This window comes from Micromonospora sp. Llam0 (genome assembly GCF_003751085.1).
Taxonomy (GTDB): Bacteria; Actinomycetota; Actinomycetes; order Mycobacteriales; family Micromonosporaceae; genus Micromonospora_E.
The window spans coordinates 5,752,295-5,808,795 of record NZ_RJJY01000001.1; the positions used below are offsets into that span (position 1 = coordinate 5,752,295).

The window sequence follows — 56,501 nt, forward strand, 5'->3', positions numbered from 1 at the left end:
AAGACGATCATCCATGCTCAGCCACTGCGAGACGCTGTCGAGGACCTACGCGTGTCCCACGAGTTGTCGACAGTCGGACAGCGGCACTTCATGGACCGAGACGTGTTCGGGGAGGACGAGGAAGACGATTACCCGCGCATCGGCCCGCCGGAGGAGTGGGACACGGAGGTACCGCAGCCGACTGGTGATCCTGCACGGGACCGGTTCAACAAGTCCCTGCTGGCGTGGAGTACCTACCAGAATCTTGAGCTTGCCCAGAAGCGGTTACTGATCGCGATGGACCGACTGGTGGATGGCGCGATGTGGTCCGCGCCCTACCAGATCTCGGCGTCGGGCGCAAGCGACGGCGACGGGACCCGGCGGCGGCCCGAGCTGCTCGATCTGGTCGAGCAGCACGAAACCGAGCCGTGGCAGGACCTGCTGTCGTTCCCATTGACGCTGCCGCTACCAAGCCTTCCGGAAAACACCGCCGATCGACGCACCTTCCGCGACGCCCTATACCTCAGCATGGAGGACTTTCGAGGTAAGTGGCCCATCCTGAAAAACCTAGTCGTCCCCATCAAGGTCACCATGTTGGTGGTGCCTCCGCAGCAGGGAAAGGACCTCGACAACCTCGCCCTCGACGTGCTCCCAGCGGTCCACGAGGTGCTTCGACCCCACATCGAGCCACGGCGCTTCACCCCCAGACTCCTTGCCGAGGGCGACCCGGCCGCCACGCAGACGAGACGGGAGCACGATCAAGCGCTCAAGCGGCTGAAGTCGCTCAACGTCCAGAGCGTCACCGCTTACCAGGTGGTCGAGCTGAAACGTCGCCCGGAACACCCGCCGCAAGGGCTTCTGAGGCTTACCCTCGGGCTCGGCGACGGGTACGACCATCACACCCAAAGCCTGTGGAAACGCACCGACAGACGGCTGTGGCGCAGGCTTCACGGGCTCTGACGAACGACCAAAACGGCGAGCACGGTCCGGCGTCCACCACCGTGACGGATCGACTCGGCATCGGGTGTCCACCCGTACGAGGGCAGCCCTGCACCTCAAGCCGTACCCGCCACTGGCGCTGACGGCCCGTTCCGAGTTTCCCGCTCGCTTCGAGATGTCGGACCGATCGGCTACTCTGCCGGCACTGCGAAGGTTATAGATCCCGTGCGGGAGTTCCCATGCAAAGTTACAGCTTCAAATTAGACATACGTCTCGGCGACCATTCCCTCGAAGGCTCCACCCTGACCTGCTGCAATCAATTCGACGGAAAAGAGACCTGGTCCCTGGACCTCCCAACAGTGCTTTGGATCCTGGAAAGGGTCGCTGCTGGCGAAGGAGATGCGCGAGAGATCCGAGACGACCTTCTTCAGGCAACGGAGTGGGACAGCGCCTGCTGTAGCTCTTGCGATCTGGCGATGTCACACTTCCCGGAGGCACGCCACCGCCATGAGGCGGCTTCCCGGCGGTGGGAAGAAGACCAGCAGCTAGATTCTGACAGCTTCCCCTACCTCCTGAACAAGGGCAAGATCCACAGGTCGAGCTGCCGGCGCCCGCCCCGCCCGGTACCGCCACGGTTTCCCGAGGACCTGCACACCTTCGCGGTACTTTTCGGAGAACATAGTGGCGATCTGGAACAAGTCTTCAACTTTCTTGCTGGGCAAGCGTCCCGTGGAGCGCGTCAGATCAGCTCGTCGGAGGTAGTCGCGATGATGGCGCGGGACGGCGTCGCGACGGTGAAGAGCCGACTCTGCGGTGCGTGTAAGCCTCGACTACCTGACCTCGACCTGGCCGCACCCGAGGGTCGACCGGCGTGCTGGGCGTGGCCTTTACTCTCGGACGTCCCTACGGTGGCAGCCGGAGTCGCCCCGGTCAGCGTCGACGTCAACGTGCTGCCGCATCAACGGGCTGCTTACGCCGAGATGGAGCGTTGGCACGAGGGCCGCTGCGCGGTTTGCGGGCATGGCCATGCCGTCGGCAGGCTAGTGAGAGACCATGATCATCCAAGCGGGCTAATCCGTGGCCTGCTCTGCTCATCGTGTAACACTGCCGAGGGCCGGACCGACTCCCTGTTGTTCAACAGCTACCGTCGCCGACCACCCTCAGTGATCCTGGGGCTCGAAGTGCTCTACCTACCTGCCGGCTTCCAGCCGGGAACGCACCATCAAGGTGTCCCAGCCCGGTGAAGAGCAAGACGGAGACCCTGTCAACGACATTTGAAATTTGGTTCTGGCACACATTCTGGATGCTGTTGGTGATCTTGACTCTGTGACCGGGGTGGCGCGTCGCTGCCAGAGTTGAGGGACTCTTGGTGTTGGGGTAGCGGGATGTCGATGGGGCGGGGTTCGGGTTGGTTGGTGCCGGCGGAGACGGCTCGGGTGGCCTGGGCTGCCAATCCGAAGGGGGGAAGAGTCGCTGGGGTCGTCGTAACCGCCGTTGTATAGATGGTGACTCCTTCGCTGGTGGACAGGCGTCGGATGGAATGTGGTGGCTGTGGGATTGTGATTGGCGGTGCGAGGTCGCCGCCAGATCGGGTGGCACGCTCGCCGAGGCCGTCGAGGTCCCCGTCAACGGTGACGACGAGTTGCCACTGGGTGGCGACCGCTGCGCCGCGAACCCGGATCAGGTCGGCGTTGTGCAGGTTGGTGCCGAGTGTCTCCTGGTAGAAGCGGCGGGTTTCGTCGGGTCGTGGGCAGCCGAGAATCATCCGGTGTGGGGCGGTGATGACGCCTGCCGGATGTCGCCAGCCGTGGCTGTCCTTGCGGTGCCACAGCGATACGGGCGCACCGAAGGGGTCGATCAGGGTGGCGATACGCCCCTGGTCGATGTCGAAGGGTGCGACGATGAGTTGGGCGCCGGCGGTGGTGGCTGCCGCTACGCGGCGGTCGACATCGTCGACGGCGAGGTAGTAGGCGATGTGTGGTGGGGTGCCGGGTGGATAGATCGGGGCGGCCAGGTCGCTGACTGTGCCGATGCGGTGCGAGCCGACGGTGATCGTCGTGGCGCGGCGCCAGTCGTTGTCGTCGACGGCGAAGTGCCAGCCCAGCGTGGCGGAGAAGAACCGGGCGGTGCCAGCGATGTCGCGGGTCTTGATGTCCATCCAGCAGAATTCGCCGTCGGTGCCAAGAGACGGCGTGTCGGCGGCTGGACGTCGGGTGGTGGTCACGGTAGCTCCAGGGTGAGACTGGCCGGGATGGCGTCGAAGGCGTCTTCGACGAGGCTGGCGAGCATCGGGAGTCCGCCGTAGCCGATCTGGTGTTCCTGGCCGGGTTTGCCGTTGCCGCGTCCGGCGACCCAGTTGCGGGCACCGCACCGCCAGGCGCTGAGGGCGAACTCGCCGAGCAGTCGCAGGCGTACGTCGTAGCGGCTGTCGGTGTTCAGTCGTGTTTCGAGGATCTCGACGAGGCGTTGCTGCACTTTCATCGACGACAGGATGCTGTGGTCGCGCAGGACAGGGGTGCCGGCCGCGAGCCGGCGGGTGGCCAGGAACCGGCGTTCCCAGTCGTCGGGCATGCCGTGGATCGCCGCGACCAGGCTGGCGCGCAGGGCGGGTAGGGCGGGTCCGGGCTCGTCGTGGTCCTGGAAGTGGGTGATGTACGCCTGCCAGAGTTCGCCTTCGGCGGCCATCGCTACGTCTTCTTTGCTCGGGTAGTAGCGGAAGAACGTGCTGCGGGCGACTTCGACGTGGGCGGTGAGCTCTTCCAGGGTGACCCGGTCGAAGCCGCGGTCGCTGAACAGGCGTAACGCGACGTCGGCTAGTGCACGGCGGGTGCGCTGTTTCTTGCGCTCGCGCAGCGGCAGGGATCCGTGTTCGGCAGGTTCGGCGAGTTCGGCAGGCACCGACAGATCATAACGAAACAAGTCCGAGACGCATATCACACTTGATGCCTAACGCTACCCAGGACAATATAGAACTCAGTCTCGTTTTCTGGTCGTTTTCCTGTCGCCATGTGCGCTGGAGGTTCCCGCGGTCATGCCTGTCGGCGTCCAGCCCCGTCCGGGCCGACCTGTTCTCGTCGTGCTGCTGCTGGCGTCCACTCTCGGGGTGATGGGTGGAGCGACGATCGCCCCGATCATCGAGGTCATCCGGCAGGATCTCGCGGTCGGCGGCACCGAGGCCGGCCTGATCCTCACCTCGCACAGCCTGGCCATCGCCGTGCTCAGTCCGCTCGCTGGGCGGGCGGCGGACCGGTTCGGCATCCGCGTACCGCTGGCGGGTGGGCTGGTCCTTTACGGCGTTGGTGGTGGCGCGGGCATGCTCACCTCGACGCTGCCGACGCTGCTCGCCACCCGGCTGGTCCTCGGCGCCGGCGCGGCCGCCGTGTTCACCTGCTCGACCGTCGCGATGCTGGCGCTGTACCAGGGTCCCGACCGGGACCGGGTGATGGGCTGGCGGACGACCGCCGTCACCGTCGGCGGGTTCGCCTACCCTCTGGCGGCCGGGGTGCTCGGACACGTGTCCTGGCACGCCCCGTTCGCGATCTATCTCGTCGGCGTACCGCTCGGGGTGGCCACCCTGCTCATCATCCCGGCGGGCACTGCGGCCTCGATCCGCCCGGATCAGGGCGCTGGGTCCTCACCTACCGGCCGCCGTGGCGCCGTGCGGTTGCTGCGGGACCGTCCGCTGCTGCTCGGCCTGTGTGGGATCTGGGTCGCCACCGCCGGGCTGATGATGGTCCTCGCGGTCTTCCTGCCACGCCGGCTGGACCAACTCGGCATCCAGGACACCGTGCTCGTCGCGGTCTACTCGATGGTGGTGTCCGGAGCCGCCGCCAGCCTGGCCGGCCTGGCGTACGCGCGGCTACGTACCCGGCTGTCCTATCCGGCGCTGCTACGCGGCGCGGTGCTGTGCTGGACAGCCGCGTTCGTCGCTTTCGCCGTCGCGGACCATCCGGTGCCGCTGCTGCTCGTGCCGGCCCTCACCGGTCTCGGCTCCGGTCTGGCCATGCCCACGCTGACTGTCCTGATCGATCACACCGCGCCGCCTGGGCGGCGCGGCACCGCCACCTCGCTGCAGGGCAGTGCGTTGTTCGGTGGCCAGTTCGTCTCACCGCTGGTGTTCGGGCCCCTCATCGAAGCCACGTCCATCACCGTCGGTGCGTTGACCGCCGCCGCTGGCACCACGCTCATGTTCATCGCCCTGCTGCGGCTTCCCGATCCCGAATGGCCGGCGAGCCGGCGACCCGCCGCACCTGGCGACGGGCCGCCTGACGGCACGGCGCGGCGGACACCGCCCCCGGTTCCAGGCCCACGCGACAGCGCCGCACGGGACGCGTCCCCGAGCTGACCAGTATCAGTGGCCGACCCCGAGCTGGCCGGCGAGGGTGCCGTGGATGCGGGCGCTGGACTGGTTGAGTTCGATGATCTCGACGGTCTTGCCCCGGCTGGCGTACTTGGTGGTGATCGCATCCAGGGCGGCGACGGACGAGGCGTCCCAGACGTGGGCGTGGGTCATGTCGATGATCACCCGGTCCGGGTCACCGGCGTAGTCGAACTGGTAGACGAGGTCGTTGCTGGAGGCGAAGAAGAGCTCACCGTGCACCGAGTAGATCCGGGTGGTCTCGTCCGGGTCGAGCACACTGGTCACCTGGACCATGTGGGCCACCCGACGGGCGAAGATGACCATCGCGGTCAGCACGCCGAAGATGACACCGATGGCCAGGTTGTGGGTGATCAGCACCGCGGCGACGGTGAAGGTCATCACCGCGAGTTCGCCCCACGGCATCCGCTTCAAGGTGGCGGGGGCGACGCTGTGCCAGTCGAACGTCGAGACCGCGACGATGATCATCACGGCGACCAGGGCGGCCATCGGGATCCGGGCGACGATGTCACCGAGGGAGACCACCAGGATCAGCAGGAACACGCCGGACAGGAACGTCGACAACCGCGTCCGGGCACCCGCAGCCTTGACGTTGATCATCGTCTGGCCGATCATCGCGCAGCCACCCATGCCGCCGAAGAAACCGGTCACGATGTTCGCCACCCCCTGACCCCACGACTCACGGGTCTTGTTGGAATGCGTGTCGGTGACATCATCAACCAACTTCGCGGTCATCAACGACTCCATCAACCCCACCAGAGCCACACCGAACGCGTACGGGGCGATCAACTGCAGAGTCGCCACGGTGTAGGGGATCTCCGGCAGCGCGAGGAACGGCAGACTGTCCGGCAACGAACCCTGATCCCCGACCGTCGGCACCGCGAACCCGGCGACCACGGTCACCACCGTCAGCACCACGATCGCCACCAACGGCGCCGGTACCGCCTTCGTCAGCCGCGGCAGCCCGACCATGATCACCAACGCGACGACGACCATCGGGTAGACCAGCCACGGCACACCCATCAGATACGGCACCTGAGCGGAGAAGATCAGAATCGCGAGCGCGTTGACGAAACCGACCATCACGCTACGCGGAATGAACCGCATCAGCTTGGCCACCCCGAGCACCGCGAGCAGCACCTGCAGTGCCCCGCCGAGGATCACCGCCGCCAACAGATAGCCGAGCCCGTGATCACGGGCCAACGGGGCGACGATCAACGCGATCGCCCCGGTCGCGGCCGAGATCATCGCCGGCCGACCACCGCAGATCGAGATGGTGACCGCCATCGTGAACGAGGCGAACAGCCCCACCCGGGGGTCGACCCCGGCCAGGATCGAGAACGAGATCGCCTCCGGGATCAACGCGAGGGCGACCACCAGACCGGCCAGAACCTCGGTCCGGAACACCTTCGGCGACAACCACGACGGGCGGGACAGACGCGGCCGGAACACCGCAGGGGAGAACGCAGACATACAGCCTTTTCCGATCAGGGCGCGCGGCAGCGCGCAGGGTCTCGTGTCGGGATTCGCGGACCAGCACCGATCCCGGTGATCGTGACGGCACGATCCGTCACACCCACGATGACCCGAGAAGATGACCTGGTTGTTTCCGGGCGCCGTCGCCTCGGAAACCATCCCCCACCACGCTGGTCAACCAGCACTGGCAGCAGGGAGGAATCTACCGTCACGGGAGGGTATGAACTACGCAGAGTGGCAATCGTCACCATTCGCGCATGGTGAACTGCCAGCCCGGTGGTGGGTGGTAGTAGCGGCGGGGCCGCGACTCCGCGCTGAGCGGACCAGGGCAGCGATATCCTTGTCGGATCACATTCGTGGCGGCAACGGAGGAGGCGGGCCTGCGGCGATGAGTTCCCGTGAGCTGATGCAGATCGGCGAGGTAGCGGAGCGGACCGGGCTGAGCCTGCGAACCATCCGCTACTACGAAGAGGTGGGCATCGTCGAGCCGTCCGCGCGCAGCCAGGGCGGATTCCGGCTGTACACCGATGACGACGTGGACCGGCTACAGGTCGTCAAACGGATGAAGCCACTGGAGTTCACCCTCGAACAGACCCGCGAGCTACTGGGCATCCTCGACCGGCTAGCGGATCACGGTGACCAGCCGGATGAGGTGGACCGGGCCGTTCTGCTCACCAAGCTACGGGAGTACCACACGGCGGCACAGGCGCGGGCCGCGGCACTGAAGGCGCAACTGGCCACCATCAGGGAACTCAGCGCCGACCTGTCGACCCACCTCGACGCGCTCGACACGGTCCCGGTCCGCCCACGCACGAGCGGCGCCACTACGAGCTGACCGACCCCACCGCAACTCGGCTCTTACGTTAGGGTCGAAAGATCAGTGCTGCGGGGCGGTCGTCCGGAGGTTCGCCAACATGTCGGGAGTCACCCAGACTCTTCAACCGGTCCTGGCCGAAGCGGCGCGGCGGCGTACCTTCGCGGTGATCTCGCATCCGGACGCGGGCAAGTCGACGATCACCGAGGCGTTGGCGTTGCACGCGCGGGCGATCAACTCGGCCGGTGCGGTGCACGGCAAGGGTGACCGGCGTGGCGTGGTGTCGGACTGGATGGCGATGGAGCAGCAGCGGGGGATCTCGATCACCTCGGCCGCGCTGCAGTTCACCTACCGGGACGTGGTCATCAATCTGGTCGACACGCCGGGGCACGCGGACTTCTCCGAGGACACCTACCGGGTGTTGACGGCGGTCGACTGCGCGGTGATGCTGCTCGACGCGGCGAAGGGCCTGGAGCCGCAGACGTTGAAGCTGTTCGAGGTGTGTCGACACCGTCGAGTGCCGGTGATCACCTTCATCAACAAGTGGGACCGCCCCGGGTTGGAGCCCCTCGAGTTGCTGGACGAGGTCGAGCAGCGGATCGGGTTGCGCTGCACGCCGTTGACCTGGCCGGTCGGGATCGCCGGTCAGTTCCACGGGGTGGCCGATCAACGCACCGGTCAGATGGTCGCGTTCACCCGTACACCCGGAGGGGCGACCGCGGTGATCGAGGAGGAGCTGCCGGCGGACGCCGCCGCCGCCCGCTACGGCGAGGACTGGGTGCGCGCGGTCGAGGAGTTGGACCTGCTCACCGCTACCGGTGCCGAGCATGACCCAGCCGCTTTTGTGGCGGCGACCACCACTCCGGTGCTCTTCGGGGCGGCGGTCACCAACGCCGGGGTGCGGCAGTTGTTGGATGTGCTGGTGGACACCGCGCCCGCGCCGACGGCCCGGCCGGACGTCTCGGGAGCGCCGCGTGAGCTGGACGCCCCGTTTTCGGGGTTCGTGTTCAAGACCCAGGCCAACATGAATCCGGCGCACCGCGACCAGGTGGCGTTCGTCCGGGTGTGCTCGGGCCGGTTCGAACGCGGCATGGTGGTCACCCACGCGGGCACCGGCCGCCCGTTCGCCACCAAGTACGCCCAGCAGGTCTTCGGCCGTGACCGGGACACCATCGACGAGGCCTTCCCGGGTGACGTGGTCGGCCTGGTCAACGCCACCGCGCTGGGCATCGGCGACAGCCTGTACGCCGCCGGCCCAGCGGTGACGTTCCCGCCGCTGCCGTCGTTCGCCCCCGAGCACTTCGTCGCGATCCGGGCCACCGACGCGTCGAAGTTCAAGCGGTTCCGCCGGGGCATCGAGCAGCTCGACGGTGAGGGCGTGGTGCAGGTGCTGCGCTCGGACCGCCGGGGCGAGCAGTCGCCGGTGCTGGCGGCGGTCGGGCCGATGCAGTTCGAGGTCGCCACCCACCGCCTCGCCGCCGAGTTCGGGGTGCCGACCGCGATCGACCACCTGCCGTACACCCTGGCCCGGCGCACCGACGCGGGCAGCGCGGCCGCGCTCAACGCCGCACCCGGCGTCGAGGTGATGACCCGGGTCCGCGACGGTGAGCTGCTCGCGCTGTTCCCGGACAAGTGGCGGCTGTCCACCGTCCGCAACCGCGACCCTGACCTGGTGCTCGAACCGCTGCTCGCCGACGCCGAGAGCTGACCCACCAGTAAAACTACTGGGACGTGAGGGTAGAGTGTCTGTGCGCCACGGCACTCTCTCGGCGCAGCGGCGACCTCGGCACAAGCCGTTACTCACTCGGGACCCCGGCTACGTCGAGGTCGCCGCTTCCTCGCCGTAGCCGATATCGCGGCGGCCGCCGACCGGGGGCGGGCCGGGCTCGCCGCCAGCGGATCATCTGTCAATCCAGTGCGGGCAGTGGATCTCGCGGTGCCAGGCACCGGGGGAAGACCGGCACCGCGAGACCGCCCGGGCCACCGGCGGAGCGGACCGGCGGCGACGACCATCCCCGCGCTCGGACGGATGTTTCGTCGAACGCGAAAGCCAAACAGTACCTGAACGTAAAGTTAGAGTCGAGACGGGTTGGCGCCCTGGCGAGACGGGTACGCCGGTGTGAAGGCCGGCCGCCGATGCCGCTGACGGAAGCTGCCAGGCGGCCGGTGCCGGGATTTCGGCCAGGTGAGGAGTGCGACGTGCAGCTGGGTTTCGTGGGTCTGGGCAAGATGGGCGCGAACATGGTGCAACGCCTGCGGGCGGGCGGGCATGAGGTGATCGGCTATGACATCGACCCCGAGTTGAGCGATGTGGGATCTCTGGACGAGTTGGTGTCGGCGCTCGCGCCGCCCCGGCACATCTGGTTGATGCTGCCGCTGGGCCCGCCGATCGAACAGACCATCGACAAGCTCGCCGGTGTGCTCGACGTGGGCGACCTGATCGTCGAGGGCGGCAATTCGCGGTGGACCGACGACGGGCCGCGGGCGCGCCGACTGGCCGAACGGGGCATCGGCTATCTGGACTGTGGGGTGTCCGGCGGGATCTGGGGCCTCGACAACGGGTACGCGTTGATGGTCGGCGGACCCGCCGAGCAGGTGCGACGGATGAGGCCGGCGTTCGACACGCTCAAGCCACCGGGGGACGGCGGCTTCGTGCACGCCGGCGCGGTCGGCTCCGGGCACTTCGCCAAGATGGTGCACAACGGTATCGAGTACGGACTGATGCAGTCCTACGCCGAGGGCTTCGAGCTGCTGCGCGCCTCGGACCTGGTCACCGACGTCCCCGGCGTGCTGGACTCCTGGACGAACGGCACCGTCATCCGGTCCTGGCTGCTCGACCTCGCCGTCCGCGCGCTGCGCGACGACGCGGCGCTGTCACAGATCAAGGGGTACGCCGAGGACTCGGGCGAAGGTCGCTGGACGGTCGAGGCGGCGGTGGACCTGGCCGTACCCGTGCCGGCGATCAGCGCCGCGTTGTACGCGCGGTTCGCCAGCAGGCAGGACGACCAGCCCGCGATGAAACTCGTCGCCGCGCTACGGCGCGAATTCGGCGGCCACTCGGTCACCGACGCAGGCGGCGACGACGCCGGCAGCGCAGATGAGCCCGCTCCCGGCGTCACCGACGCACCGCGCCACCAGCCCGGCTCGGCACCTACCGACCAGCCCGACGTCACGGTGGCGGACCGCAGGTGACGACCGGGTTTCCGATCCGCCCCGAGCACCCGCCCGGCGAGGTGCAGGCAGCAGCGCGGCGCGAGCTACGGCGACTGTGGCAATTCAACCGGACCCTCGGGCCGTCGGAGCGGACCCGTGGGCTGCACTACTGGCTCGGGTACGAGTACGCACTGATCCTCGCCCTCACCCGCACCTGCCCAGGCCAGACGTGGTTGGACGTCGGTGCCGGCGCGCACAGCGTCATGCCGTACGCGTTCGCGCACCGCAACCAGCTACGCGTCATCGGGCTGGATCGCACCGACCGGCTCGCCGAACAGATCGACCGGGGACGCCGGGCCTGCCGTCACGGACTCGTCGCGGCGGGCCAGGTGCACTGGGTACGGGGCGACGCCCGGACGCTACCGATGCCGGACGCGTCCCTCGACGGAGTGCTGGCGGTCTCCGCGCTGGAACACCTCACCGACGGTGAGGATGACGCCGTCGCCCTTCGAGAGGTACACCGGGTGCTGCGGCCGGGCGGGCGCGCGGTGGTGACCGTGCCGTTCCGCAGCCGGGGCAGCATGATCGAACTGCACGGGCTACAGCCGTTCCAACGGCACTACTCGCCAGCCACGCTGGCGGAATCCTTCGTCCGGCCATCTGGTCTCGCCGTCGAATCGACCATCTGCTACGGCGAGCGGCTGCCGTTCTACGCCCTCACCCGGCGCCTGCCGTCACGGGCCCACCGGCTGCTGATCCTGCGCCGACCACGCCCGCAGACCGGCAGCGTGACGCCGACTCAGGTCGACCCCCGGCTGCTGTAGATCGCCGAGACCGGATGGGGTCAGCGGCCTGCCTCATCCAGCGAGTGCTCCGGAACGAGGTCAGGCTCTGCGCTGAAGGGCTGTCCGACTGGCCGGGTGTCGATGGTCTTCAGATGCTCCGCGAGATCGTTGCTGAACTCCTTTATGGTCTTGAGTTGTGCTGCCAGCGCGTCCGTTCGGTCCTGCGCTACTGCATGGAATGCCCGAAGCTGTGCCGCCAGCGTCACTCGCTCAGTTTCGCTGAGCCGGACGCTTGGCCGGGCCAGTTGGTCGAGGAGGTCCAGGAGGTCGCGTGTCTGTTCCAGCGTGCAATCGATCAGTCTCATCCGCTTGACCAGTTGGAGTCGGTCCACGTCAGCGTCCGTGTAGAGCCGAAAACCGCCCTGGCTACGAGCCGACGGCACCACCACACCGACCTCCTCGTAGTAGCGGATCGTCCGCAAACTCAAACCCGTCCGCTCGGCCACCTCGCCGATCTGCATCAGCTCACGGGAACCCATTGCCGCAGGCCCGCCTCCTTCATCAACTCAGGTAGTTCAGCGACAGTGCTGCTGTTGCTCTGGGCCCGGGTGCTGACGCTGGCCGAACGACATCGCGCTCGTGTGCGGGGTGTGAGTCGCCCGACGCCCAGCAGCCGCCCCCGCCGGAATCGGGCGCACCGGTCAGCGGGATCCCATCCTGCACCTCCCGTCGAGCATCTTACCCTCACGTGAAGGTACGATTCCCGAGACGCTACCGCGTCAAGCGGATGCTGAAGAGTGGACCGGAGAGCCGAGTTGCAGGCAAAACGCTATGTGGTAGCCCTGGCCGACCATACGCTCATGCTAATCTGCGCCGACCGGCACCGCCGGTTCGACGAACGTGACGTATTCGAGGTCTGCGACCAAGCCCAGGTCGGCGTTGCGTGTTCGGTGTGGCGGCAGGTGCTGGAGCTGCCACGACGTGATGTCGTACGGATCGAGCGATTCTGGGTGCAGATGCCGGGAACCGATGCTGGGGACGCCAACTACAGACGTCCCCCGCGGTAGGCGCGGGGTCGAGTGCGGCCCACGCCGCGGTACTGCCAGCCGGCGCTGGCCCGCAGCGTCGGGTCGAGGCAGTTGCGGCTGTCGATGACCCGGGCCGGTCGGCGACCAGCTCACCCAACGCGACCGGGTCAGCGTTGCGGAAATCAGCCCACTCCGTCAGCACACACACCAGATCGGCGTCGCGCACCGCGTCGACGATCGACGGCACATAGTCCAGATCCGGCTGGGCGCGGCGGGCGTTCTCCGTACCCTTCGGATCGAAGACCCGCACCCGCGCCCCGGTCTTGGCCAGCATCGCCGCCAGCCACCTCACACACCTCGGCCATCGCGTTGATGAACGAGATCTTCGTGGCCAGGAACGCGTTCGCGGCGACCTTCACCAACTCTGCGGTGGCGAAGTCGGTCACCACCAACGGCACCTCCCGGTCCTCGGTAGCGGCCAGGTCGAACACCCCCTTGTGCGCCGCGAACAGCATCCCGTTGGCCCACTCGCTGCGTACCCCGACGACGATCCGGTTCGGCCGCAGCACGTCCTCGACGGCGAAGCCCTCCTGCAGGAACTCCGGACTCCACACCACCTCGACCCCGAGATCGTCCGGGGCGTGTTTGCTGACCAACTGCTCGATCCACTCCGCGGTGCCGACCGGCACCGTCGACTTGCCCACGATCAACGCCTTGCGGGACAGATGCTGCGCCAGGCTGGTCACCGCCGCCTCGACGTACGACAGGTCCGCGCCCATCCCGTCGGCGCGCTGCGGAGTACCGACGCAGATGAAATGCACATCACCGAACCCGGCGGTCTCCGCCATGTCGGTGGTGAACCGCAACCGCCCGGCCGCCAGGCGGTAGTTGTCAAGTCAAATTGAGACGGTTTGTGCCTGCTGGGTTGGCTGGTTGATCCAGGCCTGCTCGGGTAGCCGTGGTGCCCGCAGCCGGCGGGTGAACCGGTCCGGATGGGCGGCGTGGGCGGCGTGGGCGGCGTCGAGGGCGCGTTGGCGGTGCTCACGGATCTGCTCGGCGGTTCCGTAGTGCACCGACGCCGGGGTGTGCCAGCCGATCCCGGAATGCCGATGCTCGTGATTGTAGGCGGTGAAGAACCCGTCGCAGAAAGCTCTCGCGTCAGCGAGGGACCCGAACCTGGCCGGGAAGTCCGGCACGTACTTCATCGTCTTGAACTGCGCCTCCGAGTACGGGTTGTCATTCGACGTCCGAGGTCGGGAATGCGACCGGAGGACACCGAGGTCGACGAGCATCTCCGACACCGGCTTCGACACCATCGCGCCGCCACGGTCGGCGTGGATGGTGTGCGGCTCGATCCCGTTCCGGGCGATCGCGTCGGCGAGGAAGTCCCGGGCCACGACGGCGTCCTCGGCGGCCGCGACGAGCCAGCCGACGACGTAGCGGGAGTAGATGTCGATGACGACGTAACACCGGTACCAGACGCCCTTGGCAGGTCCCTTCAACGCGGTGATGTCCCAGGACCACACCTGACCGGGTCCGGTCGCGACCAACTCCGGCCGCACCCGGGGCGGGTGGGTCGCCAGCCGGCGTCGTTCCCTGCTCTGACCGGCCGCGCGGGCGATGCGGTACCTCGTGGACATGGAGCAGTGGTAGCGGCCCGCGTCGAGTTCCCGCGCCCACACCTGGGGGATCGCCAGATCGGCGTAGGCGGGCGAGTTCAACACCGCGAGGACCCGGTCACGTTCGGCGCCGCTGAGCGTCCACGGTGGCGGGGTCCGGGGCAGCCACGGCCCGTGTCGCGGACCGACCGGCCGCGCCCGCCGGTAGTAGGTCGCCCGCGAGGTCCCGGTCAGCGCGCACGCCCGCTGCACCGCGACGCCCGCGTCGCGCAGCTCGCCGAACGCGGCGGTCAGGATCTCCTCGGCGGGTTGTCGTTGTCCGCGCTCCCGGAGAGTTCTTCCAAGAGCGCGTGTGCTTTTCCCATGATGTCCAACGCCATCCGGGTCTTGGTCAGATCCGCCTGCAGTTTCTCGTTCTGCCGGCGCAGCTTCTCCAACTCGATCTGTTCCGCGGACTTCTTCACCCGCGACCCGGCCGAGGCGGGGGTGGCGGTATCCGTCTTCCCGCCGCCGTCGACGTGGCCGAGGTGTCCGGCGTCGCGGGCCCGTGTCCACTCGATGATGTGCGACGAGTACAGGCCTTCCCGGCGCAGGATCGCGCCTTTCTCTCCGTTCGGGGCGTTCTCGTACTCGGCGACCATCGCGAGCTTGTACTCCGGGCTGAAGACCCGCCGCGACGGCTTCGGCGCCGGGTCAGCCCCGCCGCCGGAGGCCGACTGCTTGCCAGATGAAGTGGACACGTACACAAGGATCTCCGATCCCCGTCCTCAGGTCAGCACCCCACTCACACGGGGTGTCTCACACCATCTTGACCAAGAGGGAGGCTCCGCTTGAGCAACTCGTCCAGCCCGGGCTCGTGGAACGGCACCTCACCCGCAGACAGCTTCGCGATCTTGTCAGCGTCGACGTCGAAGCCGATCACCTCGTACCCCAACTCGGCGAAACAGATGGCGTACGTCGCACCCAGATAGCCGGTACCAAGGAAGGTCAGGCGCGGCCGGGAAGCCCCAGACGGCGGCGTGACCGCAGCGATGGCCGGCACGGGGTGGTCAGGGGTCAGGGATGCGATCACTGGGGGTTCTCCACATTCAGGGTAGAGCGGCCGGCGGCACCGTGAGTTTGGTCGTCAGTGCCGGCACGAGCGTCACCGGTCAGGCCGTGGCCCGCTCGTCATCGAACTTCCTTGGTCAGTCAAAGTCCTGGGTGGCCAAGGCGGACAGCGCGCCAGCTGTAGTCAACAGCCGTGAAGCTGCCGACAGCCGCAGTCCCCACTGCACAGCGAGCGCCTGTTCGCCCTGCAGTGCCCCGCACAACGCGCCGGCCATCGCGGCGCAGGGCATGCTGCCACCAACTCCGGCGATCGCGAAGCGAAGGGCCTCAGAGGCGTCGTCGGGGTGGTTCAGGAAGGCGGCCAGCGCCACTGCCACCGCCGGCAACACGACAGGTCCGTCGCTGTTCCCTGCGGCGGCCACCTCAGCTGGTTCAGCGCCCCGGCGTACCAGCACGGTGAGTCGCTGTAGCACCGACCGGAACTCCGCGCTGCGGGCGTGTGGCGCCAGCGCAGCCAGGACGTCGTCCGGACACAGGGATCGCGCCTGCGATGTCCGCGCCGCGATCGCCACTGCGACCGCGATCACGGCCGCCGCGTCGGCGGCCAGCGGATGTGCGTGGGTCACCGCCGCCGTCCGACGGGCCCGACCCGCCACCGCGGTAAGCCCCACTCCCTGGACCAAACCCACCGGAGCGACCCGCGCCGCCGGCTCGTCGCAGTCGTCGCCCGCCGCCCGGTGGCGCTGCTGCGCCACCACCTGCCACGGGACCCCGGCGTCGATGCGGGCAAATGCCTCAGCGCTCACCGGCCCGTAGCCCCGGCCGCGGTCTCGCGACCACTCCGCCACCAGCTCCGCAGCAAGCTCCGCCTCGTCAACCGTGCCACGACGCCTGGTCAAGTGGTCGGCGATCACCAGCAGCTGCGCCGTCGCCGGACCGAACCGCAGCGCCTGCGGCGGCTCCTGTGGGATGCGTAGGGCATCGGCAGCCCCTTCCGCTGCGGCCGCCCGTGCGAGCGCTTCGGCGGATGCCGACACCAGCAGGCATCCACGTACTCGATCCATCCACGCGGTCCGCGCGTTCCACGCTGCCGACGTCGTCAAACCGTACTCCCGTCACGACAATACTCTCACGAGAGAGTAGGGTAGCGGACCGGCGAGCCTTCCGCACCGCCCACCGGTGAACCGATCTACCCCAGACGTCATGACCCGCGCGGTCGACTCGATGATCATCGGGTGGAGATGGCCGGCAGGCACACCAAGGGCTTCGAGCCAGGCCCCGCGTTCCGCCGGACGCGTCGAATGAGCCGAGGGTTGGTCGTGTTATTGATCACTCCGGCAAAATTTCTTGCCCTGTTAACTCTTACGTTAGGTTAGCTTCAGGTAGAGCTGGTTCGTCCTGACCGTGCGGGTAGGACGCCCCGAGCCCCTTCTCGGGTCGCCCCCGGCACGAAAGGGCTGATCGGCACAGCCGCAGCGCGCGGTTCTACCGCAGCCTCCAGACCACCAGATAAACGTGGCCACGCCGGGAGGCAGTGGGTTTTTCCGTTGCCATCGCAGGATCTACCGCAAGCAGGGTCTTCGAACGTTGACAAACCACGCTGACGTCGCCGCACCAGATCGCACACAGCCAGCCGCACAAAGATTTCACGGCTGGCGTATCGCAGGATACGCGAGTGTCGCCCTCGCAATGACAGCACCCGGTCAGACGGTGGCCGTATCCGCATTTATTGACCCTATGATTGCGGATCTGGGGATGTCACGATCAGCGGTTTCCGCCGCCTATCTTGCCGGCACCCTGGTCGGTGCCCTCGCGCTACCGACCATTGGTCGAATCATCGACCGCCACGGTGTCCGTCGCTGCATGGTCGCCATTGGCGCAGTGTTCGGCTCGGTGCTCGTCGCGTTGTCACTGGCCTCGGGGATCGTCGGGCTGACCGCAGGGTTCGTTGGCATCCGGTTGGCCGGTCAAGGCGCGCTTGGTCTCGCCGCCACTACGGTCACCGCCCACTGGTTCTACCGCCGCCGGGGCGCGGCCATGGCGGTTGTCTCCGCTTCCGGGGCTGCCGGTATCTCGCTCGCGCCCATCGCGCTGGAGCGTCTGATCGCGCAATCCGACTGGCGCATCGGATGGCTCGTGGCCGGACTCGTCGTGTGGGCCGTCGTAGTTCCGATCGCCGTATTCGGCATCCGTGACCGGCCGGCCGACATCGGCCAACACGTTGATGGCGATCCCGGTGGGGCCGATAGCGCCGGACCGGCGGTAGAGCTCAGCCTCGATCCACCGACGCGGTTGCCGCTAAATGTTGGTTGAACATTTCTGTATTGGGGTGGTGGGGCGGGCGTGAGGGAGTCGCCGATCACGTGATCGGCTTGCTCCGAGGGTGAGGGTTCGAGGTGGAACGGGGATTGTGGCCTGTGGTCGGGCCGCCTGGTTTCGGCTGGTGGGGTGTGGTCAGCCGGGTGCCGGCTGGACGGCGGTGAACAGGTTGTCGAACGCCGCCTGCCAGGGCCAGTACTCGGGCAGGTGTAGGTGGATGGTGCGGGCCCGGTGGGCGAGGCGGGCCGCGACGGTGATGATCCGGGTCCGGATGGTGGCGGGTCTGGCGGTCGACCAGGTGCCCGCGGCGAGGTGTCCGGCGGCGCGGGTGAGGTTGTGCGTGATCGCGGCGCAGGTCAGCCAGGCGTCGTTGGCGCTGAAGTGTCCGGAGGGCAGGTGGGCGAGGGGCCCGGTGATCAGGTCGGCGTTGACGTGCTCGATGATCGCGTGTTGCCGGTGCTGGGCTTCGGCCTGGACGAGGGTGTACGGGCTGTCGGTGAACACGGCGTGGTACCGGTAGGTCGGCAGGAGTTCGTCCTGGCCGGGGATCTGTTGCGGGTCGTCGCGGCGGACGCGGCGCACGATCAGCCGGGCGGTCGCCTCGTGTCGGGTGCCGGCGAACGCGGTGTACGTGGTTTCGGCGATCTGCGCGTCGGAGATCCACCGGCCGGCGTCTTCGTCCCAGACGGCCTGCGGATAGGTGATGTCGACCCACTGGTCGGCGGCGATGCCGTCGCACGCGGCGCGGATCTTCGGGTCGATGCGGCAGGTGACCGAGAACCGCACGCCACGACGCCGGCAGCCGCTGATCACCGTCTTGGCGTAGAACGCCGAGTCCGCTCGCACCATGATCTCCCCCGAAGCGCCGCATGCCCGGGCGGTCGTGATGGCCTCGGCGATCATGGTGGCGGCGCCCCGGGCCGAGCCGGCGTTACCCGACCGCAGCCTCGTGGCGGCGATCACCGGCGCGGACAGCGGGGTGGACAGCGTCGCGACCAGGGGGTTGTAGCCGCGCAGGTAGACGTTGTAGCCGCCGACCTTGGCGTGGCCGAACCCGATGCCCTGCTTCTGCTTGCCGTACACCCGCCGCAGCATGGAGTCGATGTCCACGAAGCACAGGGTGTCGGCGCCGGTCAGGATCGGTGCCCGGCCGGTCAGACCGATCAGGGTGTCGCGGGCGGCGGCCTGTAACTGCCGTACGTGCCCGTGGGTGAACGTACGCAGGAACGACCCGAGTGTCGACGGCGCGTACACGCCGCCGAACAGCGACCGCATGCCGCCGTGCCGGGCGATGTCGAGGTCGTCGATGCTGTCCGCGCCCGCGAGCATCCCGGCCACGATCGTGGCGACCTTGCCGGCCGGGTTCGCGCCCTTGTCCGTCGGTAGCCTGACCCGGTCTGCGACCGCGTCGTGCAGACCGGCCTGCTCGGCAAGGCGCATCACCGGAACGAGACCGGCACACGACACCAGATTCGGATCGTCGAACGTCGCGCGCACCACCGGCGCGTCCTGGCGTATTCTCACCTGCGAGGTGCCCTCTCGAACCGAGTGATAGAAGCGTCAGAACTCCTATCCTTCCAGTTCAGAGGGCACTTTCTGTAGCCGGGGTCCTGCCGGTCAAACCTTCATCGGTGGATCGAGGCTCAGCCTCAGTCGGGCTCAAGCTTTACGGACACCCTACTTCTGGGTTCTTTCGGTTGGTGTGGCCAGTAGCGGACTCCTGACCACGGGAGTTGCTTTCCACCAGATCGATCTCCTCTCTGAACGTGGTCTCACGGCGACGGCTGCCGCAGCCAACTTTCTCCCCCAGACCGCTGCCGGAATCGCAGCCACACTCCTGGTCGGCTTCCTCATCGACCGGTACTCTCCTCGGTTCATGATCGTGTCAGCCATGGCTGGTCTCGCCGCCGGTCTCGCATGGGCGACAGTCGTGACACCCGGGTGGTCCGCCATTGGATTCGGCCTCGTCATCGGCGCGGCTGCGAACGCCGCCCGCGCCATTGAGGCGGCTTCCACTCCACGATTGTTCGGCACTGCCCACCTCGGTTCCATCCGCGCTGTCGTGAGCGCGCTGAACATTGGATCAACGGCGTTCGGCCCGCTGGCGTTCGCCACCGTTCGCGATGTCACCGGCAGCTACGCCTTCGCTCTGCTCGGTGGGATCCTGCTGCCCGTCGCTGTCGCCATCGCCGCTCTGCTGACGCCGTTGCCGAGTGCCGTCGCCGCACGCCGCCGATCCGAATCCGGATGAGCACCAACTACCCCAGCACGGCACCCGCCAGGGTGGTACACCAGCGGCCCGTACGTGGGGACCGTCAACCACTGAACGTCGCCGGCGCCAACAGCCGACGACCGGCCGTGACTCGTCGGCTGTTGGCGCCGGCTCAGGTCCCGGGCGGAGCGTTGGGATCAGGTGGATCGAGCGCGACGAGTTCACCGAGCGGCAGCGCCCAGACCTCCTGCCAATGCCGTGCCGATGGCAGGCTGTCGTCGTAGCGGCGGATCTCGAAGATGATCGCATCGGTGTCATACCGATGCCGATCAGCGCTGATCGACCGTGTGGTGCCGTCCGTCAACGTCACGGAATAGCGGCGCACGTCACTCCTCACGAGCGTCTGACGAATAGATCCTGACTCCTGTGCAACCCCGGGTCCGACCAAAGCGGCGGCAGTCTGGCTCGGCGTCGGCCCAAGGATGACGATGACTGCGGCGGCCGACGGAGGTTCTGGGAGCGGCGTCCACGTAGCGACGTCAGCATACTCTCGCGTTACGGTAGATTTGTCCCGGGCGACTGTTGCTGAGTCCTCCCACCGAGACGAGGCCGTCCGGCTATCGGCGGGCGAGCGTTCACTCAGCCCTGGGGCTTCGCGGAAGTCATCACCGGTCGGACTGCCTACGCCCGACAGGGCGTCCCAACGCCGCGAGGTGGTTCGACGCCGTCCACACCAGCCACGACGACTGCAAACGGGTCGCCCATCGAGGTGGCGTTCGCTGATCACCGAGCCTTGCTCCGCACATCGCCGCCGTCATCATTCCCGCATCGCTGTTGGACCCTTGGGCGAGCAGGGCGGCGGCGATCGCAGCGATCGGGTTGTCGTGGTGCGCGAGGAATGCCGCGACGGCGACACCCGTGACGGACAGCACCGGATCTCCATCCGCGAACTGCCTTGTCAGGTTGTCCACCAGGCCGTCGTTGGCCGCCTCGGCTGCCTCGGCCGCAGCACCCAACCCTTGCGCGCACGTCGGGTGACGGGCGTGCATCTGCAGCACCCGCACGAATTCGACAGGCCGAAGTCGCCCGACCGCCGACGAGCGCGCCGCCAACGCCACACCCACAGCCTGCACCACAGCAGCGGCGACCACCTCGTCGTTGTCGATCGCTGCCCTGGCGGCCCGGCGGGCCGAGTCAGCGACCGCTGTCAGACCGAGACCAGGAATCAGACCGATGGGCGCGATCCATGACGGCGGCGCGCCCGACGGGGCGATACGGTCGACCCGACTCGACGGCGTCGCCAGCTCCGGAACGGCCGACATCTCAGCGGAGAGCACCTGCTCGTCGACGGCGCCCTGCCGCTCGGCCAGGTGGCGGGTCAGCGCCAGCAACCGGACCGTCGCGATGCCGAACCGCATCGGCGGCCGGTACACCTCGCCGCGTCGGGGCGTCGCCGCCTGTGCGCCGCCGCCGAGCGCGTCGGCGCACGCCGCCATCAGCAAAGATCCGCGTACTTGGGCGGCCCAGTCGTCAGGTTTGATCGGATGGGACAGGGGCTTGCGGGGTCCGATATCCACTCGGCTAATCTACCCTCACGTTAGAGTATTCTGCACGTGCCGGGCTGGGGTGTCGCGGGAGCCGCCGACCTGCCAGCCGGGGCACCACGAGGGAGGATGAGGCATGCCGACCTACCGCCTCTGGCAGCAGGACGGTCAGGACCAGTTGGTCCAAGCGACGCGGGTTGTCAGCGACGGCACCTACGTCTACTTCGAGAAGCAGGTCGGGCAGCAGTGGCAAGACGTACTGACTGTGCCGACCGAGCAGGTGGAACGGGTACAGCGACGGGTCAACGAGCCGAGCGGGTGGCGCTGGATCCTCGCTAGGCCACTCAGGGTGAACCCCCCGCACCGCCATGGGTGACGTGGCCCCGAGCCACAGCCATTCATCGTCCCTGCCCACGCCAGCAAGACGGTGTCCGCGGACTTGCTACCTCACGAACGTCGGATCGACCGTCTGCTACGGCGAGCGACTGCCATTCCCGGCTGCCGCGACCAGTAGGCTCGGCGGTCAGCGCGGCGCTGGCTTCAACCGATACGTCGGCCGGCCGACACCGGCGCCGTCCTGCTGATCCCGCGCCGACCGGGCCGCAAAGCGGCAGCGTGACGCCGACTCAGGTCAACCCCCGGCTGCTGTAGATAGAGGTCGTTGCTGACCTGCCTGGTTCTCCCATGTGCTGCCAGCGTGTCGCTATGGCCCGTGCTACGGCATGGGAGACCGGGCGCTTCGCTGCCAGCGAGGTCCTCACCGACCTGATGGTGCCACACATCGCCCGTTGGCTCAGATGGCGACGACGACCGGGATGATCATCGGCCTGCGGCGGCGGCGGTTGAACCACCGGCCGGCGGTGCGGCGCAACCGTTGTTCCAGGTCGTGGGTGTCGGTCACCTTCTCCTCTGCGGCGAGTGCGACGGCGGTCACGACGAGTCCGCTCAGTTCGTCGAACGGCTCCAGGGCGCGGACAGAGCCACGGGCGTGGATCTCGGGGTTGCCGTTGAGCTGCCCGGTGGCGGCCTCCACGATGACCACGATCGACACGAAGCCTTCCTCGGCGAGGATCCGCCGGTCTTCGAGTGAGCCACCCAGGTCGCCGATGTGGCTGCCGTCGACATACACATTCCCGGCGGGGAGTCTCCCAGTGACGGAGGCGCGGCCGTCGCGCAGGTCGATGACAGTGCCGTTGTCCGCGAGCAGAATTCGGTCATAGTCCACGCCGGTCGAGGCAGCCAACTCCGCGTTGGCGGTGAGGTGACGGATCTCGCCGTGCACCGGCAGAACGTGGCGAGGCCGCAGGATGTTGTAGCAGTGCAGGAGTTCGCCCGCGCTGGCGTGGCCGGACACGTGGACGAGCGCGTTGCCGCTGTGCACCACCCGGGCTCCCCAGCGGGTGAGGCCGTTGATGACCCGGTTGACGGCGTTTTCGTTGCCCGGGATGAGGGAGCTGGCGAGCAGGACGGTGTCGCCCGCGCCGATGCGGATGGGATGGGTGCGGGCGGCCATCCGGGACAGCGCCGACATCGGTTCGCCCTGTGAGCCGGTACAGACCAGGACCACCTTGTCGGCGGGGTGGTCCCGGGCGTCGTTGGCGTCGATGATCAGGTCTGCGGGGGCGTCCAGGTAGCCGAGGTCGCGGGCGATGCCCATGTTGCGGATCATGGATCGGCCGACGAAGGCCACCTTCCGGCCGTGCCGTGCGGCGGCGGTCGCGATCTGCTGAATCCGGTGGACGTGGCTGGCGAAGCTGGCCACCACGATCCGTTGGCTGGCGGTGGCGAAGACCCGGTCGATGGCGGGGGTGATGTCGCGTTCGGCGGGGGTGAACCCGGCGTTCTCGGCGTTGGTGGAATCGATCAGGAGCAGGTCGACTCCCTCATGTCCAAGACGGGCGAAGCCCTGCAGGTCGGTCAGGCGGTGGTCGAGGGGCGACTGGTCCATCTTGAAGTCACCGGTGTGCAGGACCAGGCCCGCTCCGGTGCGTACGGCGACGGCGAGGCCGTCGGGGATCGAGTGGTTGACGGCGAGGAACTCGCAGTCGAACGGGCCGAGTGGGATCCGGTCGCCTTCGGCGACGCGGCGGGTCACCGGTTGGATCCGGTGCTCGGCCAGTTTTGCGGTCAACAAGGCAAGGGTCAGCCGGGATCCGACGATCGGGACGTCACCGCGATGGCGCAGCAGGTAGGGAACGGCACCGATGTGGTCCTCATGCCCGTGGGTGAGGACCACCGCGTCGATCCGGTCGAACCGCCCGGCGAGCATGGAAAAGTCGGGCAGGACCAGATCGATGCCATGTTGCTGATCGTCGGGAAACAGCACTCCGCAGTCGATGACGAGCAGGCGCCCGTCGTGTTCGAAGACGGTCATGTTGCGCCCGACCTCACCGAGGCCGCCGAGGGCCACGACCCGCAGCGCGCCATCGGGCAACACAGGTGGAGAAACCGCTGAGACGCCCTGGTCATCGGTCCTGCCGGCGCCAGCGACCGTGTTCAGCGGAAGATCGACCATCCGTTGCCTCCTGTGGTGTTGGCTGCCGCGAGCCACGCTCTACCAACGGAGCACTCTACCGTCGCGTAAGGGTAGGATCTCGGGTCGGTAGCGTCCCGCTCACCACTCGCCGCGACACAACAGGCAGGCGGCTTCCTCGGTGCCACACACCTGTCGTCGAGTGGCCACCCGCACCCTACCCTGACGTCAGGGTATCCTGTCCGCAGGCGGATCGTCGCCGCCGACCCCGGCTGGGCAGTCCCACCGACGCGCCTGCTGGCCCCGCCGATCCAGGCAACTGCCTGGCCACCCAGGCATCCTGGCGCGCCAAACTGGCCGCCAGGCACCCACACGGTCCCGGCTAGCCGGGCGTCAGAATGGAGCACCATGACCTTGACCGAAACCACATCGAACCAGCGTTCCCACCGCCCGGTCACCCGGGTGGAGATCGCGGATTTCCTCGACACCGCGTTCGACGCCGGGCCGGTCGGCGGCACCGACCTGGCCCGCGTCGCGCAGGCATCCGGCGCCCGCGCAGAGCTGGTCACCTTGCTCGCCGAACTGCCGGAGCAGAACCGGTACGCCCGACTGCGGCAGCTGTGGGAGGACCTGCCCGACGTCCCACTCGGCGCGTGAGCCCGAAGCGGTCATTCACCCCGTTTCGGTGTAGGACGTCGGAGTCGTTGCACCCGAGAAGCTGATCCGGAGATGGGTTTGACGGACGCACAGGCACGAGACGAAGAACACGAGCGCCAGCATCTGGCCGAGACGGTGCGCCTGCTCACAACGGAGCTGGAGCGATTCGCCACCAGCATCGGCAACTCCGCCAGCGCCATCCAGGCGCAGAAGGAGCAGATGTGGGCGGCCTGGCGGGACATGGACGGTGCGGAGAAGGCCAACGTCCGCGTCGAGGTGAACACATCGGTCGCCCTGGCCGAGCATGCGGTACGGGCGCGAAGGCGCATCCAGCGGCTACTGGCCTCCCCCTATTTCGGGCGGGTCGACTTCCACCCGAGGGGCGAGGCGAACGCCAGCGCCCATTACATCGGAGTGCACAATCTGACGGACCCGAGCACACAGGAGATCGTCGTCCACGACTGGCGCGCCCCCGTGTCCAGCCTCTACTACGATTTCGAGTCCGGCGACGCGCACTTCGACGCCCCCCAGGGGACCATCCACGGCGAGATCACCGGCAAGCGCCAGTACAAGATCCGGGACGGGCACCTCGAGTACATGTTCGAGAGCGCCCTGAACATCGGTGACGACGTCTTGCAGCGGGAGCTCAGTCAGTCCGCCGACGACAAGATGAAGAACATCGTTGCCACCATTCAGCGTGAGCAGAACGCGGTGATCCGCAACGAGACTGCCAAGGTGTTGATCCTGCAGGGCGTGGCCGGGTCCGGAAAGACGTCGATCGCCCTGCACCGGGTCGCTTTCCTACTCTACCGGTTCAAGGATACCCTCTCATCCGAGAACGTGATGATCCTCTCCCCCAACAAGGTCTTCGGCGACTACATCGCCAATGTGCTTCCCGAGTTGGGGGAAGAGCAGGTAGCCGAAATTGACTTCGGGACGATCGCCGACAAATTCCTCGCCAAGGTGACAGAATACGAGACGTTCAGCGATCAGGTGACCAACCTGCTCGAGCACGTCGACGACGCGGCCGCCGAGCGCATGCGCTACAAGGCGACGCCGGAGTTCGTCACCGATCTCGCGACGTGGATCGACGCGCGCGCCAAGGAGGATTTCACACCGAGCGAGATCGAGCAGCGCAACGAAAGACTCTCGACGAGCTGGGTCGCGGCCACCTTCGAGGATTCACCGACGCTTCCGCTCTTCACGCGGCTCGACCTGCTGACCAACAGCGCCATTCATCAGCTCAAGCGGAAGGCGCTGGACAGAAGCGGAAAGTGGACAGCCGCCGACACGGCCAGCGTCCGCAAGCAGGTCCGCGCCATGTTTCCCCACAAGGACGCACTGGCCCTCTACAAGGCGTTCTACTCCGACCCGGCGCGGCGCGAGTTCTTCAAGCCACTCGGCCGGAAAAAGATCGAGTACGCCGACGTTTTTCCGCTCATCTACACCATGATCAAGACATCTCGCCAGGAGAATTACGGGCGAATCCTGCATCTCGTGGTCGACGAGATGCAGGATTACACTCCTATTCAGTACGCCGTCCTCCGCGAGTTGTTCTCCTGCAGGATGACGATCCTGGGGGATTCCAACCAGTCGGTGAACCCGTTCAGCTCCTCGACGCCCTCGACAATTCACAGCATATTTCCGGAAGCCGACCTCTTGGAGCTACGCAAAAGCTACCGGTCCACGACCGAGATCACGGACTTCGCCCAGCACATCTCCCGAAACGACAAGATCGTCCCTATCGAACGCCACGGGCTTCCACCCCAGATCATCAACTGCGTGGACAACGATGACGAAGTCTCACGGATACTGACCCTCGTCGAGCAGCACCGACGCAGCACGCACCGGTCCCTCGGCATCATCTGCAAGACCATGAACCAGGCGAGGGCCCTCCGCCGCACCCTGTCGGAAGCCGGCGTCGATCTGACATTCCTCGACTACGACAGCACGGAGTTCGCTGCCGGTAAGGTCATCACCACAGCACACATCTCGAAAGGGCTGGAGTTCGACTGCGTCATCGTCCCCGACGTCGACGACGGGAACTACGCCAACGACATGGACAGGAGCATGCTCTACATCGCCTGCACCAGAGCCATGCACGAACTCCACCTGACCCACCACGGGCCCGTCTCACGCTTCCTGCGATTCGCCGACGAGCCTTCGAACACCGGCGGACAGCCGCGCCGGTCCCGCAGAGATCCGTAACCGCGCGAGTGACGCCCAGGCAGGCTGATCCGGGCGGAAACGGCGATGTCGTAACCACGAGGCGGCGCCATGGAGATTTGGGAAGCCGTGCTGCTCGGGGCGATCGAGGGGTTCACCGAGTTCCTCCCCGTGTCGAGCACCGGCCATCTCACCATCGTCGAGAAGGCACTGGGGTACACGACCGACGATCCGGACATCACCGCCTTCACGGCGATCATCCAGAGTGGTGCCGTGGCGGCGACGATCGTCTACCTCCGGCGGGACCTGTGGCGGGTCAGCACCGCGTGGCTCCTGGGGCTAATCTCCCGTGAGCACCGCCGCCGCCCCAACTACCGCTTCGGCTGGGCGGTGCTGCTTGGCTCGATCCCGATCGGGCTGGTGGGTCTGTTGTTCAAGGATCAGATCGAGACGACGCTGCGGAGCTTGTGGTACGTCGGAGCCGCGCTGGTGGCATGGAGCGGGGTGATGTGGTTCGCCGACCGCCGCGCGACCCAGTCGCGCGGACAAGCCGAGGTGACCTGGCGGGACACGCTGATCATCGGTCTCGCCCAGTGCCTGGCGCTGATTCCCGGTGTGTCGCGGTCCGGGGCGACGATGTCCGCCGGACTCCTGCGGGACCTGGACCGGGTAACCGTCACCCGCATGTCGTTCTTCCTGTCCATTCCGGCGCTGTCAGCCGCCGGAGTACTGCAAGTGGTCGACAAACACCAACAGATCACGGACGGGGTGGGTTGGCCCGCGACCCTGGTAGCGACGGCGGTCAGCTTCGTGGTGGGGTACCTGGCCGTGGCGTGGCTCCTGCGCTACGTCGCGCGCCACAGCTTCGCTGTCTTCATCATCTACCGGGTGGTACTCGGTACCGTGCTGCTGGCGCTGCTCGCCACCGGCACCGTGAGCGCCACCTGAGCCGTCGACGGCTCGATCCGGCTGCTGGCGGTGACCGACGGGTTCCGGCCGGCGGGGATAGCTAGGTTATGCCCCGCATCGTGGCTCTGGTGACGATCCCCGGGCCGGCGAGGGTAGGACAGCTCGACAGCCCGGGAACCAGCGCGCCGGTCGCAATGGCGTACGCGCCAGCCTACCTTCACGTTCAGGTAGAGTCTGGTCCGGGTGGCCGATTACCGATCCGGCATCGGCACGGCGGGCGACAGGCGGGGGTCACGGTGCTGGCGAGGCGTTACGCGGTCGTGCTGGCCGACCGCACTCTCCTGCTGATCTGCGCCGACCGGCACCGCCGGTTCGACGACTACGACGTATTCGAGGTCCACGACCAGGTGCGGGGCATTGTCGAGGGCTCACCCTGGCGGCAGGTCCTGGCCCTGCCACGTCAGGACGTACGACGGGTCGAACGCATCCTGGTAGCGATGTCGAGCGTCGCACCTGACGAGCGTCATCATGGTTGACGTTCGGCACCCGGCGGGCGGCCCATGCCGCGGTACTGCCAACCGGCGCTGGTCCACAACGTCGAGTCCAGGCAGTTGCGGCCGTCGATGACCCGGCGGCCGGCGACCAGCTCACCCAACGCCACCGGGTCGGCGTTACGGAAATCAGCCCACTCCGTCAGCACACACACCAGGTCGGCGTCGCGCACCGCGTCGACGATCGACGGCACATAGTCCAGATCCGGCTGGGCGCGGCGGGCGTTGTCCGTACCCTCCGGGTCGAAAACCCGCACCTGCGCGCCGGTCTTGGCCAGCATCGCCGCCACCGCCAACGACGGCGCGTCCCGTACGTCGTCGGAGTTCGGCTTGAACGTGGCACCGAGCACCGCCACCGTGGTGCCGGACAGGTCCGGTCCGGCCGGCCCGGCCCGGCGGCCCAGCAGCTCGGCCGCCAGCTGCACCACCCGGGTCCGCCGCCGCTGGTTGATCAGATCGACCTCGTGCAGGAACCGCAACGCCTCACCGGCGCCCAACTCCTGCGCCCTCGCCTGGAACGCCCGGATGTCCTTCGGCAGGCAACCCCCGCCGAACCCGACGCCGGCCTGCAGGAACCGGTTGCCGATCCGCGGGTCGTACCCGATCGCCCGCGCCAACTGGGTGACGTCACCACCGGCGACCTCACACACCTCGGCCATCGCGTTGATGAACGAGATCTTCGTGGCCAGGAACGCGTTCGCGGCGACCTTCACCAACTCTGCGGTGGCGAAGTCGGTCACCACCAACGGCACCTCCCGGTCCTCGGTAGCGGCCAGGTCGAACACCCCCTTGTGCGCCGCGAACAGCATCCCGTTGGCCCACTCGCTGCGTACCCCGACGACGATCCGGTTCGGCCGCAGCACGTCCTCGACGGCGAAGCCCTCCTGCAGGAACTCCGGACTCCACACCACCTCGACCCCGAGATCGTCCGGCGCGTGCTTGCTGACCAACTGCTCGATCCACTCCGCGGTGCCGACCGGCACCGTCGACTTGCCCACGATCAACGCCTTGCGGGACAGATGCTGCGCCAGGCTGGTCACCGCCGCCTCGACGTACGACAGGTCCGCGCCCATCCCGTCGGCCCGCTGCGGAGTACCGACGCAGATGAAATGCACATCACCGAACCCGGCGGTCTCCGCCATGTCGGTGGTGAACCGCAACCGCCCGGCCGCCAGACTCCGCTTGAGCAACTCGTCCAGACCCGGCTCGTGGAACGGCACCTCACCAGCGGACAACTTCGCGATCTTGTCAGCGTCGACGTCGAAGCCGATCACCTCGTACCCCAACTCGGCGAAACAGATGGCGTACGTCGCACCCAGATAGCCGGTACCAAGGAAGGTCAGCCGCGGGCGGGAGGCGCCAGACGGCGGGGGCACCGCGGCGATGGCAGGCACGGGGTGGTCGATACTGAGGGGAACAGTCACGAAGGGATCCGCCATTCGGGGTAGGGCGGCCGGCGACGCCGTGCGATGAACGCGGGCGTGGTGCGGTGGCTGCGATCGCGTCCTCCGGCCGGCAGGGCGTACGTCAGTCACATCGATGTCGGTTCGCGGTCGGGAGGATCGAGAACAGCGAGTTCGGCCTCCGGTACCACCCAGATCTCCTGCCAGCGGCGAGAGCAGGGCAGGCTGTCGTCGTAACGGCGTATCTCGAACACGACCGATCCGTCGACGTAGCGGTGCCGATCGGCCGTGACCGTCCGTGTCATGCCGTTCGTCAATGTCACGACGTACCGTCGCACGCCACTCCTTCACGGGTTCCTGGACCTGAGGCCGTCGGGCGCGGCGTCGCGCCGCTGGCGGGAGGCACCGTCACCGTTCGCCGGGCCCAGGTGCAGCGCGGCTCAGCGTCGCGAGCCGGTTGGCCGCCGTCCAGATCAGCCAGGACGACTGCAGCCGGGAACCCCACCGGGCAGGAGTACGGCGCTCGCCGAGGCTGGCGCCGCACATCGCGGCGGCCATCACCGCGGCCACGTCACCGGTGGCCGGGGCGAGCAGGGCGGCGGCGATCGCCGCGACCGGGTCGTCGTGATGTGTCAGGAAGACGGCGACCGCGATCCCGGTCGCGGTCAGTGCGGGATCGGCGTCGCTGAACTGCTCCGAGAGAGCGTCGACCAGCGGATCATGGCGTGCCGCCCGGGCCGCCATCCGGACGATCTCGGCACAGCCGGGATGACCGGCATGCTGCCGCAGCGTCTGGACGAACGCGGCTGGTCGCAGCCGAACCATGGCCGGCGACCGCGCGGCCAGCGCCACGGCGACCGCCTGCACGGCGGCGGCCGCCACCAACGCGCCGTCGTCGGTCGCGGCGGCCGCAGCGCGGCGGGCCAGGTCGGCGACGGCGGAGTGCCCCAGGTCGGGAAGGAGCCCGATCGGTGCGATCCACGCGGGCGGTGCCGCCGCAGTCACGAGGTCGTCTCGCCGGTCCGGCGATGGTACGGCGAGCTCAGGCACCACCGACACGTCGGCCGGGAAGGTAGGCTCGTCGACGGTGCCACGGTGTCCGACAAGGTGGTGGGTCAGGGCAAGGGAACGCGCCGTGGTGATCCCGAATCGCATCGGCGGCCGGTAAGGTTCGTCCGGCCGCGCCGGACGGGTCGCGCCGCTAGCACCAAGCGCGTCCGCGCACGCCGCCATCAGCAGGCTGCCACGGACCCGCCGGGCCCAGTCGTCGGGGTCGGTCTGGTAAGGGCTGGGGCCGCCGGAGCTGATATCCACTCGAAGAATCTACCCTCACGTCAGTGTTGGTCAGTGCGGGTACTCGGCCGGCGGCCACCGGACCGGTCGGAGTCGACCGCCGCCAGCGCGCTCGACACCTGCCACAGCCTTCGGGTGTCCGCCAACCGCAATCCCCACAGCACCGGCAGGCCCTGCTCCCCGCATCGGGCACCGCACATCGCCGCCGCCATGGCCGCGATCGTGTCGGTGTCCCCGCCGACCTGGATGGCCGATCGGACGACGTCGTGCGGCCGCTGCGGGTCGGCCAGGAACACGGCCAGCGCCGCCGGCACGGACTCGACGGCCGCGACCCCGTTGCCGACCGCCTCGGCGATCTGCCCTGGCGTCGCCCGCCGCCGGGCCAGTACCCGCACGATGGACAACGCGGACCGGAACTGCGGTGTCCGCAGCCGCGTGGCGACCGCGGCGAGGAACAGGTCGGTATCGATCGGCGTGTCCTGGCGCGATCTGGCCGCAACCGCGACCGCCACCGCCTGCGCGACGGCACCGTCCTGGGCCAACGGATGAGCGTGCGTGATCTGGGCGGACCGCCGGGCTCGACGCGCCACCTCGGCCAGTGGCAGACCCGGCAGCAGCCCGACCGGGGCCACCCGCATCGCTGCACCGTTACCGTAGGAGCCGGTGCCGCCGAAAGCCTCCTGAGACGTCGCCACCCAGGACTCGCCGGCGACGATACGGGCAAACTGCGCGGCCACCCCGGCGCCATACCCGAGATCGGGACCGGCGGCCCACTCGGCCGCGAACGCCGAAGCCAACTCGTCCTGGTCGACGTCCCCACCACGGCGCACCAGGTGTTCGGCCAGCGCCAGGGTCAACGCGGTGTCGTCGGTCCACCGCAGCGGGGGCGGCGTCTCCAGCAGATGATCCACTGCGGCCACGTCCACCGCGGCCAGGCCCTCGAACGGAGCGCCCAACGCGTCGGCGCAGGCGGCGAGAAGGACCGCGCCCCGGACCCGCAGCAACCAAGGGTCCGGCCCGACGGCGGACGGATCCGCCCCACCGGTCGGTGTCACTCGCGACACCGACCTCTCCTTCCGATACGCCACCACACCATCCTACCCTCACGCAAAGGTAGAGTCTGCCCGGCGGTGGGCCACGTGGGCGCGGCCCGCGACATGTTAACCGCGCCACTGGGTCTCATGCCGAAAACTACCCACGCGTTAGGTTCGGGAAGCTGACCGCAGAGCCCGACCGCTGGCGACCGGTATCGCACGTTGGCCTCGGAGCCGCAGGGCCGGACACCCCGACATCCGGTGTTCCCGACCGAGGAATGGACCCGTGACCAGCAACCGCACCACCCCTGCGCCGACGTCGACCACCGCGCCGCCGGTGCGCTTCCACGGCTGGCGCATCGTCGGGTACGCCAGCGTCGCGCTCGCGATGACCGCCCCCGGCCAGACCCTCGCCGTGTCGGCGTTCATCGACCCGATGATCGCCGACCTGGGAATGACCCGGTCCACCGTCTCCACGGCCTACCTGGTCGGCACCCTCGCCGGTGCCGCCGCACTGCCCGGCATCGGCATCCTGATCGACCGCTACGGCGTCCGCCGCTGCATGGCGGTCATCGGCGCGGTGTTCGGCACCGTACTCATCGCTCTCTCACTCGTCACCGGGATCGTCGGCCTGACCGCCGGATTCGTCGGCATCCGCCTCGCCGGCCAAGGCGCCCTCGGCATCGCCGCCACCACCGTCACCGCGCACTGGTTCCTACGCCGACGCGGCACCGCCCTCGCCATCGTCTCCGCCGTCGGCACCACCGGTATCTCCCTGGCACCGCTCCTCCTCGAACGCCTCATCGCACTCCAGGGCTGGCGCACCGCGTGGCTGATCGAAGGGCTGGTGGTCTGGGCCGTCGTCATCCCCATCGCCCTGCTCGGCATCCGCGACCGGCCCGCCGACGTTGGCCAGTTCGTCGACGGCCAGCCACCCACCAGGGCCGGCGGGGACAGCGGACCGGTCGGCGTTACCCGGGCCAGGGCGCTGCGGACGCCGTACTTCTGGATCCTCGCCGCAGCGGTCGCCACCGCCGGCATGCTCACCACCGCCGTCGGCTTCCACCAGATCAGCCTGCTCACCGAACGAGGACTGAGCACCACCGCCGCAGCCGCGAACTTCCTGCCGCAGACCGTCGCCGGACTCGCCGCCACCCTGCTGGTCGGCCCGCTCGTCGACGGCCGGCACCCGCGCGCCCTGCTCGCGATCGCGATGGCCGGCCTCGGCACGGCGCTGACCTGGGCGACGCTGGTCACGCCAGGCTGGTCCGCGATCGGCTTCGGCGTCACCATCGGGGCCGCCTCCGCCGCCATCCGTACGGTGGAGACCGCGCTCACGCCCCGGCTGTTCGGCACCAGCCACCTCGGCGCCATCCGGGGCGCGCTCACCGCGATCAACGTCGGCTCCACCGCCTTCGGTCCGCTGCTGTTCGCCCTCGTCCACGACGCCACCGGCAGCTACCAGGCCGCCCTGCTCGGCTGCGCCGCCCTACCGGTGGCGGTCGGGCTCACCGCCCTGACCACCCCACTACCCACACCCCCCGCCAACGGCGACGCACCCACACCGACCCACACCGACCCACACCAACAGCGACCAAAGCGACGAATGACACCGGCGGGAGCCTCTCCCGGCAGCCGTAGCCACGAGATTTCGACTCCTCCCGACGGACTCCGGTCACCAACCAAGGCTGCACATGCCGGAAAACCGTGGATAAGAAACCACGAATCGGTACGGTCCTCGTATGGCCGGTGCCGCTGAGCCGCACGGCAAGGCTCCCCGCCTAGCCAGACCACTGACTGCTGCCCGCAGCAGGACCACCGCCGAGATACGACAACGAGGCGCCCGCGTCCACGCCAACCTGCTCCTCGCCCTCCAAGCGGGCCTCGCCGCAGCCCTGGCCTAGCCCGAGTCGGTACACAAGGATCGACGGTCAGCTCTCTGTCGCCCACCGGTCCGCCCAGAGCCGGTCGGCCAGCCCCACCGCCATGAGACCGAGCCCCAGCCCCAGCCACAACGACGCGGTGGCGCCGTTACCGCCCAGCCAGTTGTTCCCACTCCCCCAGACCGGAACCTGGACGACCGCAGCGGCCACAAAGACCGCCCCGGTGGCCGCCGCGGCCAACCGGCGACGGGTCAGGCCAGCGACGATCGCAACCAGGCCTAGGCCGATCGCCGCCGCAAGGCTCAACGACCAGGGACGCAGCTCGATCACCGCGTATCTACCGTGGGCCTGGGCGAGCCCGACGCTGAGCAGGGACACCGCTCCCAGCGCCACGGCGGCACGGTCCACGCCCGCACCACCGCCGCCGGCCACCCGCCCGCTCATGACGCACGCCCCAAGAGGCGGGCCCACCGACCGGGCGATGTGACCCACCGGGGCCGCAGCACGCCGTCGACCCCGGCGAACCGGCCAGCCGCAGCGGCGAACAGGGTCGCGTGAACCAGGATCATGAGCAGGTACGACCATACCCACTCGTGCGGCGCGTTCAGCGCCGACAACATGATCGCGATTGTCTGCGCGATGCCGACCAGCGCCCAGAACCGGGTGGCCAGCCCGATCAGCAGGAAAGCGCCGAGCGATGCCTCGGTCACCAGTACCAACCAGCCGAACGGCGCGAAGTTGGGCAGCACCACATGCTCCACCAGCCACGAGTACGGCGGAAACACAGGGAACTCGACCGCGTAGGAGGTCCACAGGTACAGGCCAGTGGGTGAGTCTCCCTCGCCAAAGTGTGGCGGCCGCTTCCACCCGGCGTTCTGGATCCACAGCAGTCCAACCGCGATGCGCACCACCGCTATCACACCTCGACTCAGCCGAGACGCCGCCAACGGACTGGGCGGCTCGCCCGTCTGGGGCAGCGGCGTTCCGGCTGCTGCATCGGCAACCATGATGACCCCTCCACAATCTGATCGTTGTCTGTCCGCTCAGCAAACACCGTTACGAGCTGGTGTAACAGCGCGAAATGCTTACAGACTGCTGACCATCGCGGTCATGACGCCCGCAGCGCGCGGCGAAGGCGACGCCCGAAGAGTTCGCTGGCGACGCTCAGGGCGAACGAGACGATGAGCAGCGTCGTGACCGCAGGAAAGCGGAACGCCGCGAGGTTCTCGGCGAGCAGGCGTCCGAGACCGGCGGCGCCGACGACGCCGACGACGGCGGTTTCCCGGATACAGACTTCAAATCGATAGAGGGTGTACGTGGCCAGGTGGTGTGCTGACGGCGGGACGACGGCCGCTACCGAGGCGAGCCATCCTGGCGTCCCGATGGCGCGCAGGGCGTGGCTGGGGCGGGTGTCCACGCTTTCCCACGCCTCAGCGACCAGTCGTCCCAGGATGCCGCCGGTATAGAGGCCCAGGGCCAGCGCGCCGGGTAGCACACCGGGGAAGAACACGAGCAGCGCTATCACGGCCCACACCGTCGGCGGTACGGAACGCAGGACCAGCAGCAGCGCGCGGGCGGCCCACCAGAGCGCGCCGCGCAGGAGCCGGCGGACGGGCCGGGCGTGCTCGTCCATGGCGGCGTGCCGGGCGCGCATTGCCCACGGGCCGGCCGCCATCGTGATGACCACGGCCACGGCCATCGCCAGTATGGCCATCGCCACGGTGTCCGGTACGGCGTCGCCCAGCGCCGGCCACCCGCCGGGCGGGAGCGCCGGGGGCCACATGTCGTCCAGCAGCCGGCCGGTCAGTTCCCGGGTGCGCGGTGAGGTCAGACCCGACAGCGACACCTCTGAGGCCAGCCAGGCGACGATCAACCCCGGGACCACCACGGCGGCGGACCACCGGGCCCATCGGGACCGGGCAGGTCGGGCGGAGCCGCGCCGTCCGCTTCCCAGGCCTGCGGACCAGTCGGAGCAGGTGACCACGGCCCGATCGCGGCGCAGCCGGGTGCTCCACAGGTCCGCGGCCGCCGACAGCAGCAGGACGACCCCGACGAGGGTCCACACCTCGTCCCAGTTGCGCGACTGGAGGCTGACCACCAGCTCCTGGCCGAGCCCGCCGACCCCGACCACGCCGAGGATCACCGCCGAACGGATGGCGCACTCGAAACGGTAGAAGGAATAGGACAGCAGCAGCGGTGCCGCTGCCGGAAACAGACCGTACGCCAGGGCCGGCGCCGGCCGGGCTCCCGCGTTGCGCAGGGCGAGCAGCGGACCGGACGGCACGCCGTCAAAGGTTTCCGCGAAGACCTTCGCGGTCTGGGCGCCGAACGGAATGGCGATCGCCAAGACAGCGGCCAGCGGGTCGAGGCCGAGCACGCTGACGAGCAGCAACGCCCAGACCAGTTCGTGGACGGAGCGGGCCGCTACGAGCACTCCCCGTACCAGTAGGCGCAACAACCGCGCTGCAGGCGGGGGACGCCCGTTCCACGCGGCGTCGCTGAGCACGAGCCCGCCGGGCAGGCCGATCACCAGCGCCCCGGCGGTACCGAGCGCCGCGAAGATCAGGGTCACCACGGCGGCGTCGAGCACCACGGCGAGGAAGTCCACAGACAACTGCGGGTGCAGCGCTGCGGCGAGCAGGTCCCCGACGAGGGAAAGCCCGCCCCGGTTCACCACCTCGGTGCCGGCGGGCACCGCCTGCCGCCAAGACCAGACGAGCGGTACCACCACCAGCAGCAGTCCCGCCAGCCGCCGGGTGGCGACCGTCCGGCCGGTCACCCGGCGTGCTGGCGCAGCAGCGGTCCGGACAGGCTCGCGGATGGCATCGACCTGGAGCGTCACGTCAGCGTGTAAAGGTCGTCGAGGACGCGGTCGTCGAGGCGGTCGGTGGGCAGGTCGAAGACCAGCCGACCGCCGCGCAGCCCGACCGCCCGGGTGCAGTGTCGTCGGGCCAGCTCGGGCTGGTGCAGGCTGACCACGAGTGTGACCGGCCGGTCCGGGGCGCACAGCAGCCCCAGGATCCCAGCGGCCAGGGTGGGGTCCAGGCTCGAGACCGGTTCGTCGGCGACCACGAGCTCAGGCTCCTGCAGCAGCAGCCGGGCTACGGCGACGCGCTGTCGTTCACCGCCCGAGAGCCGTTCGGTGCGTTCGTGGACCGCCCACGAGAGCCCAACCCGGTCCAGTGCCTGCAGGGCTGCTGCGTCGGCGCGCGGCCAGGCCAGCGCGGCCAACGCGCGCAGGCTGCTCCATCGGCCGAGCCGTCCTCCGTTCACGTTGTGCAACACCCTGACCTGATCCACCAGATCCAGGCGTTGGGAGACCGTGCCGATGCGCCGCTGGACCGAGCGCAGCCGCGCCGGCGGCACGCCGGCCAGCCGCGTGTCCAGCACCTCGACCTCACCGGACGTGGCGGGAATTGATCCGTTGAGCAACGACAGGAGGGTGCTCTTGCCGGCACCGCTGGCACCGAGGATCGCCAGCCGCTCGCCTGCGCGGACCGTCAGGTCGATATCGGCTACCGCGTCGTGCGAGGCGAACCGCCGACCTGCCCCACGGAGGACGACGACAGGAGGCGGCATGGTCATGCCAACAGCCCCAGCTCGCGGGCGACGGACTCGATCTGGTCGTAGTTCGCGTCTGTCGTCGCGACGAAGGACTCGGCGCCGAAGAGACGTAGGATGTCCGCGTCCTCCGGCTCGGACACGTCAAGGCCCAGGAGCATGTCGGTGATCGACTGTGTCGTACCCGTACCGAACTGGGCGTCGAGGTCGGGACGCGCCAGCCAGTGGTAGTCGGCGTATCCGGGCGTGCGCCACAGCACCACGACGTCGCCGAGGTCGACCTCTCCCGCCTCGTTCGTGGCCTTCCAAACCTGCTCATTGACCGTGCCCACTTCGAAGCTGCCGGAGGCGACGGCCTCAATCGTGGCGTCGTGGGAGCCGGAGAACCCTGGCTTGCCCTTGAGCTCGGCCTGGTCGAGGCCACCCTCCCGCATGAAATGCTGCGGCATCAGCCGACCCGAGGTGGAGGTCTCGCTGCCGAAGGTCAGGGTGTGACCGGCGAGGGCACGCAGCCCCGCGACATCCTCGAACGGCGCCAGACCCGACGCCGTGGTCGCGATGAACAGACTGTGGAAGTCCTGGTCGATGTCGCGCTGGGCGATGGCGGTCGCCCCGTCGACCCGGTTGCGGGCCTGCACCCCGGTCAGGCCGCCCATCCAGGCGAGGTGGATGTCACCAACCTCGAAGGCCCGCACGACCGCGGTGTAGTCGGTGACCGGACGGTATACCACCGTGTGCCCCGTGGCGCTCGCGAACCGTTCCGCGAGCGACGGGTACAGGCGGTTCAGCAGCTCGGGATCCTGATCGGGGATCGCGGAGATGTTCAAGGGACCTGCGGCAGCCTCACCACCTGGCTGCTCGCCGCCCCCGTCGCCGCAGGCGGCGAGCAGGAGTAGACCAGCGGACCCGACGAACAGGCTACGGCGATCGACGGCGGGCATGGGGCCTCCCAAGGGAGATCGTTGGTGGGAATCGGATCGTGTGGCCGCGCGTCGCGGCGGCGGTCGCGTGGGCGCGGCCTCAGGCGCAGCGGAACACTTCACGACCCGATCGGGCCGCCGCGTCCTGCACAGCCAACGTGTCGCGCACCACGCCGAAGACCTCCGTGAGCGGCAGGGGCGCGTCCGCGATGCGCATGTGGGAATTGGTCACCGCCACCGGATGCCACCAGGCGCCGTCAGCGGTAATCGTGGGCTCGGGCTCCAGGGTGTCGATCGACACATGAACCCCGGTGTCGGCAAAGCCTTCCCGGGCGACCGGTCGGATCAGGCGGTCGTCCCGTGCGATGCCTTCTGCATCCAGCCTGCGGTGCAGGGCCGCCACGCCTGCGGCATCCTCCTCGTACAGCGTCGCCGCAACCCGGACCCGGAAACCGAGCGTGCTGGCGAGCCCGATTCCGTCCAGCGCCCGCGCCCAGGACCCTGCAGCACGCTGGCGGTCGTGCAGATCCGGCGTTGCCGAGTCGAGACTGACCTGCATCGTCACGGACCGGTCCAGCGACTCCAGCAGCTCACGTCGCCGACCACGGCCGAAGATCATGGCGTTGGTCAGGATGGTGCGCTCCAACCCCGCTGCGGCGTCCACGAGCTCGCCCAGCTCTGGGTGCATGAACGGCTCCCCGCCGGTCAGGAGCAGCTCACGGCCGCCCAGCGAGCGAAACTCGGCAAAGACGTCTCGGGCCACGTCGGGCTCCAGTCGCCGGGCCGCAGCGCGTGGAGATGACTCGGCACAGCAGTACGCGCAGGCCAGATTGCAGTCGAAGTTCGTATATGCCCAGAGCCGCCGTCCCACCGGCGTACGCTCTCCCTGGCTGAACGTCGTCGCCGACGCGGCGGCCGATCCGGCCTTGCGCACCGCGAACCACCACGGCCCGTCCGGCGTCTCACTCACCTGCGCGTCGACGTCGTGGCCCACCAACTCGGCCCAGACCGGCAGATCGACGACCACGCTGGGTTCCGCACTGCGTACACCTAGTAGTTGCCCTGGCTCCAGACGGCGCATCGCCCGCGTGATGAGCAGCAACAGGCCGCTGCCGCAGTCCATGTCGCCGCCGTCCACGATGGTGGCGACAGCTCCGGCCGGAGTCGATGACCTCGAAGAGGGGTCGGCGTGAGGCATTCCCTCACCCTAGACAGGCGGAACGCGAACAGATCTTACGATTCTGTGAGCTTGTGGTTGGGCCGCAACCACCCCTGGACTAGCGTGTCTTGCATGTCAGAACCAGCCCGACCCGCCGACCCGAACTCCCGCAGGGACTACTGGGAGGGTGTACACGAGTCCAAGGACGTCGACGCCGTGTCCTGGTGGCAATCAGTGCCCGAGTTGTCGCTCGGACTCGTGGACACCGCCGGGGTCGGCCACGACGATCCGATCATCGACGTCGGCGCCGGATGGTCCACCCTTGTCGACTACCTCGTCGATCGTCAGTACCGCGACCTCACGGCCATCGACCTGTCCGCGACCGCACTCAACACGGTCCGTGACCGCCTTGGTTCCGCCGGCGACCACGTCGTCCTCCAGGTCGCCGACGTCCTCGACCTGCACCCGAACCGGACCTACGCGCTCTGGCACGACCGGGCCGTCTTCCACTTCCTCATCGAACCCGAGGAACGCGCCGACTACCTCAGCTCCCTCGAACGCTGCCTAGACCCCGGTGGCCGGGTAATCGTGGCCACCTTCGGGCCGGACGGACCCAAAACCTGCAGCGGACTACCGATTGTGCGCTACACGCACCAGGAACTCGCCGCCCAGTTCCCGACCTACGAGCTGCTAGCAACCAGCGGAGAGGACCACGTGACGCCCTGGGGCAGCATCCAGCAGTTCACCGCAGTTCTGCTGTGCCGCCCGCAGTGAGACCCTTGTCGCGCCTGCGTACGTGAAAGGGGGCGGCAAGCGTCAACAGGGCTCCCCTTCGCGGTGAGCTTGCGCTTCAGACGCGCCGTTCGTGCCTCATCGGTGGCCAGCGGCCCGCGCGTTCACCTTCGTCATGACGCGGTCGAGCGCGTCCAACTCTTCGGGCTCAATGAGGTCGAAGAAGTGCCGCCGCACGGTGGCGACGTGGTTGGGGACGGCGGCCGCCATGACCCGCTCGCCGCGTTCGGTGAGGGCCACGACCTGGCCGCGCCCGTCCGAGGCGGCCTCGCGCCGCTCCACCAGTCCCCGGGTGGACATCCGGGTGACATGTTTGGATAGCCGCGCCTTGTCCCAACCAATGGCCTCGGCAAGGTCTCGCGCCCGCATCCGGCCGGCTGGGGCCTGCGAGAGTCGGGCGAGGACTTCGAAGTCGCTGACCGAGAGCCCGTCTCGTGCGAGACCGTACGCCAGGGCGGCCTCCAGGTCGCGGCGCATCGTCACGAAGGCTTCCCAGGTCCTCCGCTCCCGTTCGTCGAGTACGGATGGCTTCTCCACGTGTCTACCCTAACAAGCAGGTTGCCATGGCAACCAGTTTGCGATGTACTGGTTGCCATGGCAACCAAAGTGGGTCGCTAATCCGAAAGGACCCCGATGAACATCGCACTGTGGGCCGTCGCCGGCCTCCTCTCCTTCCTCTTCGCGGCCGCCGGTCTGGTAAAGCTCGCCCGCCCCAAGCCCGCGCTCGGCACCCAGAACGGCATGGGATGGGTCAAGGACCACCATGCGGCGACCGTCAAGGCCATCGGCGCCTTCGAGGTCGCAGCCGCGACCGGACTCGTGCTCCCAGCCCTGCTCGGCATCGCCCCCGTCCTGACCGCCTGGGCCGCAGCCGGACTCGCACTCCTGATGGCGGGTGCGATCGCAGTCCACCTGCGTCGCGGCGAGACCCGCTTCATCGTCGTCAACGCCGTCCTACTCTGCCTGGCCGCGTTCGTCGCCTGGGGGCGCTTTGGCCCCCACTCCTTCTGACCGATACCTGAGGAGACCAACATGACCTCGATCATCGTCGTCGGCGCCGGACCCACCGGACTGCTCCTGGCAGGCGACCTCGCCGAGGCCGGGCTCGACGTCACCATCCTCGAACGGCGGCCGCGCGGATTGTCGAACCTCTCGCGCGCCTTCGGCGTTCACGCGCGCACCATGGAGATGCTCGACATGCGCGATCTGGCCGAACGCCTGCTCTCCAAGGATTCCTACAAGATGGACAGGATCGCCGCGTTCGGCAACGCCGCGCTCGACTTGTCCGGGCTGCCCACCGCCTACCCTTACCTTCTGTTGTGCTCCCAGACCAACGTGGAGCGGGTTCTGCTTGAGCGGCTTGAGGAACTCGGCGTGGAGCTACGCCATGACACCAAGGTCACCGGGCTCGACCAGGACGCCGAAGGTGTGTCGGTGACCGCCGCCGGACCCAGCGGCGAGATCGTCCAGCTCCGTGCCGACTATGTCGTCGGCTGCGACGGCGTCCACTCCACCGTCCGCGGCCTGCTCGGCGTTCCCTTTCCCGGCGGTCCGGTCCTGAAGTCGATCATGCTCGCTGACGTGGAGCTGGCCGACCCGCCCGCTAAGCCCACCGTGCATACCAACCGCGACGGCTTCGCGTTCATCGCCCCATTCGGCGACGGCTACTGGCGCATCACCGCCTGGAACCGCCACGACCAGGTTGACGACCGCGCCCCGCTGAGCCTGGACCAGATCGCGGCCGCCACCCGACAGGCGCTTGGCACCGCCTATGAGATGCACTCGCCGCGCTGGATCTCCCGCTTCCACTCCGACGAGCGGCAGGTCCCGGACTATCGGATCGGCCACGTCTTCCTCGCTGGCGACGCCGCCCACTGCCACACCCCCGCCGGGGGGCAGGGCATGAACACCGGGCTCCAGGACGCGGCCAACCTCTCGTGGCGGCTCGCGTCCGTCGCCCGCGGCGCCGACCCCGGTCTGCTCGACGGCTATCACGCCGAGCGCCACCCGGTCGGCACCGACGTCGTGCGGTCCAGCGGCCGCATGGCAAGGATCGCCACCGTCCGCTCACGCCTAGCCGTGGCGCTGCGCGGCGTCGTCGCCCCGCTCGTGCTCGGCTCGGGCGCCATAGCCCGGAGGGCCACCTTGCAGATCTCGGGCCTCGGCATCGACTATGGTCGCCGCCCTGGTGAACCGGCGATCGTCGGCAGACGGGTCCCAGATCGGGTCCTCGGCGACGGCACCCGCCTCTACGAACGCCTGCGCGGCGGCAGGTTCGTCCTGCTCGGCGGCCCCGAACTTCCCGCTTGGAGCGACAAAGTCGTGTTCCTTCCGCACCCGGAGGCGAGGCCGGAGGCCGTCCTCGTCCGCCCCGACGGCCACGCAGCCTGGGCCGGGCAGCCCAAACCCGACACGCTGGTGTCGGTCCTGCGCGCCTGGCGTGGAGAGGCGGCCTCGCTGTTCTGAACGGCGGGCAGGGTCTAGTCTGCCGTGTCTGAAGTCTTTTTGCGGTTGGCTTTGGTGAGGATCTGGTCGGCGGTTTTGGTCCAGGCGAAGGGTTTGCATCGCTGGTCATAGCCGTCGATGAACCACGGATCGCGGCGGTCAGGTCGGGCACGGAGGTGAAGGTGCCACGGCGGATGGCCTGGCGGGTGATGATCTCGAAGAAGATCTCGTCGGGTAGCCCCGGCGCGTTGCTGCGCCGGGGCCCCCTCACTGGACGTTTGCTTCATCTTTGCGCCAGTAGCGGCCGATTCACGTACCGACCCCAGCAGGGCAAGATGCCCGATCCGATCCAGAAAGGGACCATACCGGCAGCCGCAGGCCCGCCCGGCCTCGACGCATTTCACCCCGGGATCGTGTCTGATTCACATTGATCCCTACATCGACGGACATCGCGTCCGCCGAGCCGCCGTGTACCGTGCCAGAACCTGTTTTCCGGCCGTGACCTGGCGTTTTGAAGATCGTGTCAGGGCTGCTCGGTGGTACTCGTTGATCACTCCGCCGAGTCGTTGTCAGCGGCGTATGGGCTTGTCGATGGGGATGACGACGGACGGGTCATGGTGGGGTGGCCGCTGCTGGCGCCGTTGGTGCGGCCGGTGGTCGTTGAAGTGGTCGACGTACTCGCCGACCACGGACTGCGCGTGGCGCTCGTTGTAGATCACCATGTGGTCGGTGCACTCGTCGCGGAGGCTGCGTCCCCAGCGTTCGATGGAGCAGCTGGCCTGCGGGGTCCGGGGCGGGGACCGACGACTACGGGAAGAGGTGGCGGTGGATGGGGTGGTGGCGGAACGTCCCACCGCGGTACGGGGAACGGTGACTGGCCGAGCGAGTACCGGCCGCCGCGGTGCGCAGCACCGCAGCGAGGTGGTAGTCCGGGTGCACGCCGTCCTCGCACAGGGTCGACGTGACAGTCAGATCGAGCACGTCGCCCGCTTCGACAACATGCTCCGAGTCGAACAGCGGAAAGTAGATGCACGCCCAGTTGCTCGCTACCCGCAGCGCGTCCAGTGGCTCCCCGTCGGGCAGGCCCCAGAGCCGCAGCCAGGTCAGCACCCCGTCCACCATGCCCGGTCGTTCGATGGTGAGGCGGACCGACCGCCGCTGCTCCAGCGGCAGGTGGCCGTTGAGGTCGAGCACTTCCACGACCTGACCGTCGGCGAGCAACGCGTCGCGGGCCGGGTGCTTGATGCGCAGGCGTACATCGAACGGGGCTCCGTGCCACTCGAAGATGGTCCTCAGGTAGCCGAGCGAGTCCGCCGCGAAAGCCACGTGCCCGCCAGCGAAGAGCCGCCGGAAGGCAACCGGCGCGGCGAGTGTGACGCACCGGGCCGGAACGACCACAGCCTCCGCGGTGAGGTGCCGGCGCCGGGCATCGGTGAGCACCGCGGCGACACCCTCGGCCCCGGCCAGCGATCCGATGATCTCGGCGACGCAGACTTCCGCCTTCGGGGAGATGTCGAGCTCGGTGGAGACCCCACGCAGCAGAGTGATCCGCTCGCTGAGGCCCGGCTCCGCCAGCCACGCCCCAGCCCGCTGGAACGACTCCTCCATCGCCTCCATCGCGAAGACCTGGCGCGCGCCGTAGCGCACGCTCTCCCGCGCCCAGAGCAGGTCCGCGCCGGTGCCGATGTCGAGCACCACCCGGCCGGCGGCCAACCGGGCCAGCGCGGCACGGAACCGCTGGTTGCGCTCCTCGTCGTCGGTCATCCGCGCATATGACACCGCGTCGTAGCACGGGTACTCGCCGATACTGGGGCCGAGGGTGGGGACGCCGGGTGCCGTGGGATGTGCCGGGTCCACCAGGACCCGCACGGTTGACCCGGCCACCACCAGGTCGACGGAGGTGGTCATCGTCCTCCTCGAGCGGACCGGACGCGGCCGCTCAGTCCAGGTAGTTCTCCGGCCCGCCGGTGCGGACGGTGTCCAGCGTGACGCAGTGGAAGCCGCCGCCGAGCGCCCGGGCGTGACGCAGCCGGTGCGGCAGCACGGTGATGCCGCGATCTTCCAATGCGCGGATCAGTTCCGGCTGGTCGGCGTCGACGATCGCGTGCTCCTCGTCCACCATCAGCAGGTTCATGCTGATCCAGTGTTCGCTCAGAGTGGGTTGCCAGATCGCGGGCTGGCGCAGCGGCGGACACCACAGCACGTCCCAGCCGCGCAGTGGTTCCGGGACCATGTCCGGCTTGATCCGGCCCGGGTTGAGCAGCACCAGGCCGGGACGCAGGAAAGAGATGGTGCTGTCGATGTGGGTGTAGCCGTAGATCCCGCGCAGCGGATGGATCCGGATGTCCCCGAGCAGCCGAACGGTGGATTCCAGCCAGCGCAGTCCGAGCTCGTTGCCGCTGCGGGACACCTGGTAGAACAGGTCCCGCCCGAGACGGAGCACGTTGGCGGCGTCGAAAACCGGCTCGGCCTCCCCCAGGTCGGGCAGGCCGTCGGCGTCGACCAGGTACAGCTCGTCGGGTAGCTGCGGCCGGGGCGCGGCCAGCCAAGTGGCGCCGCGCAGCAGGTAGTCCTGGAAGAGCGGACGCAGCCCGAACAGCTCGAAGTAGCGGGCCCGGGTCGGGCTGGGGGTCTCGATGATGGTGGAGCCGACGATCAGGGTGAGGTCTCGGGGGCAGTACGACTTGAATCCGGCGCTGCGCCATTGGGGGGTGGCGAACTGCACGCCGTGGTCGACGACTGCGGGCTGGTGCACGGTCACACCTAGCCCACGCAAGGTGGCGACGAACAGGGCCAGGTCCTCGTTCGTCTCCTCGACGATGTGCGCCGGCATCTCACCCACCTCGAGCTTGCCCAGCTCCGCCCGGGTCAGTTTCGGGTAGCAGGTGAGCCACGCGGACGGGTCGTCCTGCTCGGGAATGCGGATGTGCGTGGCGTGCCCGACGACGATCTCACGGAGGGTGGTGAACTCGTCCCAGGAGCTGACCGCCGGCAGACCGGAACGGTCGGGGATGGTGGACAAGGCTGGCCTGGTGACCATCTGGTCAGCGGTCACTGTCAGTATCCTGTTCTGTCGTCGATGCTGGTTTCCTGGGTTGGCACCAGGAAACTGCGGTCGAAGGTGAGCACCACCTCGCCGGTGGCCTTGATCCCGGTGGTGCGGCAACTCACGATGCCCTCGCCCGGACGGCTGGTGGAGAGCCGCTTGCTGGTCACCTCGCTCTGGGCGTAGAGGGTGTCGCCGACGTAGACCGGGTGGGACAGGCGGATCCGGTCCCAGCCGAGGTTCGCGATCGCCCGGCCGCTGGTGCTGCGGGCGGTCATCCCGCCGATGATGCTCAGCGTCACCAGGCTGGAGACGAGAGGCCTGCCCCACCGGCCCTGGGCTGCGTACGCGCCGTCGATGTGCAGCGGTGACGCATTCATGCTCAACATGCTCATCAGCACGTTGTCCATCTCGGTCACGGTACGGCCGGGGCGGTGCTCGAACACCGTGCCGACGACGATCTCGTCGTAGTAGAAGCCGACCTGTTCGCGGTACCGGTTCTCCCCCACCTTGCGGTACCCGGTCGGATGGGGCCGATCCGCGATCGGCCTCCGTGCCGGTTCAGAGGGCATCGGTGAGCTCCCGCACGTGGTCGGCGAAGGTGGCCAGAACCTCCTGGTCAATGTCCGCGCGGATCATGATCCGCAGCCCGGCCTGTCCCTGCGGCACGATCGGGAAGAACACGGCGGAGCTGTAGAAGCCCCGCCGGTACAGCTCCGCGGAGAGCCGGACGGCCCGGTCGGCGTCGCCCACGGTGATCCGGCGTACCGGTAGGCCGTTGCCCGCGTACGAGGTGGGCAGAAGCTCGTCGAAGTACGCGACGTTGTCGTGCAGCCGGCGCTGCAACTCGCGCAGCTCGGATGAGCGGTGGATAGCGGCGCTCGCCAACGAGGCGCCCACCAGAGGCACGGCCATGTTCTGCGACCAGCCCACCGGCCCGGCGTGCCGGGTCAGAAAGCCGTACGTCTTCGGGTCGCCGAGCATGGCCACGCCGCCGCCGGTGCCGAAGCCCTTGCCGAGGCTGGTGACGATGAGGGTGAGCGGGTTCATGGCCAGCCGGGAGCGGACAAAACCCTCGCCCCGCTCGCCGACGATCGACAGCGAATGCGAATCGTCGATGAACAGGAACAGCCCGTACCGGTCCTGGAGGTCCAGCAGGCCGTCCAGGGCCGCCGCACCTCCCATCGAGTACGCGCCGTCGGCGACGTACGCCACGCTCGGATACCGCCGGCAGACGTCCTCCAGGTAGTCCAGGTCGTTGTGGCCGCAGGTGAGGACCAGGCTCTCCTCGGCACAGATGGGCTTCACGTACGACATGCAGAAGTGGCAGAACCGGTCGAAGACCATCACCCGGGGGCCGCCCGGGGCAAGGTGCCCGGAGGCGACCAGGGGGAGAATGCCGGCGGTGAGGGCGCTGCACGAGCTGCCTGGAAGCACCTGGGTGCCAAACAGGTCGCTCAGTTCCTCCTCAAGGCGGGCCAGCAACTGGTGCCGGATGCGGGTAGTGGAGGTGACCAGCGAGGTCGCGCCGGCCTCGCGCAGCGCCGCCACGGCTCCCTCGATCACCGCAGGGTGGTGATTGAGTCCCAGGTACCCACAGGAACACATGTTGACGAACTCATGGCCGGTCTCCCGGTCGACGAGCCGGTTGTTCGCGTCGCCCGAGGGCACGTCGACTCTGATCCCGGTCAGACCATGGTCGGCCGCTGCCTGCCACACCGGGTCGGCGGTCCGGATCATCTTCTCCGCGTTGCGGTACTGGTGCGGCCCGATGATGTTCTGTTCCTCGTCTGTGGTCGTCATCTCCCTCACCCCTTGTCGATGGGCCGGACGGCTGGTGTCCCGACGGTCAGCCAGGCGGGTCGAACTCGTCGAGCAGCCGCTGGGACGCCTCGAAGAAGGGCCGACCCACCATCACCCCCTCGACGGTGGTGATGCCCTGGCTGCTGTGCTGCGCGGCAGCCACCACACGGCGGGCCGCCTCCAGCGATTCCGCATCCGGCGAGAAGGCTTTGTTGATAATGGCCACCTGGCGGGGATGCAGGGCGATCTTGCCGCTGAATCCGAGGTCCTGCGCCAGGATGGCCTCCCGTCGCAGCGTGGTCAGGTCCTGTAGGTGGAAGGTCGGTGAGTCGATCGCCTCGACCTCGGCCGCCCGGGCGGCGTTCACCACACGGGTGCGGGCGTACACCAGCGGCTCCCAGCGCAGCTGGATGCCGAGGGCGGACGCGTAGTCCGCAGACCCGAAGATCAGCGCACGCGGTCGGGGCGAGGTCGCCGCGATCGCGGCAACGTTCTCCACCCCGCGTGGCGTCTCGATCACCGCGAACAGTTCCAGGTCCGGACGGACCGGCCGGAGCAGCCGCGCCACGATCTCGATGTCCCGGGGCGACTCCACCTTGGGCACCAGCACGATGGCCGGCTTGACCGGATACTCCCGTAGGGCGAGCAGGTCCCGCACGCCGTCCGGCTCGGTGATCGCGTTGACCCGGACGGCGCACCGGCGACCGGCCGAGCTCTCGCCGGTGAAGAAGGCTGTCGCCCGGACCCGGGCATCGGCCTTTGCCGGGGCCGGCACCGAGTCCTCCAGGTCGACCAGGCAGATGTCGGCCCCGGAACGGTGACAGTTGGCGTACCGGTCGGACGCGGTCGCCGGGGTGCAGAGCACGGAACGGCAGTACCGGGTGAACATCACACCTCCCGGCGTACGTCGATGAGAACTTTGCCCGTGGTGGCTCGGGCGGCGACCGCCGCGTGCGCCGCGCCGGCCTCGGGCAGCGTCACCGTCCGGTCGACGTGCACCGCGAGCCGGCCCTGTACCGCCAGGTCGAACAGCCGGTCGGCGATGCCGCACAACAGCTCGCGGTGGTCGATTACGTGCCGCATCCAGAACCCGGCGCAGCCGATCGAATCCTGCGCCAGCTGGGCGGTGGTCAGCGCGACGACGCCGGCGTCAGCATCAGCGCCGCTGGCGACGACACTGGTGTCGGCGGCGGCGGATCCGGGGCGCCAGCCAAGGCAGACCAGCCGCCCGAACGGTACCAGGCCAGCCAGCCCTGCCCGGGCTACTGTGCCGCCCACCGAGTCAACGAACAGGTCCAACCCGGCACCGCCGGCCGCCTCCCGCAGCCGGCCGGCCAGTTCCGGGTCCGCCGGGTCCAACGCCACGTCCGCGCCGAGCCGTTTGACGAACTGTCGCTTGGCCGCGGTGGAGGCGAGCCCGATCACCGGGGAGGCGCCGAGCGCCACGGCGAGCTGCACCGCGAGGTGGCCCACCCCGCCGGCCGCCGCGGAGACCGCCACGCTCTCCCCTGCCCGCAGCCGCCCGGCCAGCAGCAGCGCCCCGTAGGCGGTGCCGCCCTGTTCGAACAGGCCGACCGCCTGCGCATCGTCGATGCCCGCTGGGATCTCCACTGTGTACGCGTCCCGCGCCGCCACCACCTCGGCGTACCCGCCCCCCTGACGCAGCAGCGCGACCACCCGCCGGCCGTCGGTCCGCCGGTGGCCGGCCGCCTCCACTCCGAGCACCGCGGGCAGCCGCAGGTGGGGGTGGGCACCAGCACGCTGCTCCAGGTCGTCGAAGTTGACCCCGGTCAGGGTCACATCGATCAGGCTCTCCCCCGGGCCGGACAGCGGTTCGGGTATCCGTTCGACACGTAGCACTTCCGGGCCCCCGGGACGACGCAGGACCGCCGCCCGCATCTGCCTGCTCACCGCAGCCGCCGGGAACCGGTGCCGTCCACGAAGAGGCGGCCCAGCCCGCGGTGCATCTCCTCCGCTGTGGCCAGGTCCTCGGCGATCGCACAGCAGGCGACAGTGCCGTCCCCGTCGACCTCGTTCGAGGTGATCACGACCCCGGTACGGCTGGTCGGGTCGTAGCCCAGACTGGCCGCGGCGAGCCGGTCGACGGCCGCCCCGAACGACGGCACGATCCAGCCACCGCGTTCCAGAAAGACACGTTTCTCCTGGTAGCCGGCGTCCACCACGCGGCCGTCAAGCACCAGGTGCACGTGGGTGGAGCCGGTGAGGCGGCAGTTGGTCTCGGTGAAGAGCACCTGCCCGTCCTGGGTGTGGATGGCGTCGGCGCTGACCACCCCCCGGTAACCGAGTACCCGCAGGGAGTCGACCAGCCGCTGGGCGCCGTCGAGCAACTCCGCTCTGGTCTCCGGCTCGATCGTCTGCGCCGGCAGCACCGAACCGACCGCCACCGGCTCCATCAGCAGCTCACCCACGCCGATCAGCTGGGCACCTTCGTCTCCGACGAGGAACTCCGCGTAGACGGTGGTGGAACCGGGAAAGAAGCGCTCCACCACCAGCCGGTGCGCACGGCCTGCGGTGAGCCACTCCCAGCGCCGCTCCAGATAGGAGAGCACGGCGGAACGGTCCGGCAGCACCACCACGCGGGGCGCTCCCGCCGGCACCACACCATCGGTGCAGCTGAGGATCTCGTTGCCGAGACCACCGCCGTTGAACTCCAACTTCACCATTACGCTGTGGCCCCGGTCGAACAGACCGGTGATCGCCTCGAGCGCCTGTTCCAGGCCGCTGACGACGGTGCCCGGGGCGATCGGTACGCCGGCTCCGGCGGCCAGCGCCCGGAACCCGGCCTTGCTGTTCACCAGCGCGTCGCCGGCCTGGGCACTGAACGGGTACCCGGGCAGGGCCGCCTCGGCGGCCAACGCCCGGGCGAGCCCGGTGACGGAGAGATCCTTGTAGACGGCGAGGATCTCACCCGGTGGCCCGTCTCCGAGGGCGCGGCGGAGCGCCGCCAGGAAGCCGGGATCGGTGAGCCGGTCCGGGGTGAGTAGATCCGAGCCGAGGCCGCCGGGCGGGGGGACCATCAGGGTGAGCGAGGCGGCATCGGTACCGGTCAGGCCGGTGACGTAACTCACGTACTCCGGCGGCGGGGCGAACGGAAGGACCAGCACGTCGCCGTCCCGGGCAAACCAGAGCATCCGCTGGGCGACACAGCCACCGCTGCGGAGCTGGGCCGGGGTCAGCGCCGCGAGATCACCGGCCATCTCCGAGGTCCGGCTGTTGCCGATGATCAACGTGGTCATGACCGCCCCATCGCCGTCGGCGGCGTGTCCGGCCACCGCTCCGCCGCTGACCGGAATCGACCGACGGCTGAGCATGCGACAGGAGACAAGGCAGGTCACCGCCATAACCCAGAAGATCAATATATGGCAATGTTTCAAAGTGCTAGAGGTTAGGCTATCAATCATCGCCGGCAACAGCAATGAGTGACGCGACTTGCGCCACGAGTAGTTGAGCTGTCTGATCGGCCGTCCGACGCCGACCCTGCGTTCAGGGTCGTGAGCTGGGATTTTGAAGATCGTTCAGGCGGCTCGGTGGTACTCGTTGATACGGATCAGACGGTTGGGGATTCGAGTCCCTTCGGGCACGCGAGATCAACAGGGGTCCGACCTGCCGAAACGGCAGGCAGCCCCCTTCGCCTTTCCTGCCCTACCTGGCAGCGCAGGACGACGAGGGATGACTGCGTCTACTGGGCCTGCGCGGCGACGTTGGCGAGCGCCTACGTCGGGTCCCGGTGAGGTGAATCCTCGTGGCCTGTGGCCGGTCCGGCGGAACTACCTGGCCCGCGGGGTACGACCAAAGCGATGATCAGCTCGGCCGCGGCGTCGGTGCGGGCACGGTCACCGGTGAGGTATCGGTCGTGGGCGATCCCGCGCAGCCCGCTGACCAGGGCGGTGGCGCGGACCCGGGCCTGGGCGGTGCTGAAACCGGCCCGTCGCAGGGCGTGGGCCACCGGTTTGACCCATGCGTGGATGGCGTCGGCGGCCAGAGCGCCGTACTGGTCCGGTTGGGTCAGCGCCAGGCCCATCACCTCGAGCAGCAGCCGCACCCGTGCCTCCTGCTCGCCGCCGCACATGTCCTGCCAGACCATGCGGGCGAGCGCAGGCAGTGACTCTGCACCTTCGCCCGCCAAATCCATCAGCGCCTCGACGTCCGGGCGCACGGCGGCCAGCGCCTGCGTGACGAGTTGCTCCTTGGTCCCGAAGTAGTGCACGAGCATGCGCGAGCTGGTGCCCAGCGCCGCCGCGAGCGGTCGCAGGGACAGGTCGGCGAGACCGTGTTCGACGAGGTAGTCGAAGGTCTGGCGCAGCAGTTCGGCGCGTCGGGCGACATCGGCAGGTCGGGACACGGGTTTGACTGTACCACTCGCTACAGTTATTGTCGTCAGCATGCCTGAAGCACTTGCTACAAGAACTGCTCGGTGGGTAGTCATCGTCGAGCTGACGGCACTGCCGGCTTGGCTGACTCTTGACCGTTCCGCGCGCGAGTCCATCGTGGAACGCGTGGTCCACCCGGTGCTCGCGTCGGCGCCGGAGGTCGACGTTCACTGGATCGACGTGGAGTCCTTTACGGCCAGCTGCAGCGATGTGCTGCTCGCGCAGACACCCGACCTGCTGAGCTGGAACCGGCTGTGGGAGCGGATGCGCGACACGCCGATGTTCACAGTGCCGTACTTCCGGGTCGAGCGGATCCTGCCGGGCCTCGTCGAGGGGCACCGGGACGTGACCCGATGAGGCTCGCCGGTCACCGGGCCTTGGTCACCGGCGGGAGCACCGGCATCGGCTTGGCGCTGGCCACGCTGTCGCGCCAAGCCGGCTGCGAGGTGCTCGTCTGTGGGCGGGACCCCGACAAGGAGGTGCTCGTCTGTGGGCGGGACCCCGACAAGCTGAACCGGGCCGCCGGGTTGGTCCCCGACCTGCGTACGGTCGCGGGTGACCTGTCCCGGCCGGAGGACGTGCGCCGGATCGCGAGCGCCGCGATGGACCTACCCGGTGGGCTGAGCATCCTGGTGAACAACGCCGCCGTGCAGCACGAGCGGAGCCTGTTCGCCGAAGCCACCGACGAGGCGCTGGCCGCGTCGGCGTTCGAGGTCGGCACGAACCTCACCGGCCTCATCCAGCTCACCAGTCTCTGTCTGCCGGCCCTGGCGGCCGTGCCGGCATCAGCCGTGGTCAACCACAATCGGTCGCCGCAGCCATCGTCGCGGGACTCGAACGCGACCGCACCGAGATCACGATCGGCAAGGTCCGGCTGCTGCGGGCCATCCACCGTCTCGCGCCTACGCTCGCCCGCCGCGCCATGCGTGACTCATAATCCCGTCTTCAATGAAGTTTTCTCAACAACGAATGGTTCGTTGAATGGTGCGACACGCACATAAGGGGCAATAGCGACGATTCTTGTGGGACGTGAGGTCCTCCGATAAACCGGTCTCACCACAAGAATCCGTCACCAAGAGGACCCCACGTGATCACTTATCGTGCCACACTCGACGTCCCGAGGGAACTCGTCTCCTACGTGGCGAGTCTGCTACGCGCCCACCGGCGGTCGCTGGGCACACGCAGGAAGACCCGACTGCTCACCTGCTGGCGGCAGGCGGTGTTCGGCCTTGTCTGGTTCCGTAACCGCGGCGTGGACATCCCCCAGCTCGGCGCCGGGTTCGGGCTGTCCCGGGCCACCTCCTACCGCTACCACGACGAGGTCTTGGCGGTGCTGTCCGCGCAGGCGCCGGATCTGTCCGAGGCCCTCGACCGGGTCGAAGCCGAGGGCTGGTCACACCTGATCCTCGACGGCAAGGTCGTGGACAGCGACCGGTACGCGGAGAAGACAGCCAACAGGAAGGGCGAGACCATCGACGCCTACTACTCCGGAAAGACCCACGACTTCGGCGGCAACGTCCAGGCGCTGATGCGCCCCGACGGGTTCCCGGTATGGGTCTCCGGTGTCGCTCCCGGCTCAGTCCATGACCTACGTATCGCCCAGGAAGAGGTCCTCGGCGCGCTCTACGCGGCCGCCGCTCGCGGACTACCCACCTTGGCGGATTCCGGGTACGAAGGTGCAGGTCAGGGCGTACACACCCCCGTGAAGAAGCCGACCAGTGGACACCGGCTCCACGTCGACAACCGGACCTACAACATGCTCCTGCGTGCGATGCGGTGCCTCGGCGAACGCGGATTCGCGCTATTGAGCCAGAGGTGGCGCGTCCTGCAAGGTGTCACGACTCCGCCGACGAAGATCGGCGACATAGCGAAAGCCGCCCTCGTGCTACTTCACTTTGAACATGGTTACAGATCTTGTTGAGATAACTTCAATAGATGAAATGGGCGTACTCATGCCCACACTCGCATGGCGGCAGATGCCCAGCGCCCGCGAGACCATCGACGGCGATGGTCGCGCAGAGCAGCTGACTTCGCTGCGCGACGTGCCCGGGTTCCTCCTGGCGGCGCTCGCTCGGTCTTGAACACGGCGCCGGAGCGGCCGGAGTCCGCGAGCCGGAAGCCGGGCATCGGTGTTTCGCGGCGGAGACCAGCACCGTCGGCAGCCAGGCGCCCGATTTTTCGGCAGGGGGACTGCAGGGGGCGATGGTGCCAGCATGCGCATCGTGCCGCGCATGCTGCCCCGGTGGTGAACACGACCTTGGCTGTGGCCAATGGGCGTTCGACAGCGCGGCGAGCTGGTTGGCCGCCACGTCTACTGGGAGGTCAAAGGACCGTTCTCTGACGGCCGGTTCCCTGCCCGTCTGGCCGGTGCCCAGCGACGCGCTAATCCTGGCCTCAGGTTGGTCGGGGACAATGAGCGGCGAAAGCATCGGCGGGAAGGGGGCGGGCGGGCATGCGGATCATGATTGCGGATGATGACGCGGCTATCCGTGAGTCGCTGGAGCGGGTGCTCCGGGTCGAGGGTTACGACACCAGCACCGTCGCCAACGGTCTCGCCGTGCTCGACGGGGTCGGTGAGGCCGGCGGTGAGACGCTGGATCTGCTGATCCTCGACGTGATGATGCCCCGCCTCGGCGGGTTGGAGACCTGCCGGCGGTTGCGGGCGGCGGGTCGGGATCTGCCGGTGCTGATGTTGACCGCCCGGGATCAGGTCTCCGACCGGGTCGCGGGGCTGGACGCGGGTGCCGACGACTATCTGCCCAAGCCGTTCGCCACCGAGGAGTTGCTGGCCCGGGTGCGGGCTCTGTTGCGCCGACGTACGCCGACCGACGGGGAGTCGCAGGTCCTGTCGTTCGCCGACGTCCGGCTCGATCCCGACAGGTTCGAGGCGTGGCGTGGCGGGAGGGCGCTGCGCCTGACCCGGACCGAGTTCTCCCTCCTGGAGGTCCTTGTGCGCAACGCGACCCGGGTGTTGACCCGCGACGCGCTGTTCGAGGCGATCTGGGGCTTCGACATGAGCGCCACCGCCAACAACCTCCAGGTATACGTAAGCTACCTGCGCCGCAAGATGGAGGCCGAGGGTGAGCCGCGATTGATCTACACGCTGCGCGGCCTGGGGTACACGTTGCGGGAAACTCCTCCGTGAGCAGGCACGCGGCCCGGGAACCGCGCCGGCTGACCCGATGGTGGCGCCAGCGGTCCCTACGGACCAGGCTGACGGTGATCGCGGCGACGGCCATCGCCGTCAGCGTGTTCATGGCCTTCCAGGTGGCCAGCGAACTGCTGGACTGGCAGCTGCGGGACACCGCCGAGAATCAGCTGCGCGCCGAATCCCGCGTCGTGGCGACGAACGCGGAGCGCGCCGGTCTGGCGCAGGTCCTGCTACCGCCGTATCCCGGATCCGGTCCGCTGGTGCGGGTCATCCTGCCCGACGGCTCGACCCGGACGCCGGCGGGTCAACCCGCGCTGCCCCCGGTCAGCGAGCACGCCGGGCTCGTGGCGCAGGGCGGCTTGGCCGACCTGATGGAGTCGGACGACAGCGACGAGGACGGCTACCTCGTCTACACGCTACGGGCGGGCGACGGCGCGGTCCAGGTGGCCCGCGTCGTCGACGACAGCCCGGTCAACCAGTTCGGGTTCGGTATGCTGCTGATCGGGCTGCTCTGCGTGGTCGGCGGCGCCCTTGTCGGGCGGGCCGTGGCGCGGACCGGGCTGGCACCGATCGACCGGCTGACCACCGCCGCCGTCCGTGTCGCGCACACCCAGGATCTCGACGCCCACATTCCGGATGAAGGCGGTGGGGAGATCCGGCGGCTGATTCAGTCGATCAACGACATGCTCGCCGCGCTCCGGGACTCCCGGCAGGCCCAGCGGCTGCTCGCCGAGGACGCCGCCCACGAGCTCAAGACCCCGCTCACCAGCCTGCGCCTCAACGTCGAGCTGCTGATCCGGCTCGATCGGCGCGGCACCCTGGACAGCGCACTGCCTGCGGAGAGCCGGACCCGGCTGCTCAACGATCTCGGCGCCCAGGTGGCCGAGTTGAGCACCCTTGCCGCCGAGCTGACCGACCTGGCGCGCGGTGACGTCAACGACGAGAGCACCGAGCTGCTCGACCTCGCCGACGTGGTGGTGGCCGCCGCGACCCGGGCGCGTTCCCGCCTGCCCGACATCGAGGTCGCGCTCGACGTGACCTCCGTGTGGGTGAGCGGGCGTCCCGCTGCGCTCCAGCGGGCGGTGCTCAACCTCATCGACAACGCCGGCAAGTGGTCCCCCGCGGACCAGCCGGTCCAGGTCCGGCTCCGCGCCGAGGGCGCGTCGGCGGTGCTCGAGGTCGACGATGCCGGGCCCGGCATCGACGCCGCCGACGTGCCGCGGGTGTTCGACCGGTTCTACCGTGCCGACAGCGCCCGGGCGTTGCCGGGATCCGGTCTAGGGCTGTCGATCGTGCAGCGGGTCGTTGACGCCCACGGCGGCCGGGCCACCGTCGCCCGCTCCGCACGCGGTGGCGCGCTACTTCGGGTCGACCTTCCGGCCGCAGCCCTGCCCGCCCCGATCGCGCGGCTCGCCGCCGGGGAGGACACTGCGGGGCGCTGACCCGCGCCCCGGCGCGTGGCGCAGGGCTGAGGAGCATCACCAGCGGAAGCGTGGCGAGGACAGCGAACGTGGCCGCCAGGACCAGGCCAGCCGAGGTGATGACGCCACCGGTGGCGGAGAGGGCTT

Annotated in this window: 53 protein-coding genes and 5 pseudogenes (2 of these 58 running past the window's edge); 23 read left to right on the forward strand and 35 right to left on the reverse strand. The window is 68.7% G+C overall.

Annotation, left to right across the window (positions count from 1 at the left end; all coding sequences use genetic code 11):
- A protein-coding gene (locus tag EDC02_RS25100) for a hypothetical protein (protein WP_148083613.1) crosses the window boundary here: on the forward strand, positions 1 to 939 show its 3' portion. Its footprint begins 447 nt before the window's first position; 939 of the gene's 1,386 nt are visible here — the last part of the coding sequence; the start codon falls outside the window, past its left edge; it ends in the stop codon at positions 937 to 939.
- 749 nt (positions 940 to 1,688) lie between these two features.
- The gene (locus tag EDC02_RS42865) at positions 1,689 to 2,162 is read left to right on the forward strand and encodes an endonuclease domain-containing protein (RefSeq protein ID WP_370461561.1); all 474 of its coding nucleotides are present in this window, start codon (positions 1,689 to 1,691) and stop codon (positions 2,160 to 2,162) included.
- Between the two features lie 20 nt (positions 2,163 to 2,182).
- Here the strand turns inward: EDC02_RS42865 and EDC02_RS25110 are convergent, their stop codons facing one another.
- Positions 2,183 to 3,142 carry a VOC family protein gene (locus EDC02_RS25110; RefSeq protein WP_199757754.1) on the reverse strand — a complete coding sequence of 320 codons (960 nt, stop codon included), beginning with the start codon at positions 3,140 to 3,142 and terminating at the stop codon, positions 2,183 to 2,185.
- Positions 3,139 to 3,816: a TetR/AcrR family transcriptional regulator gene (locus tag EDC02_RS25115; RefSeq protein WP_199757755.1), complete on the reverse strand. Its 678-nt coding sequence runs from the start codon at positions 3,814 to 3,816 to the stop codon at positions 3,139 to 3,141. Before EDC02_RS25115 ends, EDC02_RS25110 begins: the two co-directional genes overlap by 4 nt.
- A gap of 133 nt (positions 3,817 to 3,949) precedes the next feature.
- On the opposite strand from EDC02_RS25115, the gene EDC02_RS25120 reads away from it, so the two are divergent.
- On the forward strand, positions 3,950 to 5,263 hold the full coding sequence (locus tag EDC02_RS25120) for an MFS transporter (RefSeq protein WP_123604067.1): 1,314 nt from the start codon (positions 3,950 to 3,952) through the stop codon (positions 5,261 to 5,263).
- Positions 5,264 to 5,269: 6 nt separating this feature from the next.
- Here the strand turns inward: EDC02_RS25120 and EDC02_RS25125 are convergent, their stop codons facing one another.
- Positions 5,270 to 6,769: a SulP family inorganic anion transporter gene (locus tag EDC02_RS25125; RefSeq protein WP_123604068.1), complete on the reverse strand. Its 1,500-nt coding sequence runs from the start codon at positions 6,767 to 6,769 to the stop codon at positions 5,270 to 5,272.
- A gap of 391 nt (positions 6,770 to 7,160) precedes the next feature.
- Between EDC02_RS25125 and EDC02_RS25130 the strand changes: the two genes are divergently transcribed.
- The 4 genes and pseudogenes from EDC02_RS25130 to EDC02_RS25145 all read left to right on the forward strand — a co-directional run bounded on the left by EDC02_RS25130 (position 7,161) and on the right by EDC02_RS25145 (position 11,563).
- Positions 7,161 to 7,607, forward strand: coding sequence for a MerR family transcriptional regulator (locus tag EDC02_RS25130; RefSeq protein ID WP_123604069.1), 447 nt, complete (start codon positions 7,161 to 7,163; stop codon positions 7,605 to 7,607).
- Positions 7,608 to 7,686: 79 nt separating this feature from the next.
- Positions 7,687 to 9,294, forward strand: coding sequence for a peptide chain release factor 3 (locus tag EDC02_RS25135; RefSeq protein WP_123604070.1), 1,608 nt, complete (start codon positions 7,687 to 7,689; stop codon positions 9,292 to 9,294).
- A gap of 491 nt (positions 9,295 to 9,785) precedes the next feature.
- Positions 9,786 to 10,649: pseudogene (gene gnd / locus EDC02_RS25140) on the forward strand (phosphogluconate dehydrogenase (NAD(+)-dependent, decarboxylating)); the annotation flags it as partial.
- A gap of 125 nt (positions 10,650 to 10,774) precedes the next feature.
- Positions 10,775 to 11,563 (forward strand): class I SAM-dependent methyltransferase, encoded by a 789-nt coding sequence (locus EDC02_RS25145; protein WP_123604072.1) that lies wholly within the window; start codon positions 10,775 to 10,777, stop codon positions 11,561 to 11,563.
- Between the two features lie 20 nt (positions 11,564 to 11,583).
- Here EDC02_RS25145 and EDC02_RS25150 read toward each other — a convergent pair whose 3' ends face one another.
- The 6 genes and pseudogenes from EDC02_RS25150 to EDC02_RS25175 all read right to left on the reverse strand — a co-directional run bounded on the left by EDC02_RS25150 (position 11,584) and on the right by EDC02_RS25175 (position 16,285).
- The gene (locus EDC02_RS25150; RefSeq protein ID WP_199757756.1) at positions 11,584 to 12,045 is read right to left on the reverse strand and encodes a MerR family transcriptional regulator; all 462 of its coding nucleotides are present in this window, start codon (positions 12,043 to 12,045) and stop codon (positions 11,584 to 11,586) included.
- Between the two features lie 524 nt (positions 12,046 to 12,569).
- Positions 12,570 to 13,433, reverse strand: a pseudogene (locus EDC02_RS25160) (UDP binding domain-containing protein); the annotation flags it as partial.
- Positions 13,434 to 13,448: 15 nt separating this feature from the next.
- Entirely contained in the window at positions 13,449 to 14,468 is a 1,020-nt protein-coding gene (locus tag EDC02_RS25165) for an IS3 family transposase (RefSeq protein ID WP_370461562.1), read from the reverse strand.
- A complete protein-coding gene (locus tag EDC02_RS42870; protein ID WP_148083762.1) occupies positions 14,462 to 14,911 on the reverse strand; it encodes a transposase in 450 nt (149 codons plus the stop codon). The genes EDC02_RS25165 and EDC02_RS42870 overlap by 7 nt, the downstream gene beginning before the upstream one ends.
- 68 nt (positions 14,912 to 14,979) lie before the next feature.
- A pseudogene (locus EDC02_RS25170) lies at positions 14,980 to 15,162 on the reverse strand (UDP-glucose 6-dehydrogenase); the annotation flags it as partial.
- A 196-nt stretch (positions 15,163 to 15,358) separates the two neighbouring features.
- Positions 15,359 to 16,285 (reverse strand): ADP-ribosylglycohydrolase family protein, encoded by a 927-nt coding sequence (locus EDC02_RS25175; RefSeq protein WP_123604075.1) that lies wholly within the window; start codon positions 16,283 to 16,285, stop codon positions 15,359 to 15,361.
- 625 nt (positions 16,286 to 16,910) lie between these two features.
- On the opposite strand from EDC02_RS25175, the gene EDC02_RS25180 reads away from it, so the two are divergent.
- On the forward strand, positions 16,911 to 17,534 hold the full coding sequence (locus tag EDC02_RS25180) for an MFS transporter (protein ID WP_123604076.1): 624 nt from the start codon (positions 16,911 to 16,913) through the stop codon (positions 17,532 to 17,534).
- A gap of 141 nt (positions 17,535 to 17,675) precedes the next feature.
- On the opposite strand, the gene EDC02_RS25185 is transcribed toward EDC02_RS25180, so the two are convergent.
- Positions 17,676 to 19,064: an IS1380 family transposase gene (locus tag EDC02_RS25185; RefSeq protein WP_199757464.1), complete on the reverse strand. Its 1,389-nt coding sequence runs from the start codon at positions 19,062 to 19,064 to the stop codon at positions 17,676 to 17,678.
- A 178-nt stretch (positions 19,065 to 19,242) separates the two neighbouring features.
- On the opposite strand from EDC02_RS25185, the gene EDC02_RS25190 reads away from it, so the two are divergent.
- Positions 19,243 to 19,791 (forward strand): MFS transporter, encoded by a 549-nt coding sequence (locus EDC02_RS25190; RefSeq protein WP_370461490.1) that lies wholly within the window; start codon positions 19,243 to 19,245, stop codon positions 19,789 to 19,791.
- Between the two features lie 133 nt (positions 19,792 to 19,924).
- Here the strand turns inward: EDC02_RS25190 and EDC02_RS25195 are convergent, their stop codons facing one another.
- Positions 19,925 to 20,137 carry a hypothetical protein gene (locus tag EDC02_RS25195; protein ID WP_123604078.1) on the reverse strand — a complete coding sequence of 71 codons (213 nt, stop codon included), beginning with the start codon at positions 20,135 to 20,137 and terminating at the stop codon, positions 19,925 to 19,927.
- 280 nt (positions 20,138 to 20,417) lie between these two features.
- Complete coding sequence (locus EDC02_RS25200; RefSeq protein WP_148083614.1) at positions 20,418 to 21,329, reverse strand: ADP-ribosylglycohydrolase family protein; 912 nt, start codon at positions 21,327 to 21,329, stop codon at positions 20,418 to 20,420.
- Between the two features lie 103 nt (positions 21,330 to 21,432).
- Between EDC02_RS25200 and EDC02_RS25205 the strand changes: the two genes are divergently transcribed.
- A complete protein-coding gene (locus EDC02_RS25205; protein WP_123604080.1) occupies positions 21,433 to 21,672 on the forward strand; it encodes a hypothetical protein in 240 nt (79 codons plus the stop codon).
- Positions 21,673 to 22,089: 417 nt separating this feature from the next.
- On the opposite strand, the gene EDC02_RS25210 is transcribed toward EDC02_RS25205, so the two are convergent.
- Positions 22,090 to 23,811 carry a ribonuclease J gene (locus tag EDC02_RS25210; RefSeq protein ID WP_123604081.1) on the reverse strand — a complete coding sequence of 574 codons (1,722 nt, stop codon included), beginning with the start codon at positions 23,809 to 23,811 and terminating at the stop codon, positions 22,090 to 22,092.
- Between the two features lie 366 nt (positions 23,812 to 24,177).
- Between EDC02_RS25210 and EDC02_RS25215 the strand changes: the two genes are divergently transcribed.
- From EDC02_RS25215 to EDC02_RS25230, 4 genes are all read left to right on the forward strand, one after another.
- The gene (locus EDC02_RS25215) at positions 24,178 to 24,426 is read left to right on the forward strand and encodes a hypothetical protein (protein ID WP_123604082.1); all 249 of its coding nucleotides are present in this window, start codon (positions 24,178 to 24,180) and stop codon (positions 24,424 to 24,426) included.
- Between the two features lie 72 nt (positions 24,427 to 24,498).
- Positions 24,499 to 26,634 (forward strand): 3'-5' exonuclease, encoded by a 2,136-nt coding sequence (locus EDC02_RS25220; protein ID WP_123604083.1) that lies wholly within the window; start codon positions 24,499 to 24,501, stop codon positions 26,632 to 26,634.
- A gap of 69 nt (positions 26,635 to 26,703) precedes the next feature.
- Positions 26,704 to 27,540: an undecaprenyl-diphosphate phosphatase gene (locus EDC02_RS25225; RefSeq protein WP_123604084.1), complete on the forward strand. Its 837-nt coding sequence runs from the start codon at positions 26,704 to 26,706 to the stop codon at positions 27,538 to 27,540.
- 257 nt (positions 27,541 to 27,797) lie between these two features.
- Complete coding sequence (locus tag EDC02_RS25230; protein WP_123604085.1) at positions 27,798 to 28,037, forward strand: hypothetical protein; 240 nt, start codon at positions 27,798 to 27,800, stop codon at positions 28,035 to 28,037.
- Here the strand turns inward: EDC02_RS25230 and EDC02_RS25235 are convergent.
- From EDC02_RS25235 to EDC02_RS25245, 4 genes are all read right to left on the reverse strand, one after another.
- Entirely contained in the window at positions 28,028 to 29,395 is a 1,368-nt protein-coding gene (locus EDC02_RS25235; RefSeq protein WP_233606449.1) for a UDP-glucose/GDP-mannose dehydrogenase family protein, read from the reverse strand. The genes EDC02_RS25230 and EDC02_RS25235 overlap by 10 nt on opposite strands.
- 188 nt (positions 29,396 to 29,583) lie before the next feature.
- A complete protein-coding gene (locus EDC02_RS39750; RefSeq protein ID WP_148083615.1) occupies positions 29,584 to 29,793 on the reverse strand; it encodes a hypothetical protein in 210 nt (69 codons plus the stop codon).
- A gap of 70 nt (positions 29,794 to 29,863) precedes the next feature.
- Positions 29,864 to 30,769 carry an ADP-ribosylglycohydrolase family protein gene (locus EDC02_RS25240; RefSeq protein WP_123604087.1) on the reverse strand — a complete coding sequence of 302 codons (906 nt, stop codon included), beginning with the start codon at positions 30,767 to 30,769 and terminating at the stop codon, positions 29,864 to 29,866.
- Between the two features lie 20 nt (positions 30,770 to 30,789).
- A complete protein-coding gene (locus tag EDC02_RS25245; RefSeq protein WP_158632295.1) occupies positions 30,790 to 31,812 on the reverse strand; it encodes an ADP-ribosylglycohydrolase family protein in 1,023 nt (340 codons plus the stop codon).
- 256 nt (positions 31,813 to 32,068) lie between these two features.
- On the opposite strand from EDC02_RS25245, the gene EDC02_RS25250 reads away from it, so the two are divergent.
- Positions 32,069 to 33,541, forward strand: coding sequence for an MFS transporter (locus EDC02_RS25250; RefSeq protein WP_199757758.1), 1,473 nt, complete (start codon positions 32,069 to 32,071; stop codon positions 33,539 to 33,541).
- 172 nt (positions 33,542 to 33,713) lie between these two features.
- On the opposite strand, the gene EDC02_RS25255 is transcribed toward EDC02_RS25250, so the two are convergent.
- From EDC02_RS25255 to EDC02_RS25280, 6 genes are all read right to left on the reverse strand, one after another.
- Positions 33,714 to 34,109 (reverse strand): hypothetical protein, encoded by a 396-nt coding sequence (locus EDC02_RS25255; RefSeq protein WP_123604089.1) that lies wholly within the window; start codon positions 34,107 to 34,109, stop codon positions 33,714 to 33,716.
- A complete protein-coding gene (locus EDC02_RS25260) occupies positions 34,106 to 34,573 on the reverse strand; it encodes a TQO small subunit DoxD (protein ID WP_199757759.1) in 468 nt (155 codons plus the stop codon). The genes EDC02_RS25255 and EDC02_RS25260 overlap by 4 nt, the downstream gene beginning before the upstream one ends.
- 200 nt (positions 34,574 to 34,773) lie before the next feature.
- Positions 34,774 to 36,444 carry an ABC transporter permease gene (locus tag EDC02_RS25265; RefSeq protein ID WP_158632296.1) on the reverse strand — a complete coding sequence of 557 codons (1,671 nt, stop codon included), beginning with the start codon at positions 36,442 to 36,444 and terminating at the stop codon, positions 34,774 to 34,776.
- A 59-nt stretch (positions 36,445 to 36,503) separates the two neighbouring features.
- On the reverse strand, positions 36,504 to 37,250 hold the full coding sequence (locus tag EDC02_RS25270; protein ID WP_199757760.1) for a phosphonate ABC transporter ATP-binding protein: 747 nt from the start codon (positions 37,248 to 37,250) through the stop codon (positions 36,504 to 36,506).
- Complete coding sequence (locus EDC02_RS25275) at positions 37,247 to 38,167, reverse strand: putative selenate ABC transporter substrate-binding protein (protein WP_123604092.1); 921 nt, start codon at positions 38,165 to 38,167, stop codon at positions 37,247 to 37,249. The genes EDC02_RS25270 and EDC02_RS25275 overlap by 4 nt, the downstream gene beginning before the upstream one ends.
- A 79-nt stretch (positions 38,168 to 38,246) precedes the next feature.
- Positions 38,247 to 39,284 (reverse strand): radical SAM protein, encoded by a 1,038-nt coding sequence (locus EDC02_RS25280; protein WP_158632297.1) that lies wholly within the window; start codon positions 39,282 to 39,284, stop codon positions 38,247 to 38,249.
- A 153-nt stretch (positions 39,285 to 39,437) separates the two neighbouring features.
- On the opposite strand from EDC02_RS25280, the gene EDC02_RS25285 reads away from it, so the two are divergent.
- Positions 39,438 to 40,079 carry a trans-aconitate 2-methyltransferase gene (locus EDC02_RS25285; RefSeq protein WP_123604094.1) on the forward strand — a complete coding sequence of 214 codons (642 nt, stop codon included), beginning with the start codon at positions 39,438 to 39,440 and terminating at the stop codon, positions 40,077 to 40,079.
- A gap of 96 nt (positions 40,080 to 40,175) precedes the next feature.
- Here EDC02_RS25285 and EDC02_RS25290 read toward each other — a convergent pair whose 3' ends face one another.
- A complete protein-coding gene (locus EDC02_RS25290; RefSeq protein WP_123604095.1) occupies positions 40,176 to 40,634 on the reverse strand; it encodes a MarR family winged helix-turn-helix transcriptional regulator in 459 nt (152 codons plus the stop codon).
- Between the two features lie 96 nt (positions 40,635 to 40,730).
- Between EDC02_RS25290 and EDC02_RS25295 the strand changes: the two genes are divergently transcribed.
- Positions 40,731 to 41,108, forward strand: a complete 378-nt coding sequence (locus tag EDC02_RS25295; protein ID WP_123604096.1) for a DoxX family protein — start codon at positions 40,731 to 40,733, stop codon at positions 41,106 to 41,108.
- 21 nt (positions 41,109 to 41,129) lie between these two features.
- Positions 41,130 to 42,563 carry an FAD-dependent oxidoreductase gene (locus EDC02_RS25300; protein ID WP_123604097.1) on the forward strand — a complete coding sequence of 478 codons (1,434 nt, stop codon included), beginning with the start codon at positions 41,130 to 41,132 and terminating at the stop codon, positions 42,561 to 42,563.
- Positions 42,564 to 42,577: 14 nt separating this feature from the next.
- Here EDC02_RS25300 and EDC02_RS41890 read toward each other — a convergent pair.
- From EDC02_RS41890 to EDC02_RS25345, 10 genes and pseudogenes are all read right to left on the reverse strand, one after another.
- Positions 42,578 to 42,771: pseudogene (locus EDC02_RS41890) on the reverse strand (IS630 family transposase); the annotation flags it as partial.
- A gap of 340 nt (positions 42,772 to 43,111) precedes the next feature.
- Positions 43,112 to 43,396: an integrase core domain-containing protein gene (locus EDC02_RS25305; protein WP_158632298.1), complete on the reverse strand. Its 285-nt coding sequence runs from the start codon at positions 43,394 to 43,396 to the stop codon at positions 43,112 to 43,114.
- A complete protein-coding gene (locus tag EDC02_RS25310) occupies positions 43,350 to 44,450 on the reverse strand; it encodes a class I SAM-dependent methyltransferase (protein WP_123604099.1) in 1,101 nt (366 codons plus the stop codon). Before EDC02_RS25310 ends, EDC02_RS25305 begins: the two co-directional genes overlap by 47 nt.
- A gap of 31 nt (positions 44,451 to 44,481) precedes the next feature.
- Complete coding sequence (locus EDC02_RS25315) at positions 44,482 to 45,597, reverse strand: scyllo-inosamine-4-phosphate amidinotransferase (protein ID WP_123604100.1); 1,116 nt, start codon at positions 45,595 to 45,597, stop codon at positions 44,482 to 44,484.
- A gap of 2 nt (positions 45,598 to 45,599) precedes the next feature.
- A complete protein-coding gene (locus EDC02_RS25320; protein WP_123604101.1) occupies positions 45,600 to 46,160 on the reverse strand; it encodes a MaoC family dehydratase in 561 nt (186 codons plus the stop codon).
- A complete protein-coding gene (locus EDC02_RS25325; protein ID WP_123604102.1) occupies positions 46,150 to 47,391 on the reverse strand; it encodes an aminotransferase class I/II-fold pyridoxal phosphate-dependent enzyme in 1,242 nt (413 codons plus the stop codon). Before EDC02_RS25325 ends, EDC02_RS25320 begins: the two co-directional genes overlap by 11 nt.
- 46 nt (positions 47,392 to 47,437) lie before the next feature.
- Positions 47,438 to 48,280, reverse strand: coding sequence for a CoA ester lyase (locus EDC02_RS25330; protein ID WP_123604103.1), 843 nt, complete (start codon positions 48,278 to 48,280; stop codon positions 47,438 to 47,440).
- Positions 48,280 to 49,290, reverse strand: a complete 1,011-nt coding sequence (locus tag EDC02_RS25335) for a zinc-binding dehydrogenase (RefSeq protein WP_123604104.1) — start codon at positions 49,288 to 49,290, stop codon at positions 48,280 to 48,282. The genes EDC02_RS25330 and EDC02_RS25335 overlap by 1 nt, the downstream gene beginning before the upstream one ends.
- A gap of 8 nt (positions 49,291 to 49,298) precedes the next feature.
- Positions 49,299 to 50,648 (reverse strand): peptide ligase PGM1-related protein, encoded by a 1,350-nt coding sequence (locus tag EDC02_RS25340; RefSeq protein WP_123605135.1) that lies wholly within the window; start codon positions 50,646 to 50,648, stop codon positions 49,299 to 49,301.
- 476 nt (positions 50,649 to 51,124) lie between these two features.
- Positions 51,125 to 51,754, reverse strand: coding sequence for a TetR/AcrR family transcriptional regulator (locus EDC02_RS25345; protein ID WP_199757761.1), 630 nt, complete (start codon positions 51,752 to 51,754; stop codon positions 51,125 to 51,127).
- A 40-nt stretch (positions 51,755 to 51,794) separates the two neighbouring features.
- On the opposite strand from EDC02_RS25345, the gene EDC02_RS25350 reads away from it, so the two are divergent.
- The 5 genes from EDC02_RS25350 to EDC02_RS25370 all read left to right on the forward strand — a co-directional run bounded on the left by EDC02_RS25350 (position 51,795) and on the right by EDC02_RS25370 (position 56,375).
- Positions 51,795 to 52,139 (forward strand): darcynin family protein, encoded by a 345-nt coding sequence (locus EDC02_RS25350; RefSeq protein WP_123604106.1) that lies wholly within the window; start codon positions 51,795 to 51,797, stop codon positions 52,137 to 52,139.
- Entirely contained in the window at positions 52,136 to 52,783 is a 648-nt protein-coding gene (locus EDC02_RS25355) for an SDR family NAD(P)-dependent oxidoreductase (RefSeq protein ID WP_123604107.1), read from the forward strand. Before EDC02_RS25350 ends, EDC02_RS25355 begins: the two co-directional genes overlap by 4 nt.
- Before the next feature lie 86 nt (positions 52,784 to 52,869).
- The gene (locus tag EDC02_RS25360) at positions 52,870 to 53,703 is read left to right on the forward strand and encodes a transposase family protein (RefSeq protein WP_123601953.1); all 834 of its coding nucleotides are present in this window, start codon (positions 52,870 to 52,872) and stop codon (positions 53,701 to 53,703) included.
- 531 nt (positions 53,704 to 54,234) lie between these two features.
- Complete coding sequence (locus EDC02_RS25365; RefSeq protein ID WP_123604108.1) at positions 54,235 to 54,927, forward strand: response regulator transcription factor; 693 nt, start codon at positions 54,235 to 54,237, stop codon at positions 54,925 to 54,927.
- On the forward strand, positions 54,924 to 56,375 hold the full coding sequence (locus tag EDC02_RS25370) for a HAMP domain-containing sensor histidine kinase (protein ID WP_123604109.1): 1,452 nt from the start codon (positions 54,924 to 54,926) through the stop codon (positions 56,373 to 56,375). The genes EDC02_RS25365 and EDC02_RS25370 overlap by 4 nt, the downstream gene beginning before the upstream one ends.
- A 91-nt stretch (positions 56,376 to 56,466) precedes the next feature.
- Here the strand turns inward: EDC02_RS25370 and EDC02_RS25375 are convergent.
- Positions 56,467 to 56,501, reverse strand: a pseudogene (locus EDC02_RS25375) (MMPL family transporter); its annotated part runs 409 nt beyond the window's last position; the annotation flags it as partial.

Excerpts from the sequence above, each read along its gene's own strand:
- EDC02_RS42865 (WP_370461561.1), top strand. The coding sequence starts at position 1,689 with ATGGCGCGGGACGGCGTCGCGACGGTGAAGAGCCGACTCTGCGGTGCG.
- EDC02_RS25120 (WP_123604067.1), top strand. The coding sequence starts at position 3,950 with ATGCCTGTCGGCGTCCAGCCCCGTCCGGGCCGACCTGTTCTCGTCGTG.
- EDC02_RS25125 (WP_123604068.1), bottom strand. The coding sequence starts at position 6,769 with ATGTCTGCGTTCTCCCCTGCGGTGTTCCGGCCGCGTCTGTCCCGCCCG.
- EDC02_RS25130 (WP_123604069.1), top strand. The coding sequence starts at position 7,161 with ATGAGTTCCCGTGAGCTGATGCAGATCGGCGAGGTAGCGGAGCGGACC.
- EDC02_RS25135 (WP_123604070.1), top strand. The coding sequence starts at position 7,687 with ATGTCGGGAGTCACCCAGACTCTTCAACCGGTCCTGGCCGAAGCGGCG.
- EDC02_RS25150 (WP_199757756.1), bottom strand. The coding sequence starts at position 12,045 with ATGCAGATCGGCGAGGTGGCCGAGCGGACGGGTTTGAGTTTGCGGACG.
- EDC02_RS25175 (WP_123604075.1), bottom strand. The coding sequence starts at position 16,285 with ATGGATCGAGTACGTGGATGCCTGCTGGTGTCGGCATCCGCCGAAGCG.
- EDC02_RS25180 (WP_123604076.1), top strand. The coding sequence starts at position 16,911 with ATGACAGCACCCGGTCAGACGGTGGCCGTATCCGCATTTATTGACCCT.
- EDC02_RS25205 (WP_123604080.1), top strand. The coding sequence starts at position 21,433 with ATGCCGACCTACCGCCTCTGGCAGCAGGACGGTCAGGACCAGTTGGTC.
- EDC02_RS25210 (WP_123604081.1), bottom strand. The coding sequence starts at position 23,811 with ATGGTCGATCTTCCGCTGAACACGGTCGCTGGCGCCGGCAGGACCGAT.
- EDC02_RS25215 (WP_123604082.1), top strand. The coding sequence starts at position 24,178 with ATGACCTTGACCGAAACCACATCGAACCAGCGTTCCCACCGCCCGGTC.
- EDC02_RS25220 (WP_123604083.1), top strand. The coding sequence starts at position 24,499 with ATGGGTTTGACGGACGCACAGGCACGAGACGAAGAACACGAGCGCCAG.
- EDC02_RS25225 (WP_123604084.1), top strand. The coding sequence starts at position 26,704 with ATGGAGATTTGGGAAGCCGTGCTGCTCGGGGCGATCGAGGGGTTCACC.
- EDC02_RS25255 (WP_123604089.1), bottom strand. The coding sequence starts at position 34,109 with ATGAGCGGGCGGGTGGCCGGCGGCGGTGGTGCGGGCGTGGACCGTGCC.
- EDC02_RS25270 (WP_199757760.1), bottom strand. The coding sequence starts at position 37,250 with ATGACCATGCCGCCTCCTGTCGTCGTCCTCCGTGGGGCAGGTCGGCGG.
- EDC02_RS25275 (WP_123604092.1), bottom strand. The coding sequence starts at position 38,167 with ATGCCCGCCGTCGATCGCCGTAGCCTGTTCGTCGGGTCCGCTGGTCTA.
- EDC02_RS25285 (WP_123604094.1), top strand. The coding sequence starts at position 39,438 with ATGTCAGAACCAGCCCGACCCGCCGACCCGAACTCCCGCAGGGACTAC.
- EDC02_RS25295 (WP_123604096.1), top strand. The coding sequence starts at position 40,731 with ATGAACATCGCACTGTGGGCCGTCGCCGGCCTCCTCTCCTTCCTCTTC.
- EDC02_RS25300 (WP_123604097.1), top strand. The coding sequence starts at position 41,130 with ATGACCTCGATCATCGTCGTCGGCGCCGGACCCACCGGACTGCTCCTG.
- EDC02_RS25310 (WP_123604099.1), bottom strand. The coding sequence starts at position 44,450 with ATGACCACCTCCGTCGACCTGGTGGTGGCCGGGTCAACCGTGCGGGTC.
- EDC02_RS25320 (WP_123604101.1), bottom strand. The coding sequence starts at position 46,160 with ATGCCCTCTGAACCGGCACGGAGGCCGATCGCGGATCGGCCCCATCCG.
- EDC02_RS25325 (WP_123604102.1), bottom strand. The coding sequence starts at position 47,391 with ATGACGACCACAGACGAGGAACAGAACATCATCGGGCCGCACCAGTAC.
- EDC02_RS25330 (WP_123604103.1), bottom strand. The coding sequence starts at position 48,280 with ATGTTCACCCGGTACTGCCGTTCCGTGCTCTGCACCCCGGCGACCGCG.
- EDC02_RS25335 (WP_123604104.1), bottom strand. The coding sequence starts at position 49,290 with ATGCGGGCGGCGGTCCTGCGTCGTCCCGGGGGCCCGGAAGTGCTACGT.
- EDC02_RS25340 (WP_123605135.1), bottom strand. The coding sequence starts at position 50,648 with ATGACCACGTTGATCATCGGCAACAGCCGGACCTCGGAGATGGCCGGT.
- EDC02_RS25350 (WP_123604106.1), top strand. The coding sequence starts at position 51,795 with ATGCCTGAAGCACTTGCTACAAGAACTGCTCGGTGGGTAGTCATCGTC.
- EDC02_RS25355 (WP_123604107.1), top strand. The coding sequence starts at position 52,136 with ATGAGGCTCGCCGGTCACCGGGCCTTGGTCACCGGCGGGAGCACCGGC.
- EDC02_RS25365 (WP_123604108.1), top strand. The coding sequence starts at position 54,235 with ATGCGGATCATGATTGCGGATGATGACGCGGCTATCCGTGAGTCGCTG.